The 55,286-nt window shown below is 63.5% G+C and carries 53 protein-coding genes, 1 other RNA gene and 1 pseudogene (2 of these 55 cut by a window edge); 23 read left to right on the top strand and 32 right to left on the bottom strand.

What is annotated here, in order from left to right; translation table 11 throughout:
- Window positions 1-1,638, top strand: the 3' portion of a protein-coding gene (locus NLY43_RS29695; RefSeq protein ID WP_023712473.1) for an ATP-binding protein. It extends 195 nt beyond the left edge of the window; 1,638 of the gene's 1,833 nt are visible here — the last part of the coding sequence; its start codon lies beyond the left edge, outside the window; it ends in the stop codon at window positions 1,636-1,638.
- Window positions 1,639-1,858: 220 nt separating this feature from the next.
- On the opposite strand, the gene NLY43_RS29690 is transcribed toward NLY43_RS29695, so the two are convergent.
- On the bottom strand, window positions 1,859-2,650 hold the full coding sequence (locus NLY43_RS29690) for a GGDEF domain-containing protein (RefSeq protein ID WP_023668337.1): 792 nt from the start codon (window positions 2,648-2,650) through the stop codon (window positions 1,859-1,861).
- Window positions 2,651-2,780: 130 nt separating this feature from the next.
- The gene (gene miaA, locus NLY43_RS29685; RefSeq protein ID WP_023712472.1) at window positions 2,781-3,764 is read right to left on the bottom strand and encodes a tRNA (adenosine(37)-N6)-dimethylallyltransferase MiaA; all 984 of its coding nucleotides are present in this window, start codon (window positions 3,762-3,764) and stop codon (window positions 2,781-2,783) included.
- Between miaA and serB the strand changes: the two genes are divergently transcribed.
- Together serB and NLY43_RS29675 are read left to right on the top strand one after the other, a co-directional pair.
- Entirely contained in the window at window positions 3,754-4,641 is an 888-nt protein-coding gene (gene serB / locus NLY43_RS29680) for a phosphoserine phosphatase SerB (protein ID WP_023712488.1), read from the top strand. The genes miaA and serB overlap by 11 nt on opposite strands.
- On the top strand, window positions 4,638-5,210 hold the full coding sequence (locus NLY43_RS29675) for a GNAT family N-acetyltransferase (RefSeq protein WP_023699045.1): 573 nt from the start codon (window positions 4,638-4,640) through the stop codon (window positions 5,208-5,210). The genes serB and NLY43_RS29675 overlap by 4 nt, the downstream gene beginning before the upstream one ends.
- A gap of 46 nt (window positions 5,211-5,256) precedes the next feature.
- On the opposite strand, the gene NLY43_RS29670 is transcribed toward NLY43_RS29675, so the two are convergent.
- The 6 genes from NLY43_RS29670 to NLY43_RS29645 form a co-directional block, all read right to left on the bottom strand.
- The gene (locus NLY43_RS29670; RefSeq protein WP_023668334.1) at window positions 5,257-6,774 is read right to left on the bottom strand and encodes a DegQ family serine endoprotease; all 1,518 of its coding nucleotides are present in this window, start codon (window positions 6,772-6,774) and stop codon (window positions 5,257-5,259) included.
- A gap of 238 nt (window positions 6,775-7,012) precedes the next feature.
- A complete protein-coding gene (locus NLY43_RS29665) occupies window positions 7,013-7,198 on the bottom strand; it encodes a DUF2065 domain-containing protein (RefSeq protein ID WP_023668333.1) in 186 nt (61 codons plus the stop codon).
- 4 nt (window positions 7,199-7,202) lie between these two features.
- Entirely contained in the window at window positions 7,203-8,180 is a 978-nt protein-coding gene (hflC, locus tag NLY43_RS29660) for a protease modulator HflC (protein ID WP_023682089.1), read from the bottom strand.
- The gene (hflK, locus tag NLY43_RS29655) at window positions 8,180-9,289 is read right to left on the bottom strand and encodes an FtsH protease activity modulator HflK (RefSeq protein WP_023682090.1); all 1,110 of its coding nucleotides are present in this window, start codon (window positions 9,287-9,289) and stop codon (window positions 8,180-8,182) included. Before hflK ends, hflC begins: the two co-directional genes overlap by 1 nt.
- A 145-nt stretch (window positions 9,290-9,434) precedes the next feature.
- A complete protein-coding gene (locus NLY43_RS29650) occupies window positions 9,435-9,953 on the bottom strand; it encodes a dihydrofolate reductase (RefSeq protein ID WP_023712471.1) in 519 nt (172 codons plus the stop codon).
- A complete protein-coding gene (locus NLY43_RS29645) occupies window positions 9,953-10,969 on the bottom strand; it encodes a DUF4424 domain-containing protein (protein WP_023712470.1) in 1,017 nt (338 codons plus the stop codon). The genes NLY43_RS29650 and NLY43_RS29645 overlap by 1 nt, the downstream gene beginning before the upstream one ends.
- Window positions 10,970-11,116: 147 nt before the next feature.
- Between NLY43_RS29645 and cobF the strand changes: the two genes are divergently transcribed.
- Window positions 11,117-11,890 (top strand): precorrin-6A synthase (deacetylating), encoded by a 774-nt coding sequence (gene cobF / locus NLY43_RS29640; protein WP_023712469.1) that lies wholly within the window; start codon window positions 11,117-11,119, stop codon window positions 11,888-11,890.
- 202 nt (window positions 11,891-12,092) lie between these two features.
- Here the strand turns inward: cobF and NLY43_RS29635 are convergent, their stop codons facing one another.
- The 4 genes from NLY43_RS29635 to modA form a co-directional block, all read right to left on the bottom strand.
- On the bottom strand, window positions 12,093-12,434 hold the full coding sequence (locus NLY43_RS29635) for a winged helix-turn-helix domain-containing protein (RefSeq protein ID WP_023667411.1): 342 nt from the start codon (window positions 12,432-12,434) through the stop codon (window positions 12,093-12,095).
- Window positions 12,435-12,503: 69 nt separating this feature from the next.
- The gene (gene modC, locus NLY43_RS29630) at window positions 12,504-13,616 is read right to left on the bottom strand and encodes a molybdenum ABC transporter ATP-binding protein (protein ID WP_023712468.1); all 1,113 of its coding nucleotides are present in this window, start codon (window positions 13,614-13,616) and stop codon (window positions 12,504-12,506) included.
- Window positions 13,613-14,317: a molybdate ABC transporter permease subunit gene (gene modB / locus NLY43_RS29625; protein ID WP_023667413.1), complete on the bottom strand. Its 705-nt coding sequence runs from the start codon at window positions 14,315-14,317 to the stop codon at window positions 13,613-13,615. Before modB ends, modC begins: the two co-directional genes overlap by 4 nt.
- A gap of 15 nt (window positions 14,318-14,332) precedes the next feature.
- On the bottom strand, window positions 14,333-15,127 hold the full coding sequence (gene modA / locus NLY43_RS29620; protein WP_156935576.1) for a molybdate ABC transporter substrate-binding protein: 795 nt from the start codon (window positions 15,125-15,127) through the stop codon (window positions 14,333-14,335).
- Window positions 15,128-15,286: 159 nt separating this feature from the next.
- Between modA and NLY43_RS29615 the strand changes: the two are divergent.
- A pseudogene (locus tag NLY43_RS29615) lies at window positions 15,287-15,484 on the top strand (TOBE domain-containing protein).
- A 28-nt stretch (window positions 15,485-15,512) separates the two neighbouring features.
- On the opposite strand, the gene NLY43_RS29610 reads toward NLY43_RS29615, so the two are convergent.
- On the bottom strand, window positions 15,513-16,307 hold the full coding sequence (locus NLY43_RS29610) for a thymidylate synthase (protein WP_023682098.1): 795 nt from the start codon (window positions 16,305-16,307) through the stop codon (window positions 15,513-15,515).
- A gap of 363 nt (window positions 16,308-16,670) precedes the next feature.
- The gene (locus NLY43_RS29605) at window positions 16,671-16,982 is read right to left on the bottom strand and encodes a DUF2853 family protein (protein WP_023712466.1); all 312 of its coding nucleotides are present in this window, start codon (window positions 16,980-16,982) and stop codon (window positions 16,671-16,673) included.
- Between the two features lie 168 nt (window positions 16,983-17,150).
- On the opposite strand from NLY43_RS29605, the gene ssrA reads away from it, so the two are divergent.
- Window positions 17,151-17,509, top strand: a transfer-messenger RNA (tmRNA) gene (gene ssrA, locus NLY43_RS29600).
- 212 nt (window positions 17,510-17,721) lie between these two features.
- Here the strand turns inward: ssrA and NLY43_RS29595 are convergent.
- Window positions 17,722-18,927 carry a multidrug effflux MFS transporter gene (locus tag NLY43_RS29595; RefSeq protein ID WP_023712465.1) on the bottom strand — a complete coding sequence of 402 codons (1,206 nt, stop codon included), beginning with the start codon at window positions 18,925-18,927 and terminating at the stop codon, window positions 17,722-17,724.
- 188 nt (window positions 18,928-19,115) lie between these two features.
- Between NLY43_RS29595 and NLY43_RS29590 the strand changes: the two genes are divergently transcribed.
- From NLY43_RS29590 to NLY43_RS29575, 4 genes are all read left to right on the top strand, one after another.
- A complete protein-coding gene (locus NLY43_RS29590) occupies window positions 19,116-19,799 on the top strand; it encodes a TetR/AcrR family transcriptional regulator (protein ID WP_023668320.1) in 684 nt (227 codons plus the stop codon).
- A 130-nt stretch (window positions 19,800-19,929) separates the two neighbouring features.
- Window positions 19,930-20,475, top strand: coding sequence for an SspB family protein (locus tag NLY43_RS29585; protein ID WP_023667419.1), 546 nt, complete (start codon window positions 19,930-19,932; stop codon window positions 20,473-20,475).
- Between the two features lie 18 nt (window positions 20,476-20,493).
- Window positions 20,494-20,688: a DUF4169 family protein gene (locus tag NLY43_RS29580; protein ID WP_023712464.1), complete on the top strand. Its 195-nt coding sequence runs from the start codon at window positions 20,494-20,496 to the stop codon at window positions 20,686-20,688.
- Window positions 20,689-20,701: 13 nt separating this feature from the next.
- Window positions 20,702-20,923, top strand: a complete 222-nt coding sequence (locus NLY43_RS29575) for a ribbon-helix-helix domain-containing protein (protein ID WP_023712463.1) — start codon at window positions 20,702-20,704, stop codon at window positions 20,921-20,923.
- 7 nt (window positions 20,924-20,930) lie between these two features.
- On the opposite strand, the gene NLY43_RS29570 is transcribed toward NLY43_RS29575, so the two are convergent.
- The 3 genes from NLY43_RS29570 to NLY43_RS29560 all read right to left on the bottom strand — a co-directional run bounded on the left by NLY43_RS29570 (window position 20,931) and on the right by NLY43_RS29560 (window position 26,936).
- Complete coding sequence (locus tag NLY43_RS29570; protein ID WP_023712462.1) at window positions 20,931-24,869, bottom strand: AsmA family protein; 3,939 nt, start codon at window positions 24,867-24,869, stop codon at window positions 20,931-20,933.
- Between the two features lie 157 nt (window positions 24,870-25,026).
- The gene (locus tag NLY43_RS29565; protein ID WP_023667425.1) at window positions 25,027-25,506 is read right to left on the bottom strand and encodes a hypothetical protein; all 480 of its coding nucleotides are present in this window, start codon (window positions 25,504-25,506) and stop codon (window positions 25,027-25,029) included.
- 20 nt (window positions 25,507-25,526) lie between these two features.
- A complete protein-coding gene (locus NLY43_RS29560) occupies window positions 25,527-26,936 on the bottom strand; it encodes an FAD-binding oxidoreductase (protein ID WP_023712461.1) in 1,410 nt (469 codons plus the stop codon).
- A gap of 102 nt (window positions 26,937-27,038) precedes the next feature.
- Between NLY43_RS29560 and NLY43_RS29555 the strand changes: the two genes are divergently transcribed.
- The 4 genes from NLY43_RS29555 to NLY43_RS29540 all read left to right on the top strand — a co-directional run bounded on the left by NLY43_RS29555 (window position 27,039) and on the right by NLY43_RS29540 (window position 29,723).
- Window positions 27,039-27,524 carry a thioesterase family protein gene (locus NLY43_RS29555; protein ID WP_023712460.1) on the top strand — a complete coding sequence of 162 codons (486 nt, stop codon included), beginning with the start codon at window positions 27,039-27,041 and terminating at the stop codon, window positions 27,522-27,524.
- A gap of 146 nt (window positions 27,525-27,670) precedes the next feature.
- On the top strand, window positions 27,671-27,868 hold the full coding sequence (locus NLY43_RS29550; RefSeq protein WP_013531006.1) for a hypothetical protein: 198 nt from the start codon (window positions 27,671-27,673) through the stop codon (window positions 27,866-27,868).
- Window positions 27,869-28,128: 260 nt separating this feature from the next.
- Window positions 28,129-29,277 carry a histidine kinase dimerization/phosphoacceptor domain -containing protein gene (locus tag NLY43_RS29545; RefSeq protein WP_023667428.1) on the top strand — a complete coding sequence of 383 codons (1,149 nt, stop codon included), beginning with the start codon at window positions 28,129-28,131 and terminating at the stop codon, window positions 29,275-29,277.
- On the top strand, window positions 29,274-29,723 hold the full coding sequence (locus NLY43_RS29540; protein ID WP_023668313.1) for a response regulator: 450 nt from the start codon (window positions 29,274-29,276) through the stop codon (window positions 29,721-29,723). The genes NLY43_RS29545 and NLY43_RS29540 overlap by 4 nt, the downstream gene beginning before the upstream one ends.
- Window positions 29,724-29,726: 3 nt before the next feature.
- Here NLY43_RS29540 and NLY43_RS29535 read toward each other — a convergent pair whose 3' ends face one another.
- Together NLY43_RS29535 and NLY43_RS29530 are read right to left on the bottom strand one after the other, a co-directional pair.
- Window positions 29,727-30,632: a dienelactone hydrolase family protein gene (locus tag NLY43_RS29535; RefSeq protein WP_023682108.1), complete on the bottom strand. Its 906-nt coding sequence runs from the start codon at window positions 30,630-30,632 to the stop codon at window positions 29,727-29,729.
- 603 nt (window positions 30,633-31,235) lie between these two features.
- The gene (locus NLY43_RS29530; RefSeq protein WP_198025530.1) at window positions 31,236-33,575 is read right to left on the bottom strand and encodes a glucose/quinate/shikimate family membrane-bound PQQ-dependent dehydrogenase; all 2,340 of its coding nucleotides are present in this window, start codon (window positions 33,573-33,575) and stop codon (window positions 31,236-31,238) included.
- A gap of 243 nt (window positions 33,576-33,818) precedes the next feature.
- On the opposite strand from NLY43_RS29530, the gene NLY43_RS29525 reads away from it, so the two are divergent.
- Together NLY43_RS29525 and NLY43_RS29520 are read left to right on the top strand one after the other, a co-directional pair.
- Window positions 33,819-34,652 carry a DUF2059 domain-containing protein gene (locus tag NLY43_RS29525; protein ID WP_023712457.1) on the top strand — a complete coding sequence of 278 codons (834 nt, stop codon included), beginning with the start codon at window positions 33,819-33,821 and terminating at the stop codon, window positions 34,650-34,652.
- A gap of 80 nt (window positions 34,653-34,732) precedes the next feature.
- Window positions 34,733-37,543: an ATP-dependent helicase gene (locus tag NLY43_RS29520; protein WP_023712456.1), complete on the top strand. Its 2,811-nt coding sequence runs from the start codon at window positions 34,733-34,735 to the stop codon at window positions 37,541-37,543.
- Window positions 37,544-37,861: 318 nt separating this feature from the next.
- On the opposite strand, the gene NLY43_RS29515 is transcribed toward NLY43_RS29520, so the two are convergent.
- The 5 genes from NLY43_RS29515 to NLY43_RS29495 all read right to left on the bottom strand — a co-directional run bounded on the left by NLY43_RS29515 (window position 37,862) and on the right by NLY43_RS29495 (window position 42,847).
- On the bottom strand, window positions 37,862-38,902 hold the full coding sequence (locus NLY43_RS29515) for an ABC transporter permease (RefSeq protein WP_023682111.1): 1,041 nt from the start codon (window positions 38,900-38,902) through the stop codon (window positions 37,862-37,864).
- Window positions 38,899-39,696 (bottom strand): ATP-binding cassette domain-containing protein, encoded by a 798-nt coding sequence (locus NLY43_RS29510; RefSeq protein ID WP_023668308.1) that lies wholly within the window; start codon window positions 39,694-39,696, stop codon window positions 38,899-38,901. The genes NLY43_RS29515 and NLY43_RS29510 overlap by 4 nt, the downstream gene beginning before the upstream one ends.
- Window positions 39,697-39,781: 85 nt before the next feature.
- On the bottom strand, window positions 39,782-40,795 hold the full coding sequence (locus NLY43_RS29505; RefSeq protein WP_023699592.1) for a substrate-binding domain-containing protein: 1,014 nt from the start codon (window positions 40,793-40,795) through the stop codon (window positions 39,782-39,784).
- Between the two features lie 115 nt (window positions 40,796-40,910).
- On the bottom strand, window positions 40,911-41,819 hold the full coding sequence (locus tag NLY43_RS29500; RefSeq protein WP_031199612.1) for a sugar phosphate isomerase/epimerase family protein: 909 nt from the start codon (window positions 41,817-41,819) through the stop codon (window positions 40,911-40,913).
- Window positions 41,816-42,847: a Gfo/Idh/MocA family protein gene (locus NLY43_RS29495; protein WP_023712454.1), complete on the bottom strand. Its 1,032-nt coding sequence runs from the start codon at window positions 42,845-42,847 to the stop codon at window positions 41,816-41,818. The genes NLY43_RS29500 and NLY43_RS29495 overlap by 4 nt, the downstream gene beginning before the upstream one ends.
- A gap of 194 nt (window positions 42,848-43,041) precedes the next feature.
- Between NLY43_RS29495 and NLY43_RS29490 the strand changes: the two genes are divergently transcribed.
- Entirely contained in the window at window positions 43,042-44,067 is a 1,026-nt protein-coding gene (locus NLY43_RS29490) for a LacI family DNA-binding transcriptional regulator (RefSeq protein ID WP_023712453.1), read from the top strand.
- Between the two features lie 24 nt (window positions 44,068-44,091).
- Here NLY43_RS29490 and NLY43_RS29485 read toward each other — a convergent pair whose 3' ends face one another.
- Window positions 44,092-44,406, bottom strand: coding sequence for a ferritin family protein (locus NLY43_RS29485; RefSeq protein WP_023712452.1), 315 nt, complete (start codon window positions 44,404-44,406; stop codon window positions 44,092-44,094).
- 223 nt (window positions 44,407-44,629) lie between these two features.
- Between NLY43_RS29485 and NLY43_RS29480 the strand changes: the two genes are divergently transcribed.
- The gene (locus NLY43_RS29480; protein ID WP_023712451.1) at window positions 44,630-46,105 is read left to right on the top strand and encodes an esterase-like activity of phytase family protein; all 1,476 of its coding nucleotides are present in this window, start codon (window positions 44,630-44,632) and stop codon (window positions 46,103-46,105) included.
- A 78-nt stretch (window positions 46,106-46,183) separates the two neighbouring features.
- On the opposite strand, the gene NLY43_RS29475 is transcribed toward NLY43_RS29480, so the two are convergent.
- Entirely contained in the window at window positions 46,184-46,972 is a 789-nt protein-coding gene (locus NLY43_RS29475; protein ID WP_023712450.1) for a L,D-transpeptidase, read from the bottom strand.
- Between the two features lie 198 nt (window positions 46,973-47,170).
- On the opposite strand from NLY43_RS29475, the gene NLY43_RS29470 reads away from it, so the two are divergent.
- Window positions 47,171-48,643 (top strand): MATE family efflux transporter, encoded by a 1,473-nt coding sequence (locus tag NLY43_RS29470; protein WP_023712449.1) that lies wholly within the window; start codon window positions 47,171-47,173, stop codon window positions 48,641-48,643.
- Between the two features lie 3 nt (window positions 48,644-48,646).
- Here the strand turns inward: NLY43_RS29470 and NLY43_RS29465 are convergent, their stop codons facing one another.
- On the bottom strand, window positions 48,647-49,855 hold the full coding sequence (locus NLY43_RS29465; RefSeq protein ID WP_023712448.1) for an MFS transporter: 1,209 nt from the start codon (window positions 49,853-49,855) through the stop codon (window positions 48,647-48,649).
- A 153-nt stretch (window positions 49,856-50,008) separates the two neighbouring features.
- On the opposite strand from NLY43_RS29465, the gene NLY43_RS29460 reads away from it, so the two are divergent.
- Window positions 50,009-50,584, top strand: a complete 576-nt coding sequence (locus tag NLY43_RS29460; RefSeq protein WP_023682120.1) for a TMEM175 family protein — start codon at window positions 50,009-50,011, stop codon at window positions 50,582-50,584.
- Between the two features lie 12 nt (window positions 50,585-50,596).
- On the opposite strand, the gene NLY43_RS29455 is transcribed toward NLY43_RS29460, so the two are convergent.
- Window positions 50,597-50,878: a hypothetical protein gene (locus NLY43_RS29455; protein WP_023668298.1), complete on the bottom strand. Its 282-nt coding sequence runs from the start codon at window positions 50,876-50,878 to the stop codon at window positions 50,597-50,599.
- A 131-nt stretch (window positions 50,879-51,009) separates the two neighbouring features.
- On the opposite strand from NLY43_RS29455, the gene NLY43_RS29450 reads away from it, so the two are divergent.
- Complete coding sequence (locus NLY43_RS29450; RefSeq protein WP_023682121.1) at window positions 51,010-51,876, top strand: SDR family NAD(P)-dependent oxidoreductase; 867 nt, start codon at window positions 51,010-51,012, stop codon at window positions 51,874-51,876.
- 26 nt (window positions 51,877-51,902) lie between these two features.
- On the opposite strand, the gene NLY43_RS29445 is transcribed toward NLY43_RS29450, so the two are convergent.
- The 3 genes from NLY43_RS29445 to NLY43_RS29435 all read right to left on the bottom strand — a co-directional run bounded on the left by NLY43_RS29445 (window position 51,903) and on the right by NLY43_RS29435 (window position 53,968).
- Entirely contained in the window at window positions 51,903-52,334 is a 432-nt protein-coding gene (locus tag NLY43_RS29445; RefSeq protein ID WP_023750938.1) for a low affinity iron permease family protein, read from the bottom strand.
- 382 nt (window positions 52,335-52,716) lie between these two features.
- Window positions 52,717-53,358 carry a DapH/DapD/GlmU-related protein gene (locus NLY43_RS29440; RefSeq protein ID WP_023712447.1) on the bottom strand — a complete coding sequence of 214 codons (642 nt, stop codon included), beginning with the start codon at window positions 53,356-53,358 and terminating at the stop codon, window positions 52,717-52,719.
- Window positions 53,359-53,449: 91 nt separating this feature from the next.
- Complete coding sequence (locus NLY43_RS29435) at window positions 53,450-53,968, bottom strand: CreA family protein (protein ID WP_023712446.1); 519 nt, start codon at window positions 53,966-53,968, stop codon at window positions 53,450-53,452.
- Window positions 53,969-54,150: 182 nt separating this feature from the next.
- On the opposite strand from NLY43_RS29435, the gene NLY43_RS29430 reads away from it, so the two are divergent.
- Window positions 54,151-54,726 (top strand): SCO family protein, encoded by a 576-nt coding sequence (locus NLY43_RS29430; protein ID WP_023712445.1) that lies wholly within the window; start codon window positions 54,151-54,153, stop codon window positions 54,724-54,726.
- Between the two features lie 82 nt (window positions 54,727-54,808).
- Window positions 54,809-55,286, top strand: partial view of a 50S ribosomal protein L11 methyltransferase gene (locus tag NLY43_RS29425; protein WP_023682125.1) — the 5' portion only. Its footprint extends 395 nt past the window's final position; 478 of the gene's 873 nt are visible here — the first part of the coding sequence; the start codon lies at window positions 54,809-54,811; its stop codon lies beyond the right edge, outside the window.

Below are 55,286 nucleotides of genomic sequence, written 5' to 3'. Positions count from 1 at the left end.
CTCGGGACATCGCGCACCGTTGGTCTGGTCTACGAAATCGGCAAGTCGGATCGCGCCTGGAGCAATGAGGGACAAAATCCCATCGAGGTCAGCGTCGAGCTGATCGGCGAAGTGCGCGACGGCGCCGAACCGGGGGCCAAACCGGTGTTCGACCGCGGCATCACCACCTATCCTCATATCGGCGCCATAGCGCACCGCATCCGTACCCGTGATCTGCAGGCGGTCTACGATCTCGCCGGGCGTCATTCGATCACCATCGGTACGCTGTCGCAGGATGAGTCGATCGACGCCAACATCGCCATCGACGACACGCTGGCGCGCCATTTTGCCGTTGTCGGCACAACCGGCGTCGGCAAATCCACCGCCGTCTCGCTGCTGCTGCGCAAATCGATCGCCGCCCGGCCCGATCTGCGCATCCTCATCCTCGATCCGCACAATGAATTCGCGGCGTCCCTGCCTGAGTTCTGCGTCCGGGTCGATTCCAAGACGCTTGACCTGCCGTTCTGGATGTTCAGGCTCGAAGAATTCGCCGAAGTCCTGTTTCGCGGCCGAGAGGTCGTGCCGGAAGAAGTCGATGTCCTGCGCGACCTGATCCCCGCCGCCAAGAACCTCTATCGCAATCCCAATTCAGGCTCCTATGTGCGCCGCGGCAGCGATGCGCTGACCGCCGACACACCGGTGCCCTACCGAATGGTCGATCTCATCAAGCAGATCGACGAGCGCATGGGCCTCTTGGAAAGCAAGAACGACCGCCCGACGCTGAAATCGCTGAAGACGCGCATCGAGTCCGCCGCGTCCGACCCGCGCTATCGCTTCATGTTCAATTCGCGGCTGATCGAGGACACGATCCACGAGACGATCGGCAATATTTTCCGTGTGCCGCATCATGGCCGCCCGGTGACCTGCTTCGAGATGGCCGGCATGCCGTCCGAAGTGGTCAACTCCGTCTGTTCGGTGCTGGCTCGGCTCGCCTTCGACCTTGCGCTGTGGAGCGAGGGCCGGCTGAAGCTGTTGCTGCTGTGCGAGGAAGCACACCGCTATATGCCGGCCGATCCACGCCTTGGCTTCGCCCCGACAAGGCATGCACTGTCGCGCATCGCCAAGGAAGGCCGCAAATATGGCTGCTATCTCGGCGTCGTCACCCAGCGCCCGGGTGAACTCGATCCGACCATCCTGTCGCAATGCTCGACCTTCTTCGCCATGCGGCTGGCCAATGAGCAGGACCAGGCGATCATCCGCTCGGCGATCGCCGATTCCTCCGCCTCGACGCTGGCCTTTCTGTCCTCCATGGGCCAGCGCGAAGCCATCGCCTTCGGTGAAGGCGTGGCGACGACCATGCGGCTGAAGTTCGAAAAACTGGCGGAGAACCTTATCCCCGGCACCGCCAAGCGAGAGCAGGACGAGTTCTCGCAGGACGGCAACGACGTCGATCTCGCCGCCATCGTCGAGCGGCTGCGCAACGTCCCGAAACCGCAGCAGCAGATGGCCTTCGCCGAAGCAGTGGATTCCGGCCGCCAGGCCGGCGATCCCGATTACCGCAAGCCGGCCACCGCCCAGCGCGTCCAGCCGGACGACGATTTCGACCTGCGCTACGGCCTCAAGCCCACAACCTTCGGCATGCGCCCGCAGAACGATTGACCTTCAGCGTAGCGACTTGCCGGCCAATTGAGAAGCCGCCGGAGCGCCAGGGCTCGGCTTCGTTGGCCGCTTGGGTAAAATCCCGAAAGGGAATTCATCAGGCCGGATTGAATGGCGTGGCTTTCGAGAAGCCGGAGCGGAGCGGACATTTAGTCCGTGAGCACCGGAAGTCGAGAAAGCCACGTCAGGCAACCGGCCTCATGAATTCTTCTTCGGGATTTTAGGCGCAGACGCGGTTGCGGCCTTGCCTCTTCGCCTCGTAGAGCTGGCGGTCGGCGCGGCGGTAGAATTCCTCGGCGGTTTCCTTCCGATCCCAGACGGCTAGTCCGACGCTGGTGGTGATCTTGAGGCGGACATTGCCCGACAGCACCGACATGTTGGCAATCGCTTTGCGGATGCGTTCGGCGAACTTCCCCAACAACTCCGCATCCATGTTGGGCGTGACGACGGCGAACTCCTCGCCCCCAAGCCGCGCCACCACATCGTGGTAGCGCGTCATGCCTTTGAGGCAATTGGCGACTGCCCTAAGCACCTCGTCGCCGACATCGTGGCCATGCGTATCGTTGACCTGCTTGAAATGATCGAGGTCGAGGATCATCAGCCCGACGGGCTTTTCGATGCGGCGGAATTCCTCGAGATATTCCTTCAGCGCATCATCGAAGTAGCGCCGGTTCTGCATGCCGGTAAGGCCGTCGGTCAATGCCGCATGCTGCAGCGTTTCCGAGCGGGCGCTGAGCGAAACCGTCATGGCGCGCAGCTTGCCCTCTTCCGTGGCCTGCCTACGGATCAGCGGGTAGATGAAGAACACGCCGAAGAACAGCGCTGTCGCCAGCAGCACCCCGGTGACAAACAGCAGCGTGTTGAGATAGGCGATCCTCTCGACCCGGGAAGTCGTATCGTGACCGACCGCGATGAACTGCAATTGACCATAGGCATAAAGCGTCACCAGGCCTGCGGCCAGGATCACGAAAATAAAGACGAAAAATGCGGATTCCGCCTTGTGGAAACGCATCTGCTTCCCGTTGCAAAGTACCCGCCGGATCTATGGCATGCCGGCGCCTTACGGACGGTTAATCCAGACAACCGGAGCGGGAATGTTCATTCCTACTTCTGTTTCTTTAATTGTATTGGCAGCACGAAAATCAAATCGCGGTTTGCAAGCGGCCGCCGGGCTGCAATCTCAGCCATTCCGGTCCCAGCTGATGGCGAAACCACGTCGTTTGCCGTTTGGCATATTGCCGCGTCGCTGCCTTGCAGCGCTCGATGGCCTGAGGAAAGCTGATGTCACCCGCCATGGCGGCCGAAAGTTCGCGAACGCCGATCGCCTTCATCGCCGGCAGGTCGGGATCGAGGCCAAGCGCCGCAAGCCGTTTGACCTCATCGAGCGCGCCGAGATCGAGCATGCGGTCGAACCTTGTTTCGATCCGCTCGACAAGGGCGGCGCGGTCCGGCTCGATAACGAAGAACCGAGCGCTGTCGCGGTCGATCAGCGGCCGGCCGCGCGCTGCCTGCCATTCTAGGATGGAGCGGCCGGATGCGTCGAGCACCTCCAGCGCCCGCACGATGCGCTGGCCGTCGGTCGGCTTCAGCTGCATGGCGACTGCCGAATCCTCATGCATCAGGATGCGGTGCAGCTTGGCTGCGCCTTGCTCCTTTAACCCGTAGCGCCAGCGGTCGCGTACCTGCTGCGGAATGTCGGGCATTTCCGAAATGCCCTCGGCAAGTGCGCGAAAATAGAGCCCGGTGCCGCCGACGAAAATCACCGGACGTTCAAAGCCGGCGTCATCGGGCTGTCGGGCGAGCGTGCCGTCATCGATCAGCTTCATCACGTCGCGCAGCCAGGCGCCGGTGGAATAGGCGGTGGAGGGATGCACGTGGCCATAGAGATAGTGCGGCGCGCGGGCGAGGTCGGCAGCGCTCGGCCGCGCCGTCAGCACGTCGAGCACCGAATAGCCCTGCATGGAATCGGTGTTGACGATGACGCCGCCCTTGCGCTCGGCGAGATCGAGCGCCAGCGCCGACTTGCCGCTGGCGGTCGGCCCGGCTATCAGGATCGCGTCCTTCACGCGGCCCTCGCCCGCCTGCCCGCCCTCGCCTAGCTGCTTGGAAGCCTCGATGCCGCTCATTGCCACGCTTGTGTCCCACCCCGTCCGCCGCGCGATGTCGGCCTCGCTTGCGAATATGGCCTCACGGTCGGTCGGCGCAAGCGCTGTTCGCTGGCTGGGCGAAGGCGTCGCCTGCGACCTGGTGCTGCCCGAGGGTGCGGAAGCCGCTGAGGCAAGTGCCGCCTTGCGCTTGGCACTTGGCTCCGAGCCGGTCGACGTGATCGTTCAGCAGGCCGAAAGCCGCCGCAAGACAATCCTGCTTGCCGATATGGATTCAACCATGATCGACCAGGAATGCATCGACGAACTCGCCGACGAGATCGGCGTCAAGGACCGCGTCGCCGCCATCACCGCACGCTCGATGAACGGCGAGATCGCTTTCGAGCCGGCGCTGCGTGAACGCGTGGCGCTGCTGAAAGGCCTCGATACGGCCGTAGTCGACCGCATCATCGCGAACCGCCTGACGCTGGCGTCGGGCGGCCGCGCTCTGGTGCAGACGATGCGCGCCAATGGCGCCTGGACGGCGCTTGTCTCCGGCGGCTTCGACGTCTTCACCAGCCGTGTCGCCGCCATGCTCGGCTTCGAGGAAAACCGTGCCAACCGACTGATCGAGGAGAACGGGCGCTTTGCCGGCCTGGTCGCCGAGCCGATCCTCGGCCGCGCCGCCAAGGCCGATGCGCTGAACGATATCTCGGCCCGCCTGGGCCTGACGCCATTCGATGCGATTGCGGTCGGCGACGGCGCCAACGACCTCGACATGATCCGCCTGGCCGGCACCGGTGTCGCGCTCCACGCGAAGCCGGCCGTTGCTGCCGAAGCCAAGGTCCGCATCGACCATGGCGATCTCACCGCACTGCTTTATCTCCAGGGCTACCGCCAGGAAGAGTTCGCCCAATGAAACCGATGCGCACCGAGCGCCTCATCCTGCGCAACTGGGAAGAGCGCGACCGCGAACTATTCCATCGCATCAACTCCGACGAGCGGGTGATGGAATTTTTTCCGTTCCGCCGCGACCGCGCCGAGACGGATGCCAAGATGGACGAGTTTCGGGGCTGGATCGCCGAGGACGGCTTTGGTTTTGCCGCCGCCGAGATCGCCGCGACTGGGGAATGCATCGGCTTCGTCGGCCTCTTAAAGACCGATCACGTGCCGTCCCTGCCCTCCGATACGATCGAGATCGGCTGGCGGTTGGCGCCGGAATTCTGGCGAAAGGGCTATGTCACGGAGGCCTCCGAAGCCTGGCTCGCCTTTGGCTTCGAGACGCTTGACCGGGACGAGATCGTCTCCTTCGCCGTCGCGGCCAACCGCCGCTCGACGGCCGTCATGGAGCGTCTTGGCATGAGCCCTGACCCGGCTCGCGATTTCGACCACCCATCCATCCCTGACAGCCACCCGCACCTCAAGCGGCATGTCCTCTACACCCTGTCGCGCAAGGACTGGCAGGCAAGAAAAAGGGCGGCTAACTAGCCGCCCTTTTCATTTCGAAATCAGATCGTTGCAGGCCTGACCGGACTCAATCCATCCGGATCGTCACGAAGCGCAACTCGCCTGTCTTGGACGCCAGCATCAAGAGCGCATTCTTGCGGCCCTGCTCCTTCAGCGCGCCGATCCGGTCCATCACGTCCTTCGGGGTCGCGACCGATTCCTGGGCGATTTCGGTGATCACCTCGCCGGCCTGGATGCCGCGCTCGGCGGCGGCCGAATCCTTGGTGACGTCGGTGATGACGACGCCGGAGACGTCGGCCGCGATGCCGAATTTTTTCCGTGTGTCGTCATTGAGCTCGCCGACGGTCATGCCGAGCACCGAGGCCGTGGAGACCGCGGGCGCCTTGTCGCCGCCCTTGTCCTCATCGGTAGTGCCGTCCTCACCGGCAGCGACCTTCTCGCCGTCCTCAAGCCGGCCGAGCGTCACCTTCACCGTCTGCTCGACGCCCTTGCGCACGATGATCACGTCGACCGCCTTGCCGACCGGGCTTTCCGCCACGACGCGCGGCAGGTCGCGCATTTCATGGATGTCCTTGCCATCGAACTTGATGATGACGTCGCCGGCGAGAATTGTGCCGTTGTCGACCGGTCCGCCCTTGATGACGCCGGCCACCAGCGCGCCCTTGGCGGTCGCCATGCCGAGGCTCTCGGCGATGTCGTCGGTCACCGGCTGGATGCGCACGCCGAGCCAGCCGCGACGGGTCTCGCCGAACTGGCGCAGCTGGTCGACGACGCCCGAGGCAAGCTGCGAGGGGATGGAGAAACCGATGCCGATCGAGCCGCCCGACGGCGAGATGATCGCCGTGTTGATACCGATGACCTCGCCCAGGCTGTTGAACAGCGGCCCGCCGGAATTGCCGCGGTTGATGGCGGCGTCGGTCTGGATGAAGTCGTCGTAGGGGCCGGAATTGATGTCGCGGTTGCGGGCCGAGACGATGCCGACCGTCACCGTGCCGCCAAGGCCGAACGGATTGCCGATCGCCATCACCCAGTCGCCGACGCGCATCTTGTTGGAATCGCCGAATTTCACCGCCGTCAGCTTGTGGCCCTTCGGGTCGACCTTGAGCACCGCCACGTCGGTCTTGGTGTCGGTGCCGACCAGCGTCGCCTTCAGCGTCACGCCGTCGGAGAAATTCACCTCGATGTCGTCTGCATCGGCGATGACGTGGTTGTTGGTGACGACAATGCCTTGCTCGGCGTCGACCACGAAGCCGGAGCCCAGCGACTGTACCTTTTGCGCGCCGCCATCCTTGTCGCCGCCACGGTTCTTGAAGAAGTCGTCGAAGAAATCCTGGAACGGCGAACCCTCGGGCAGCTGCGGCATCGGCACCGCGCCCGGACCTTCCGTGCCCTTCACGGTCTGCGAGGTCGAGATGTTGACCACCGCACCGAGCAGGCCTTCGGCGAGGTCGGCAACCGAAGCCGGTCCGTCCGCGGCCATCGTCGGCGTCACGAAAGCTGGAACGGCAAGCGCGCCGACCAGAAGTGCCGCAGCACCTGCGATGAACGTCCGCCGCGCCGCGCGCAGAAGGGTGTTGGATGTCATCGAAAGCCTCCCGGATTGCAGAAAAGAAAAGCGCTTCGGCAAAACGCCGCGTCGCGTCATGTTGGCAAGAAATACGGCACGTTTGCGGCTATGGCCACATCAGGAGGATAAATCCTCCGTTACACCTTAGAACGGTTCGCCGTTTCGCGGAAACGGCGAACCGTTCGATCCCTTTGCTTTTACGCAATTCCGGACGGAAAACCGCTCACACTTTCCTGGAATTGCAGATCAGCGGTCCTCAGCCACGCACCAACCAGACGATGCCGACGCCGATGGCGATCGCCACCAGCCCGACGATGCGCAGCGCAATTTCCGGCGTCGACAGCACTTCGCCGGCAAGACGTTTGGCAAGGCCGGGAAAGCCGCCATAGACCAGACCCTCTACGACGAGGACCAGGCCTATGGCCGCAAGGAAATCCTGCACCGCCCTACTGGGCGGGTGCAGGTTGTGCAGCCGGCGCGGCAGGTGCCGTCGCCGGCGCGGCAGGTGCCGTCGCCGGAGCCGCAGGCGCCGCCGGCTTCGCGTCCGTCCCGTCCGGATTGCGGAAGAAGCGGAAGAACTCCGAGTTTGGCGACAGCACCATCGTCGTCCCGGAGTTGTCCAGCGCCGTGCCATAGGCATTCATCGACCGGTAGAAGTCGAAGAACGCCGGATCGCGTTTGTAGGCGTCGGCAAAGGTCGCGCTGCGCTGGGCTTCACCTTCACCACGCAGGATTTCCGATTCCTTGCGCGCTTCGGCGACGATTTCCACCACTTCGCGGTCGGCGCGGGCGGTGATGCGCTGCGCGGCCTCTTTGCCGCGTGCCCTCAGCCGTTCGGCCTCGGCCAAACGTTCGGCCTTCATGCGGTCGAAGGTCTGCTGCGAGACCTCGGCCGTCAGATCGGTTCGGCGGATGCGCACATCCTCGATCTGCAGGCCGAGCGAGGTGGCGTCGGGCCGAAGCTGATCGCGCACTTCGCGCATCATCACGGCCCGCTCTTCCGAAAGCGCCGCCTCGAAGTCGCGCAGACCGTAGACACGGCGCAGCGCCGCATCGAGACGCGTCCTCAGTCGTGCTTCGGCCAGTGTGATCTGACCGGACACGGCTGAGCGGAACACGCGCGGATCCGAGATGCGGTACGCGATGAAAGCGTCGACCTCGTAGAACTTGCCGCCCGAAACCTGGACGCGGATGTTGTCGAGATCGAAGCGCAGCACCCTGTTTTCGATCAATTGCACGCTGTCGGCGTCGAAGAAGGCGAAAGGCGCCTTGAAATAGATGCCGGGTTCATTCTTGACGTCGACAATCTCGCCGAACCGCAGCACGAGTGCCTGCTGGCGCGCATTGACCACGAAGACCGAGGAGTAGAGCAGGAACAGAAGCACGGCCGCGATGACCGCGATGATGGGAAGACGATTGGCCATCACTGGGCTCCTCCCGTGGTCGCAGGCGGCGGCGCCTTCGGTTGCAGTGCCGGCAGCGGCAGATAGGGAACGACCCCTTGCCCATTGCCCTGTTCGACGATCACCTTGTTGGAATCCTTCAGCACCTTCTCCATCGTTTCCAGATAAAGCCGCCGGCGCGTAACATCGGGCGCCTTGGCGTATTCGTCATAGACCGAGATGAAGCGCTGCGCCTCACCTTCGGCTTCCTGGACGACACGGTTCTTGTAGGCTGCCGCGTCCTCGCGGATCTGCGCCGCGGCGCCACGCGCCTGGCCAAGCTTCTGGTTGGAATACTGGTTGGCCTGCTCGACGAACTTGTCTTCGTCCTGCTCGGCGCGCTGCACTTCGTCGAACGCGTCGGCCACTTCACGCGGCGGCGCCGCGTCCTCGATCGAAACCGCGTTGACATTCAGGCCGGCCTTGTAGCCGTCCAGCGTCGTCTGAATGATTTCACGCACCGAGGCGGCAATGCCCTGACGGTCGTCGCGGAAGATGTCCTGGGCCGGTCGCCGGCCGACCGCTTCGCGCATGGCGCTCTCTGCGACCTGCTGCAGCATGCCTTCTGGGTCGGAGACGTCGAACAGATAGGCCCGCGGATCGGAGACCTGATAGGCCACCGAAAACTGGACGTTGACGATGTTCTGGTCGCCGGTAAGCATCAGCCCCGACGAGTTGCCGCTCGTCGCGCCGCCACCACCGATATCGACGAGTTGTTCGGCGATGTTGGCCGTCTCGACGGTTTCGACCGGCCACCAATGGAAATGCAGACCCGGCTGCGACAGCTCCGCCTTCGGCTTGCCGAAGCGCAGCTCGACCGCAACCTCGTCCGGCTGCACGGTGTAGACCGCCTTGAACGCCCACAGCACGATCAGAGCCGCTGCGATCAGCGCAAAGACGGCCGGGCTGGCGCCGCCGCCACCGGGCAGCGCGCGCCGCAGCCGGTCCTGGCCGCGGCGGATGATGTCTTCGAGATCGGGAGGTGACCCCGGCGGGCCGCTAGGCCCCTTCGGTCCCTGCCCCCAGGGTCCCTGATTGTTGCCGCCGCCGCCCCATGGGCCGCCGCCGCCGCTCTTGTCGTTCCAGGGCATGAATGTCCTTTCGCTTGGGATTCCCTCAGCGCCGACGTTGCGGCGCAAAATCCAGTTGTTCTTCTATAGGGACGCAGCGATGCGCTTTCAACGCGATCCGCTGCCGAGCATGTCCGTTTTGGACGTTCGCGACCCTTTTATCGTCTCAATGCACGCCGCGGCGTCGCTCGTAAACCGAATAGCGCGTCGCATGGCTGTCCTTTTCACCGGCCGGAACGTCCTGAGCGCTGACAAGGCGCCACAAATCCGGATCGATGTCGGGAAAATGCGCGTCGCCATCGACCGCCGCCAGCACATGGGTGACGTGCAGCCGGTCTGCCAGCGGCAGCGCCTGCGCATAGATCTCGCCGCCGCCGATGATGCAGATTTCGTCGAGGCCGGCCATGCAACGCCCGCGCACCGTGGCCAGCTGGATCGCTGCCTCCAGCGAGTGCGCCACCTCTATGCCCTCGGCGCGCCAGGCCTCGTCGCGGGTCACCACGATGTTCAATCGGCCCGGCAGCGGCCGGCCGATGCCTTCATAAGTCTTGCGGCCCATGATGACGGGCTTGCCCATCGTATCGGCCTTGAAGCGCTTGAGATCGGTGGACAGCCGCCACGGTAAGCCGCCGTCGCGCCCGATGACGCCGTTCTGCGCAATGGCGACATAGATCGCGACGTCCATCAGTTGGCTCCCCCGGCGCCGTCATCCGACGGCTCCAAAAGCAATATGTCGATGTTGTGCTCGGGATAGAGATCCTGCGCCGCCGTCTCGAAGGTCGTCGGCCCGACCTTCTTGACATTGTCGCCGCAAAACGAGATCAGCGCTTTCGGATTGCCCTTGTCGACGGTTAGCTTGAACTTGCCGATGCTGCCATTGGCCCAGTTGCCGCCGGTGGTCAGGATATAGGCTATGCGGTTCTCGTAGAAATGCGGATAACCGTCGGCCTTGGCGGCCTGCCGCACCGCATTCTCGAAGCTGTCGTCCATGCAGTAGCGGGTCTTGTAGGTCGTGTACTGGCTGCCCTCGGTGAACTTGCCGTTATAGAAGAAACTCACCGATGACGTGCCGCCGACGCTCGGTTTGTAGCGGTGCGAGACGTGGACATCCTTGTTGGCCGGAAATATCGCGCGCCACCAATAGGTCGAGCGCAACTGCCACCACGGCGTATAGACCTTGTTCGCCTCGGTACCTTCGCTGCCCGTATCCTCGATGATGATGCCGCGGTTTTCCCAATCCTCGGCGACCGTTTTCGGCAGCTTCGCCAGGGCCGCCTTGGCCGCATCGCCGAACGGATTGAACGGCACGTTCTGCGCCTTCAGATCGGCGCCGATATCGATGCCGACAGCGAACACTTTCTGCTCGAGCTGCGGCTTTGCCGGCGCTCCGTCGATCGTCACCTCGAAGCCAAGGAAATTGTCGCTCTGGTTTTCCGGGATGGCCGGCATTTCCTCCGGATTGCCTTCGATGTCCGGCAGCGGAAAAGCGACGATGGCATTTACATCCTTGTCGGTGTTGTTGTGGAAGACGTAGTCGACCGTGACCTTTTCCGGCGAGATATAGAGGTCCTCGCTTTGCATCGACACCGCGTCGCTACGCGACAGGATCAGGCCACCTGTGCCGAGTTCGGCGGTCGTATCATTGGCCAGCGCGGGCGCTGCTGAAAGCGCCAGCGCTACGGTCAGAACATATTGCAACATCGAAGCCCCTCGCCAAGAATGCCGCGACCCTAGCCGTTTCAGTGTGGCGTTTCAAAGCCTTCCGCCTCCCAACAGGACGCCACAGTGTCTGGACACGCCAATCGGCGGTCTGGACTAACAGGTTTCGATCGGGCAGGAGTTCGCGTCATGCGCAAGCTTCTCGTCATCGGCATCGGCGCCGGCAATCCCGATCATATGACCGTGCAGGCGATTGATGGCCTGAACCGGGCGGACGTCCTGTTTATTCCCGACAAAGGGGCGAAGAAGAACGACCTTGCCGAATTGCGCCGCCATATCTGCGACCGTTTCGTCAGCAATCCGAAATCGCGCCGCGTCGAGTTCGACGTGCCGGTGCGCGCCGAGCCGGCGCCTTCCTATCGCTCGACCGTCGATGACTGGCACGAGGCCATCGCCCAGATCTATGAGAGCCTGGTCCGCGACGAACTTGCCGAGGACGGCTGCGGCGCCTTCCTGATCTGGGGCGACCCCTCGCTCTATGACAGCGCGCTGCGCATCCTCGCGCGCGTACGACTGAGGGGCAATGTCGCATTCGAACTGGAGGTCATTCCCGGCATCACCGCCGTCCAGGCGCTAGCCGCCGGCCACAAGATGGCGCTGAACCGCATCGGCGACCCCGTGCTGATCACCACCGGCCGCCGCCTCGCCGAACAAGGCATGCCGCACAATGCCGGCAGCGCCGTGGTCATGCTCGACGGCAAATGCGCCTTCAACACGCTGGCAGACAAGGATCTGATCATCCATTGGGGCGCCTATCTCGGCACACCGGACGAGATCATCGTTTCCGGTCGCCTGGGTGATGTCGGCGAGGAGATTGAGAGGACGAGAGAAGAAGCCCGGAAAAGAAAGGGCTGGATCATGGACACCTATCTGCTGCGTAAAGCAGGAGAGCCCGAGGAATAGCGCGCTCAAAGGTCGAGTTCCTTCGCGCCCCCCTCTGTCCTGCCGGACATCTCCCCCTCTAGTGGGGAGATTGGCCGTCACGGAGGATTTCGCCAATCGCCTAACAGATTAGCGCCCGTCTACGGGCTAGCTGATCTCCCCCCTTGCGGGGGAGATGTCCGGCAGGACAGAGGGGGGTGTGACGGATCGCAAGCTTCAACCCTCACCCAGCATCAATCTCCGCCTGCAAGGCGTCCATATGCGTGGCCGCCGCTGCCGCCGCAGCGCGCTCGATAGCGCGAAAACGGCTGACAACTGCAAGGCCAACTGAGGTCAGCTGTGCGCCGCCGCCCTTTTTGCCGCCGGTCTGCGCCGCGACCAGTGGCTTGCCGAACACACGGTTCATATCTTCCACCAGATCCCAGGCGTGCTTGTAGGACATCTCCATGCCGCGTGCCGCAGCCGAGATCGAGCCGAAGGTGGCGATCTGCTCCAGCAATTCGATCTTGCCCGGACCTATGCGCCCGTCCGGATCGAGATTTATCCGCAGGCTCAGCGACGGCATCTCTTGTCCTCCACAGTCACACTAGCCCCTCTCGACCCATAGCGCTATTCCAAAACGATATAGCGGCTATCAGCCATCCGCTTCGGCCGGCAGCCCGGCGCCGGTGTTGGCACGGTCGAAACTGACCGTCTTGATCACCGCGAACACCTTGCCGCCGAGTTGAAGGTTCAGTACCTGCCTGGATTGTTCGGTAATGCGCGCAAGCACGGTTGCGCCATTGCAGTCGATGCCGATTTCGACCGTCGGCCCCTCGCCCGAGCCGATTGCGACGATGGCGCCCGGCAGGATGTTGAGCGCACTGAGACCTTTCGGCTGTTCGGTGGCGATCATCACGTCGCGGGCGCGGATTCGGATGCGCACAGGCGCGCCGACCGAGACCGCCGATTGCGGCACCCGGATTTCGCCCGCCGCCGAGCCGAGCACGGTCATCCCGAAGATCTCATCATGGCGCAGCACCTTGGTGTCGAGAACCGCGCCGCCCTCGCCGCGTTCCTCCGCCGGCAGCAATTCGAGCCGTTGCATGATCGCGCCGGTCGGGCCTGAGGCAGCGACCTTGCCTTGCGCCATCACCACCACGTCGCTGGCCAGCCGCGCCACCTCGGCGACGGAGTGGCTGACATATACGATGGGCAGCTTGGTCTCGTCGCGCAGCCGCTCGATATAGGGCAGGATCTCGGCTTTGCGCGCATCGTCGAGCGAGGCCAGCGGCTCGTCCATCAACAGCAGTTTCGGGCTGGCAAGCAGCGCCCGGCCGATCGCCACGCGCTGCTTCTCGCCGCCCGAGAGCTTTGCCGGTCGCCGGTCGAGCAGAGGACCGATGCCGAGCAGTTCGACGACCGCGTCGATATCCGCATAGCGCTCCGCCGGTGGCGTGAACCAGCGGCCATAGCGCAGATTGCCGGCCACGCTCATATGCGGAAACAGCCGCGCGTCCTGGAACACCATGCCGATCCGGCGCTTGTGCTTCGGCACGAAAATGCCGGCATCGGTGTCGACCAGCACACAGCCGTCGACCGCGATACGGCCCTTGGTCGGCCGGATCAGGCCGGCGATCACGTTGATCAGCGTCGTCTTGCCGGAGCCCGATGGCCCGAACAGCGCCGTCAGCCGCCCGGCGCTTTCGAAACGCGCGTCGACGGCGAAACCGCCGAGCCGATGGCTGATGTCCACCAGCACGCTCATTCGATGTCCATCCGCCGGCCGACGCGCCGCGCCAGCACTTCCGAGGCGACCAATGCGGCCATCGAGATGACGATGGAGATTAGCGTCAGCCTGAGCGCCCCGTCATCGCCGCCAGGCACCTGCGTGAAGGTGTAGATCGCCGAAGGCAGCGTCTGCGTCTCGTTGGGAATGTTGGAGACGAAGGTGATGGTGGCGCCGAACTCGCCCATCGCCTTGGCGAAGGACAGGATCGAGCCGGCGATCAGCCCGGGCAGGATCAGCGGCAGCGTGATGGTGGCGAAGACCCAAATCGGGTTGGCGCCGAGCGTTCCCGCCGCTGCCTCCATTTTGCGGTCGACCGCCTCGATCGACAGCCGGATCGCCCGCACCATCAGGGGAAAGCCCATGATACCGCAGGCCAGTGCGGCGCCGGTCCAGCGAAACGAGAAGACGATGCCGAAATGCTCGGCCAGGAACGCTCCCGCCGGCCCGCGCCGGCCGAAGGTAAGCAGCAAGAGATAACCTGTCACCACCGGCGGCAGGATCAACGGCAGGTGAACCACGCCGTTGAGCAGCGTCTTGCCCCAGAATTTTCCGCGGGCCAGCAAAAGCGCCATCAAGATGCCCGGCGGCAGGCTGAACAGCATCGCCACCGTCGCCACCTTGATCGACAGCCGGACCGCATTCCATTCGTCGGGAGTGAGGTCCAGCAGCCAGTTCATGCGTCAGCCGCTACCTTAATTGCTCGGCGTGAGCACGGTGAAACCCTGATCACTAAACAGCTCCACCGCCTTGGCGGACTGCAGGCACTTCAGGAAAGCCGGGGTATCCTTGTCCTTCGAATCGGTGGTCTGGGCAACCGGATAGATGATCGGCGGGTGCGAATCCTCCGGGAAGGTGCCGACCACCTTGACTCCCTTGTCGGCATGCGCGTCGGTGGCATAGACGATGCCGAGCGCGGCCTCGCCCGTTGAAACCAGCTTGAGCGCGGCGCGCACATTCTCGGCCTGCGCCACCTTGCCTTCGACCGACGACCAGACGCCGAGCGATTCAAGTGCCGCCTTGCCGTATTTGCCGGCCGGCACCGCCTTGACGTCGCCCATGGCAAGCCTGCCGTGGCCAACCAGCTTGGCCAGGTCGAAGCCTTTCTCGATCCTGGTCTCAACCTTGGAATCCTGTGGCGCCACCAGCACGATCTGGTTGCCGAGCAGTTTCACCTCGGTTTCCGGCTTGGTCAGTCTCTTGTCGGAGAGGTACTTCATCCAGTCGAGATCGGCCGAAATGAACACATCGGCGGGCGCCCCGAGTTCGATCTGCTTGGCCAGCGCCGAGCTCGCGGCGTAGGAGACGGTCGCCGCTTCACCGACATCGGCTTCGCAGGCCTTGGTGACGGCGTCGAGCCCGTCCTTGAGGCTGGCTGCGGCAAACACGATCACCTTGTCTCCCGCGTGAGCCGCCGGCATCACGGCCATCAGAGCTACGGCAAAGCCGCCAATCGCGATTGCCCTCATACCAAAACCTTTGTGCCCCAACATGAAAACTCTCCCTGGGCTTGAAATCTGCTGGCTCGACTCCTGCCGACCGATATATCTGGATGAATATAACAAGGGAAGGCCGCCTCCTGCGAAAGCGTATGTTCGGCATCGATTGTTCTGGTTTGGACGTGCACCGAAACCCGGAAAGGAACTCCGATGAAGATCAGCGCCCGCAACATCCTCAAGGGAACGATCGTCGAGATCGTCAAAGCACCTCGCCTGTCCGCGGTGATGTCGGCGGCTCCGTCGTCACGCTTCGATCACCAACGAGGCCGTTGCCGATCTCAAGCTCGAAAAAGGCAAGCAGCCTATGCCATGATCAAGGCAACCGACGTCATGGTCGACATCGATTGAGGGTCGGAATTGATTGACGGTGGACGGATCAGACCGCGATCGGCGCCTTGATCGACGCGTCGGCAAAATAGTTTTCCAGCCGGAAATCCTCGAAGCGGAAGGCGAACAGGTCCTTCACCTCCGGATTGATCCACAGCGTCGGCAGCGCCTTGGGTGTGCGCCGCAATTGCTCGCGCGCCTGCTCGAAATGGTTGGAATAGAGATGCGCATCGCCCAGCGTATGGACGAACTCGCCGGGCTTCAGCCCGGTCACCTGCGCCACCATCAAGGTCAGCAGCGCGTAGGAAGCGATGTTGAAGGGTACGCCGAGAAAAATGTCGGCCGAGCGCTGGTAGAGCTGGCAGGACAGCTTGCCTTCCGAGACGTAGAACTGGAACAGGCAGTGGCACGGTGGCAGCGCCATCGCCTCCACTTCGGCCGGGTTCCACGCCGAAACGATCAGCCGGCGTGAATTCGGATTCCGGCGTATCTCCTTCAGAACATTGGCAATCTGGTCGATCGACCCGCCATGGCCATCCGGCCAGGAGCGCCACTGCTTGCCATAGACCGGGCCGAGATCGCCATTCTCGTCGGCCCATTCGTCCCAGATCGAAACGCCATGATCTCTAAGGTATTTGATGTTGGTGTCGCCGGCCAGGAACCACAGGAGTTCATGGATGATCGACTTCAGATGCAGCTTCTTGGTGGTGGTGACGGGAAAGCCGCGCGACAGGTCGAAGCGCATCTGGTAGCCGAACACCCCACGCGTGCCGGTGCCCGTGCGGTCGCCACGATCGGCGCCATTGTCCAGCACATGCTGCAAAAGGTCGAGATACTGGCGCATCGGCTTCGCCTCGATTCGGGATTGCCGGCATCATAGCCGACTGGCCGCCGGCCGAACACAGCAAAACCGCGCAAAGCCCTTGCGCACAACCACACTTTTCCGAAGTTAGCGCCGCCCCTCATGCCCTGCCGGGCATTTCTCCCCGTATAGTGACGGGGAGAAAGGGCTGGTTTTGACGCCGTCGCTTTTTCCTGCGACGCTGGCGACTAGCGAAATCGCCAATGGCTGCGTCCTGCTCCCCGCTCACGGGGAGAAGATGGCGGCAGCCAGATGAGGGGCAGCGCTGACGCCCAGTGAACTGGAATTCAAACCCGACGCGACGGACCCCTCTCGCGCCAGTCTTCGCAAACTGGCGTACGATCGTTAGAGCGAGCCGAGCTTGCCCAGATCCTTGGCGACCAGATAGTAGAAAGTCACGCGGCTCTTGGAGCTGTCGGCGGCCAACGCCTTGCAGGTCTTCTCGATCGCTGAGTCGGCTTTCGCCCCGTCGGTCACGCCGAGTTTCTTGGCAACCCAGTTGGTCTTGACGCGCTCCAATTCCTTGGGGTCGGTGCAGGATACCAGCGAGGAATCGCGGTTGCGCAGCGCGATGCCCAGATGTTTCACAATCTTGGCAACCACATCGGCATTTGCGGCGGCGTCGTATTTCTTCAGGTCTGCGAGATAATCGGCCATCAAATTTCCCCATGTCGGCGCCACGGGATCCGATCGATGAGGGCTGTGGCGCGCTGCCGCAACTTGTGCGCTCGGTCGATACTCCTCACCATCGCAAAGCTTCGGTTGAGACCGCGCGCGAGTCAACCCTCGGCGCCGCAGTTTGGTGCGGCCAAGAAGTGTCATTGCGGCCTTTCATTTTGTGCGCCCGCCCCCTATATTCGTTTTGTCGGCTTGACCGACTATGGCGATAAATGGGCGATGTAATAAGCCGTTCGGACCCGGGGGCGGTACCCGGCGCCTCCACCAAGAACCGCTCTGTGATCAGAGCGGCTGTTGCTGGGGGCGAAATAGGATCGACGAAGGTGTAAAGATCGTACTTTTGCCCGGCATGGTACCACCGTCATCGGGCTAAACCTGTAGTTGCAAATGACAACTATGCGGAAGCACGTCTCGCCGCGTAAGCGGTGCGATAGCTTCAAATCAAGTCCTAGAGGTTCGCACTTCTAGGCGGGGTTCGGAGGTACCTGGCAACAGAAACCTCCACTTCTCCCCTCCTCGATATCGTACGCTCAATGCCGGCTGCCGCTGGCCGGATTTCGCATGACGATGGGCCGCGAAGCCTACACCAAATTGAGCCATGAGCTGGTGCAATTTGCCGCCGGCGTCGGTCGAAGGCCGTGGTTCTGGCCGGGGCCGGATTACCCCAGACGTGAAAAAGGCCGGGATGACCCGACCTTTCCGGTCGATTGCGGTCAGCTTACTCGGCCGGCGCTTCAACGGCTTCGCGCGAGCGGCCAAGCGTCAGTTTGGCCAGCGTGAACGAGATCACCGCGCAGAGCGTGATGCCGGCCACCATGGGCAGCGGGGTGCCGTCGAAGAAGATGCCGGCGACGCCCATCGCCAGCGCACCGATGGCGAAGTGCAGCGTGCCCATCAGCGCCGAGGCCGTGCCCGCGATCTCGCCATGCTCTTCCATGGCCAGCACCGACGTCGTCGGGATGACCAGGCCAAGGAAGCCGTAGCCGACGAACAGCAGTGCCGCCATAACATCGAGCCGGTCGACGCCGGTCGCCATGACTGCGAACAGCACAACCATCGTCGTGGCATAGCCGGTTACCGCCACCCAGACGACGCGCTTCAGCCCGAAGCGCTCCGACAGCATCCCCGTCAGTTGCGACATGCCGATGAAGGCCACCGCATTGATCGAGAAGAACACGCTGTAGACGGAAGGCGACAGCCCGTAATGGTCGATCAGGATGAAGGACGAACTCGAGAGGTAGACGAAGAAGCTGGCGATGCCGAAGCCGGCGATCGCCACCAGGCCGAGGAAATTGCGGTCACCCATGAGGAAGCGATAGCCGGCGAGTGCGGTTCCGAAGGAGGAACCGACGCGTTCTTCCGCCGGCCGCGTCTCCTTCAGCGAGGTCGCCAGCAGAATGGTGGCCAGCAGGGCCGCGCCCGTCACCGTCCAGAACACGGCGCGCCAGCCGAGATTCTCGATGATCTGGCTGCCGGTCAGCGGCGCCAGGATCGGCGACACCGAAAACACCAGCATCAGCAGCGACATCAGCTTGGCGGCTTCGGTGCCGGTGTGCAGGTCGCGCACGATGGCGCGCGGCACCGCCATGCCGGCGCTGGCGCCCAGCCCCTGCAGGAAGCGGAAGGCGATCAGCCATTCGATGGTCGGGCTCATGGCCGAACCGATACCGCCGACCATGAACAGCGCAAGGCCGCCGTAAAGCGGCAGCTTGCGGCCGACCATGTCGGAGATCGGTCCGACGACGATCTGGCCGAAGCCCATCGACAGGAAGAAGATCAAAAGGCTCATCTGAACGGCGGCGGTGCCGGCATGCAGATCCTCGCCGATCGAAGGCAACGCCGGCAGATACATGTCGATGGCGAAGGGGCCGATAGCGGACAACAGGCCGAGCACGACCGCGATGCGGAGGAATTTGGGACTCATGATAAAGGCTTCTTTCAAGTCTGGTTGGCGCCGCCAACGCGACGACTAACCCTAGGACGTTCCATCCCGTTGAAATCCGACGGCTCAGAGCGAGATTATTCGTCTCTACGGAGCGAATTCACCATTTTTTGTGTCCACAAATTTAGACAGCCTTGTCTAATTCGTCAATCACCTCTATATAGATTTCTATGAAGCTTGCCGTTTCTCCTGACATTTTCCCGCCACGCGGCCACGAGGCCAAGCGTATGTCGATTATCGATGCGGCGGCTTCGGTCTTTTGCCGGGAAGGCTTTGCCGGCGCCAATATTGACCTGATCGCGGTGGAGGCCGGCGTGTCGCGCCAGACCATCTATAATCACCACCGCGACAAGGAAAAGCTCTTCATGGCTGTGGTGCGCGATCTGACGGAGCGCTGCAATGCCGGCATCTTCGCCACCTTCGCCTCTTTCCCAGACCAGCCGAAGGATCTGGAAGCCGACCTGATCGGCTTTGCCGTGCGCATGAATCAGAACTGCATCTGCAACCGCGACGGACGCTTCCTGCGCAAGCTGATCCAGACCGAAGGCGAGCGCTATCCCGAGCTCTTCGCCGAATGGCGCGACCAGGGCCCGGGCCGGACCTGGCCGGCACTTGCCGCCCGTTTTGCCCGCCTCGCCCATGCCGGCCATCTCGCGGTCGACGATCCCGATGTCGCCGCACGCCAGTTCCTGGCGCTAGCCAACGCCGAACTGCAGACCACCTTCATGCTCGGCGGCATGCCGTCGGAAGATGAAGTGCTGCAATCCGCGACCCACGGCGTGCGCACATTCCTGCGCGCCTTCGGCAAGCGCAGATCAGCGGCAGCGGTGGAAAAACAGCTGGCCAGCGCCTGAACGCCAAAGCAGGCGATCAAATCGTCCGTTACGGGCTTCGCTTCGGCGCATCAGCGATCTATATCCGGTTTACGCCGCGCTCAAGCTTGATTACAGCTATGCGGACGATTCAACGGAACCCGACCAGCACATGGCCGACGACCACATCCGCTACGACATCCTGGCCCAGGAGGCATTGCGCGGCGTCATGCGCAAGGTCCTGGCCGAAGTCGCGCGCACCGGCCTTCCCGGCAATCATCATTTCTTCATCACATTCCTGACCGGCGCGCCGGGCGTGCGGGTGTCCTCCAGGCTGCGCGAGCGCTATCCCGAACAGATGACCATCGTCATCCAGTTCCAGTATTGGGACCTCAAGGTGACCGATACCGGCTTCGAGGTCGGGCTGTCCTTCTCCGACGTGCCGGAGAAGCTGGAAATCCCGTTCTCGGCCGTACGCGGCTTCTACGACCCATCGGTCAATTTCGAACTCGAATTCGACGTCAAGACCGACGTCCCGGCGGAAGACGATGCAGCCGCCCAGCCGGCTGCCGAGCCTTTGGCTATCGTCTCCGAGAAAAAGCCGAAGGCCGAGAAGAAGGCAGCTGCCACTGAGGCGGAGAAAAAGCCCGCCGTGGCCGATGCCGCCGCCGGCAAGGGCGCCGACGTCGTGTCGCTCGACGCCTTCCGCAAGAAGTAGCGGGACGGTCGGCGCGACATGGGCGAAATCGTCAACCTTCGCCAGGTCCGCAAGCAGAAGGCGCGCACCGAAAAGGAAAAGCTCGCCGGCGAGAACCGCGCTCTGCACGGCCGTTGCAAAGCCGAAAGAACTCGTGACCGTCTGACATCGGACAAGGCCGAAAAATTCGTCGCCGGCCACCGCCGCGAACGCCCGGAAGACCAGGGCGATTGATGGACCGCCTGCGGTGAGCCCGGTCGAAAAACGCTCCGTGACCATCCGCGGCCATCGCACCAGCTATTCCCTCGAAAAACCCTTTTATGACGATCTCGTCGCCATCGCCGCCGCGCGCAAGCTGACCCTTGCTGCCCTGGTCGCGGAGATCGACGAGACAAGACCGCGCGATGCCAATCTGTCCTCGGCGCTCAGGCTCCACGTGCTGGACTGGGCCAAGCGCGACGCCGTCTGAATGGTTCTTAATTGCCCAGCGACTTCAGCAAATTGTCGACCGAGAACGGATTTGTCCTGGGCTTCGGCGGCGCCGGGGCCGAACCGTCACTGACGCCGGGAAGTGAGCGGTCGACCTTCGGCGCCTGCTCCTGAGCCTTGCGCTCGGCCTCCAGCCTGGCTTTTTCCTGCGAAGCGATCCGAGCCTGTTCGGCCTTCTTCCGTTCGTCCTCGGCCTTGGCGGCGTCTTCGGCAGCCTGCTCTTCGGCCTGCGCTTTCGCGTCCGCATCCGCCTTGGCCTTGGCGTCAGCCTCTGCCTGCGCTTTCGCATCGGCATCGGCCTTTGCTTTGGCATCCGCCTTGGCCTTGGCATCCGCTTCGGCCTGTGCCTTCGCATCTGCCTGCACTTTCGCCTTGGCGTCGGCCTCGGCTTTGAGCCGTGCCGCTTCCTCCTGCTTGCGCAATTCCTCGGCGGCGTTGTCGCGCTCGGTCTGCAAGGCGGCGTAATAGCGCACCTCGCGCCGCAGCCGCTGCTTCTCGAGCAGTGCGGCCTGCATCGCCTCGACCCGCTGCTGCTCCTTTTCCAGCGCGCGCTGGGTCAAAAATTGCGCCAGCGGCTCGCTGTCGAACTGCTTTTTCAGCGCCCCGAACGGCCCATCGACGCTGAAATTGACCGTCGGATCGGAGCCGACCAGCGCCTCGTCGCCAGGCTTGTAGGTGACCGCGCCCTTGGTGGCGACGGTGCCGGTGTTGAGGTCGGCCGTGATGTCGGCAGACAGCGTCGCCGCCTGGTTTTCGAATTTGATCGGTGGTGCCCGCAACGTGCCGCCGGCGACCGTGAAGGCGATGTCGGCATCGCCGGCAGCAAAGCTGCCGTCGCCAGCGATCTCAGGTGCAAAGCCCGCAGTCTTGGCCACGTCGATGTCGCGCCCGATCGCATCGGCCTTGGCAATCAACGCGCCGAAGGCATCGGGATTGACGCCGGCAATGGTGAGGCCTTTCAGCGCCGCCGTGCCCGAGCCGGAGAGTGCGGCAATCATCGCGTCGACCGATTTGCCGCTGGTCGACAGCCCTGTCGAGAAGTCGCCGCTGCCACTCAAGCCGGCAGCCGGCAGCACAGTCGCCAGGTCGGCGCCGGCAAGCCTCATCTGGCCGGAGAACAGCCCCGTGCCGTCCGTGTTCTTCAACTCGAACAATCCGGTGAGCGCGCCGCCGAGCAGTTTTGCCTTCAGGTCCGAAACGCGGATGCCTTCCTGGTCCAGTTTCAACGACAGCGACGCGTCATAGGCTGTCGCCAGCGGTCCGGCGGCAAGCGTCGCCGTCGCCAGGTCGAGATCGGCGCTGAACGGCAGGCTGGATTTCTGGCTGAATGGCGCCGTCGGCCAGTTCGCGTTGCTGCTGAGGAACGACTGGTCACCGAACAGCGCAACCGCAATCGGGTCGAGGTCCAGTTCGTCGAGCGCCAGCGCACCGGCAAAATGCGGCAGCCCCTGCTTCGCATCGATGTTGACGTCGCCCGAAATCTCCGACTCGTTGATGGATCCGCTGAGGCCGCTCAACACCAGCAGGCCGTTGCCGAAATCGGCATCCGCGCTGAGCGAGGTCGAGGTGCCCGTTCCCATACCCGGCAGGCCGGCGCCGGTCGTCATCAGCCAGGGCTCGATGTCGGAAGCGTCGAGGCCGATCTTGCCCTTGGCGGTGGCGCCTTGCGGCGTCTGAGCGACGGTGCCGTCGAACGTCGCCTTGAAGTCATCGGCGGCGAAATTGAAGCTCGTCGCCAGGCCGCCGCCGAGCGTGCCTTTGGCCGAAATATCGGTGCTTGCCTGGCCGAGCATGCCGAGCGGCAGCGCCGGCAGGCCGTAGAGCGCCAGCAGCACGGTGGCGTCGGGATTTTTGGCGTTGAAGGTCAGCGTCACCGGCGCGTCGAGCAACTGGCCGACGGCACCCTTGCCCGACAGCGACGCCGAAAAGGCCGAACCGCCGGCCTTGCCTTGTCCGCTCACCGCCAGCCCGGTCGTGCCGTCGCCATTGTCGGCGGCGCTCGCCACCAGATCGACGCGCGCGTCCTGGAACAGTTCAGGATAGGCGGCCGTGCGGCCAGCCAGTCCCTTCAGCATCAGATTGTCGGGATAGTGTTGCGCGGCAATGTCGATCAGCGGCTTCAGATCGACGGCGACCACCGAGGCATCGAGCTTGCCGGTCGGGCTTGCCGGAAAATCCTTGATCCGGCCGGTGGCGCTGATCGAGGCGCCGGCAAGGCCGCCAATCGACAGCCGGTCGATTTCGAGCAGCCCGTCGCGGAGCCGGAGCGCGGTATCGACCGTGTCGGCGGTGAGCCCGCCGGCATTGACCGGCCCTGCCTTGATCTGAAAATCGAGGTCACGGTCGGAAAAGCGGTTGGCGCCCTTGTCGCTGACGAAGATCGAGGCGAAGGCCGTCAGCCCGTCGACATCGAGTTCGCCGCCCTCGAGCCGCATCAGCACCGAGGACTTGGCGTCGTCGGGCTGGTTGGAATCGATGCGGCCGGTGAACTTCGACTTGCCGAGGATCAGTTCGAGATCGCTGAACGCCTGGCGCTTCTCCGACAGGTCCACCTTGGCCTTGAAGCCGGCGGCCGGCAGCCGGCGGATCGCCTCGTCGACATCTTTCGACAACCAGGCAGCAAAGCCGGAAGGCTGCGCCACCGCCAGCAGCATGGAGCCGCTGAAACGGAAATGATCTTCGACGCTGAGCATGCCGCTGGCTTCCAGCGTCGTGCGCCCGGGCAAGGTCGCGGCCAGCGATTTCACCGACCAGCCGCCCTCGACCGGCTCGGCCGAGAGATGCACGTCGCGCACCGTGGTGTCGCCAGCCACCACCGCCGGCAGCTTGACCTCGACAGTGCCGGGGATGCTCGGCTTCGGCAGGACGAGCAGCGCCTGCTCGATTCCGGCAATGCGCTGGTCCAGCGTCAGGCCGGCGCCCTTCTCAGCGCCCACCGCCTCGTCCAGTTGCACCTGCGCGCCATTGGCCTCGATGGCGAAGTTCGGCCTAAGGCCGAGATCGACCGAAGCCTTGCCGTCGGCTGTGTAGGGATTGTCGAGCGGCCCGGTCTCGAAGCGGAATTCGTCGACGCCAAGCTTCTGGTGGTCGAGCGAGAACTTGCCGTTCAGCCTGAACCCCGGATCGGGTTTGCCGGCTCTGATTTTGACGCTCTCGCCATCGCCGCCGCGCAGTTCGGCGCTGTTTTTGTCGTTGCCGGAAATCTTGAACTGGCCGGAATAGACGGCAGCCCCATTGACGATGCCGGCATTGCCGTCGGTTTCGATGACCAGTGGATAGGCATCGGGATCGACCTTGAGCCTCAGCCGCATCTGGCCGCTGCCTTCGGCCTTGCCGGTCGAAGCCGCAACCGTCGAACGCAGTCCGTCGAGCAGCAACGTTCCGTCCATGCGCCACGGCCCGGCCAGCGACTTGGCAGAGATGGTCGAATTGATCTCGGAAATCAGATGGCTGCGCCCGCCTGCGGCATGGCGGAGCGCAATTTCTCCCTCCGTCACCGTGAGCTTCTCGATCGAGATCTGGTTGAGATCGAAGGGCGAGGACGGCCGTATCGCCCAGTCGACCGTGCCGTTATCGGCGATGTCGATCGTCGCCTTCGGATGCACCAGCCGCATGTCGAAAATCAGCACTTCGCCGCGCAGGAACGGCGCCAGTTCCGCGTCCATCGAAAAGGTCTCGACGGTCATTGCCGGCTGGCCGCCGGGGCCGCCGGCGACCGTGACGTTTGAGAAGGTCACCGAGGGGAACGGCAACAGGCGCGCCGTGGCGTCGCCTTGCACCGTCACCTTGCGGCCGAGAATGGCGCTCGCCTCGCGCTCGAATTGGGCGCGGTACCCGGTCCAGTCGACAAAATACGGCACCACCAGCGCCGCAACCAGCACCAGCACAAACAAGCCACCGAAGATCACGAACAGGCGTGCGAGCATCAGCTCCGAACGGGTTGATTGAAAGTCAGCCGCACTCTACCCGCATCAGCGTGTCGATAAAGAGGCAATTCATCCAGAGTTGCTTGATCTCTGATGTATCTGGAAGAGCAGAGATTTTTGGACGCCTTTGACCGCGGTCCGGCCTGTGCGCAAGAGACTATCCTGCCATGGCCCGTCGGCGATATTCGTTCAGCAGCACCACCATCTCCTCGGGCGACAATGTCCAGCCCTGCGGTAATGCGGCTTCGGCGCCGAGGCTTTTGGTCACGCTGCCCATGACGGAGCTTTTCTTGACCCCCGGTGCGAAATTGTACCCGATCATATCGCCTATCCTGCGCCGGCGATGGACGACGAAGAAGCTTTCGATATTCTTCCAGGGGACCAGGTTGGGCGATCGAACAAGGCCTCCGCCGAGACTGAAACCTTGTCCGTTCAGCACCAGAATCTGCGGCCGCACAAGCTGCCAGGCAAACACCAACGCGACCAGCCCGAAAAAGGCCACGCACCACCAAAGGCCGGCGGTGTCGCCGTCCTCGGAGACATAAATCAGGAAAGCGCAGGCCAGGACAAAGAAGAGGCTGGCCGACAGCAGTAACAGTGTCTTGCCAAGCGATGCCCTTATAATCAGGGTATCCATTGCCGCTCCTCACATTTCGGCTATGCAGGTAATATCTTGCCCGGGTTCATGATGTCTTGCGGGTCGAGCGCTTTTTTTATGGAGCGCATGATGTCGACACCATGGCCGAGCTCATGGCGCAGGAAGCCGATCTTGCCCTGGCCGATGCCGTGTTCGCCGGTGCAGGTGCCGTCCATGGCGATCGCCCGCATGTTCAGCCGCGAGACGAATTTCTCCGCCAGCGCGATCTCTTTGGGGTCGTTGACGTCCATCAGCACCAGCACATGGAAATTGCCGTCGCCGGCATGGCCGACGATCGGCGCAACCAGGCCCATCTCGGCAATGTCGGCCTCGGTTTCGGCAACGCATTCGGCCAGCCGCGAGATCGGCACGCAGACATCGGTCGAAAGGCCCTTGGCGCCCGGCCGTAGCGTCAGCGACGCCCAATAAGCATCGTGCCTGGCTTTCCAGAGTTTCGTGCGCTCCTCGGCGACGCTGGTCCAAAGGAATGGCCCGCCGCCATTGTCTTCAGCAATGGCACCGAAGGTCTCGGCCTGTTCGGCGACGCCGGCATCGCTGCCGTGGAACTCGACGAACAGGCACGGGCTCTCGGGATAATCGAGCTTCGAGTAATTCTTCATCGCCCGCATCTGCAGTCCATTGACCAGTTCGATCCGCGCCACCGGAATGCCCATCTGGATGGTCGCGATGACCGCGTTGCAGGCCGCCTCGAGGTTTGGAAACGGGCAGACGCCGCCGGAGATCGCCTGCGGAATGCCTTGCAGCTTCAAGGTCAGCGAGGTGATGATGCCGAGCGTGCCTTCCGAGCCGACCAGAAGCCGCGTCAGATCGTAGCCGGCCGAACTCTTTTTCGCCCGCTTGCCGGTCGTCACCGTCTCGCCATCGGCCATGACGGCCGTCAGCGACAGCACGTTTTCACGCATCGTGCCGTAGCGCACCGCATTGGTGCCGGAGGCCCGCGTTGCCGCCATGCCGCCGAGCGAAGCATTGGCGCCGGGATCGATGGGGAAGAACAGGCCGGTATCGCGCAGGTGCCGATTCAAATCCTCGCGCGTTACGCCAGGCTCGACCGTGCAGTCGAGATCCTCGGGGTTGACCGACAGGATGCGGTTCATGCGCGACGTGTCGACCGAGATGCCGCCACCCGGCGCGTTGGTGTGGCCCTCCAGCGAGGAACCGACGCCGAAGGCGATGACCGGCACGCGGTGCGCGGCGCAGGCACGTACGATCTCCTGCACCTCTTCTGGCGTCTCCGGGAACGCGACACCGTCAGGCGCCTGCGTCGGAATATAGGTGGTGGTATGCGCATGCTGCGAGCGGATCGCCGCGCCTGTCTGGAAGCGTTCGCCGAGCTGCTGCTTGAGAATGCCGAGCACGGCGGCGATGCCTTCCTCGTTGCGTTCGACCGGATTGAGGTCGCTCAGAGCCATGAATTCCTCCGCGAATGGACCAGCGTCCACGCTTGTTATGCGATTATGGATGCGTAGTCTCGACTGCCGCGCTCTGTCCAGCACCAGAACAAGGAACTTTCCATGCCCATCCCTGCCCCCTTCGTTTCCAAACCGATGGACATCGAGAAGGATTGGATCGACTACAACGGCCATCTCAACATGGCCTATTACAACGTGTTGTTCGACCGCTGCTCGGATGAGGCGTTCGAGGCGATGGGCATGGGGCTAGACTATGTCAAAGAGCGGCGCCTGACCATCTACACGGCCGAAGTCCATGTTTGCTATGTCCAGGAACTGCACCTCGAACACAAGGTCGTCGTATCCTTCCAACTGATCGATCATGACGACAAGCGGCTGCGGGCCTACCAGGAAATCCGCCATGTCGATGGCTGGCTCGCCGCCACTTCCGAAACCCTGTCGCTGCATGTCGACATGTCCGGGCCGAAAGTCGCGCCCTTCCCCGCCGATGTGCAGGCCAAGGTGGAAGCCATGCGCGCCGCCCATTCTGCACTGCCGATGCCCGAGCGCGCCGGCCGTTCGATCGGTATTCGCCGCAGGACCGCTTGAAGCGCTGCCTCGCCCGCGTTAACCTTACCAAGGTTTTAACGTGAACAAGCCATTTGGGCCATTGAACGACTCAGCTGACCGTTTGAGAACGGTGCCATGCGAGTTGCGACGCGGGCGGCGGGCAACAGGCGGTTCGAGGAACGTGCATGAAAACCGACATCAAGGTCGAGGTGGACAGGCTGGCTGCCGATCCGCGCATCACCGACTATGATTTCTGGCGCTCGTTGAAGAACGTCAACAACGAGATCTTCCACATCGCCAACAACAACGAGCCTATCCCCTTCGACATGATCCGCTGGCGCGCCATCCTGAAGCAGGCGCGCATGAAGCGTGGCCACGCCTGATGTTTCCGCTGTTCTGAGAAAGCCGCCACCGGCGAGCGCCGCCACGGACCATTGCGACCTGATCATTTCTATAGGTCGGCGCCAGCCCTGCTTGCAGCGAATCGGCTACATCCGACAACCTTCAAAAACCGTTCATTTCGACAGTTTGCGCAACCGGCGATTCGGTTTCGCAAACGGCTGCCTGCGACAAGAAGATCAAGATTGAACCAATTCCACGTCTAAGCCGTTGTGACCCCTGAAAAACGGCTTGGAGTGAAAGCATGGACTGGAAAAGGACCAGGGAACCGGCCGACGCATGGCACATGACGGACAATCTGCATGCCGAGCACGGCAAGGGCGATCCGTTCGCGGCCGCCATCCGCGCCACCCGCATGTCGATGGTCATCACCGATCCCCGTCAGGCGGACAATCCGATCGTCTTTGCCAATGACGCGTTCCTGCGCCTGACCGGCTACGAGCGCGACGAGGTCATGGGCAAGAACTGCCGCTTCCTGCAGGGGCCAGAGACAGACAAGGCAGCTGTGGCTAGCGTGCGCGACGCGATAGCAGCGGGAACCGATATCGCCATCGATCTGTTGAACTACCGTAAGGACGGCTCGACATTCTGGAATGCGCTCTACATCAGCCCGGTTTCCAACGACAAAGGCGAACTCCTGTTCTTCTTTGCCTCACAGCTCGATGTCTCCGATCGCAAGCGCTCCGAGGATCGCATCACCGCCGACAAGAACCGCTTTGAAAAGGCTGTCAAGGAACGCACGCGCGAGCTTGAGGCCGCCCTTGAGGCGCAGACCACGCTGCTGCACGAGGTCGACCATCGGGTGAAAAACAACCTGCAGATGATCTCCTCGCTGATCATCATGCAAAGCCGGGCAATCAAGGATGAAGCGACGAAGCGATCCCTGACCACCATGCTGGAGCGCATCGAGGCGCTGAGCACTGTGCATCGCCGTCTCTACCAGTCAAAGGATGTCAGCCGCTTCGATGTCTCGGATTTCGCCAGGGATCTGGTCACCGACCTGCTGACCGCATCGGGGCGCGCCGAGATCAAGCCGACGCTGGACCTCGAACCCATCGTCATTCCGGCCGAAAAAGCCACGCCTGTTGCCTTGATGGTCAATGAGCTTGTCACCAACGCGCTGAAGCACGCCTTCAAGGCAAAGCCGGACGGCACCACCGCGGGGCGCATCGGCATCAAGATGAGCCAGCCCGACGGCCACTTCAACATCGAGGTTTCCGATGACGGCGTCGGCATGGCCGAGGCCAGTGGCGATGCTTCCTTCGGCATGCGGCTGATCAAGTCGCTTGCCCGGCAGTTGCATGCCGACATCGAATGGCGCGACGCCGGCCCGGGCACAAAGGTCGTCATCTCGATGCCGAACGAACCGCAGCAGAAAGGGAAGCTGTCATGAACGAACCGCTCAAGGTCCTGATCGTCGAGGACGAGGCGTTGCTGGCGATGGAACTGGAAAGCCTCGTCGAGGAAGCCGGCCACAGCGTTGTGGGTTGGGCGACATCCTTGGCCGAAGCAAGAGGTATGATTGATACCGCCGATGCCGATATTGCCTTTGTCGATATCCACCTCGCCGACGGACCAACCGGGGTCGAGGTTGCCGAGCATATCCGCGAGGGTAACCGTTCCATGGTGGTGTTCATGACCGCCAATCCAAAACGCATCCCCGACCATTTCGCCGGCGCGATCGGCGTCATCGCCAAGCCCTACACGATGAACGGACTGGTGTCGGCGTTGCGCTATCTGCAGGAGGGCGTGCGGCGCCCGCCCCCGGTCTCGGTGCTGCCGGCCGGTTTTACGCTGTCGCCGGCCTATGAAAGCGTATGGGCGTCGTCGGCGGCCTGAAGCCTACGCCAGCTTCTCCTTGAGGAAAGCGATCGTCCGTCCCCAGGCGAGATCGGCTGCCTTCTTGTCGTAGCGCGCGGCCGAGGTGTCGTTGTTGAAGGCATGGTTGACGCCGTCATAGACATAGAGCGTGTATTCGACATGGGCGGCGTCGAGCGCTTTCTTGTAGGCATCGATGCCGGCGTCGATGCGCTCGTCGAGCCCGGCATAGTGCAGCAACAGCGCCGCCTTGATCTTCGCCACATCCTCGGCCTTCGGCTGCATGCCGTAATAGGCGACGCCGACGGCGAGATCGGGCGCGTTGACCGCCAGATTGTTGACCGTGCCGCCGCCCCAGCAGAAGCCGACAGCACCGACCTTGCCGTTGCCGTCCTTCTCGCCCTTGAGATAGGCGATGGTCGCCAGGCCATCGGCGGTGACCTGGCTGGCGTCGAGCTTGGTGAACATGTCGCGCGCCTTGTCTTCGTCAGCGGGCGTGCCGCCGAGCGGCGACAGGAAATCCGGCGCCAGCGCCACGAACCCTTCCAGCGCAACGCGCCGCGCAACATCCTTGATATGCGGGTTGAGCCCCCTGTTCTCATGCACCACGATGACGGTGCCGAGCTTGCCGGACTGGTCCGCCGGCCTGACCAGATAGCCCTTCATCTCACCGCTGCTGCCGGAATAGGTGATATCTTCAGCCTTCACGCGCGGATCGTTGTCGGCGACGATTGCCGCCTGCGCCGAATTCGCCGCAAGCAGCGGCGCGATCGCGGCCGCCGCCGCGCCCGATCCGGCAAGCCTGGTCAGCTGTTCCATGAAGCGGCGGCGGTCGAGCGTCAGATGCGTGTATTCGTCATAGGCATCGATCATCGCCTGGGTGATGGCAGGTTTGGCAGGTTTGACGGCTTCGGCGGTGGGTTTCGTCATGGCGTGCTCCTCGTTAGGAGATGATCTCACGGTCACTCCGGGATGACTCGCGGATCAAGATAGGGTGCAAGCTCGCACGGTCCAGTCTCGGATGGGTGACGCTTGCGCCATCGAACGATGCGGCCGCCCCGCCGAACGCGCCCATCACATTTTGGTCATTTCAGAGAATGTCGATGGTGCCGCCACAATATGGAAGGAAGCTGATGATGGTCTCGCTCGTAGCGGCGAGCCCGACGAGAAGGAACAACGCCATGACCTTGTCTACTCCGATCCTTGCAAGCGCGCTCGTGCTTGCTGTTGCTGCCTTGCTGGCAATGCGCTCCGCTGCTGCCGCAGCCGCCGCTCGGATGGTGAAGGTCCGCGTCGACCGGCGTCGGCCGGCACCACGCTGATCCAGCAGGCCGAAACAGGGCGCAGCTAACCAATGAAGTACTGGGCTCCGTGCCCAGCCTCAAAGGCCATCTCTTACGCAAGCTGACCAAGGCTGCTGCTGCCCTCATCGCCCTGCCGGGCACTTCTCCCCGTATAGATGCCGGCAGGCAGATGAGGGGCGGCGCGACAGAATATCTGCCGGGCCGATCACTTACCTAAGTCACATCGCTGCTACTTCGGCAGCGTATAGGCCATCACATAGTCGCCGGGCTTGGTGCCGACCGAGCCATGGCCGCCGGCGACGATGACCACGAACTGGCGGCCGTCGGCGACGGTGTAGGTCATCGGCGTCGACTGCCCACCGGCCGGCAGCCTGGCCTGCCAAAGCTGCTTGCCCGATGTCAGGTCATAGGCGCGCAGATAGTCGTCGACCGCCGCGCCCAGGAAGACGACGCCGCCGGCGGTGATCATCGGCCCGCCAATGCCGGGAACACCGACCTTCAGCGGCAAGGGCAACGGCGTCATGTCGTAGACGGTGCCGTTGCGGTGCTTGTAGGCGATCTTGCCGGTTCTGAGGTCCGCTCCCGCCACATAGCCCCATGGCGGCGCCTGGCAGGGCACGCCGAGCGGCGACAGGAACGGCCCCATCACCACCGCATAGGGTGCGCCCTCATTGCGGTTCAGCCCCTGCTCGCTGCCGCGCCCCTCATCCGGCGGCGGCACCTGGTCGCGCGGAATGAGCTGCGATTTGAACGCCAGATAGGTCGGCATGCCGAACATCACCTGCCGCACCGGATCGACGGCGACGCCGCCCCAGTTGAATGTGCCGAAATTACCGGGATAGACCAGCGACCCCTGCACCGATGGCGGGGTGTAGCGGCCCTCGTAGCGCAGGCCCTGGAATTCGATCCGGCAGGCCAGCTGGTCGAACATGGTGATGCCCCACATGTCGGCGCCGGTCAGCGGCCTCGGATTGAAGGAGAGATCCGAGACCGGCTGCGTCGGCGACGTGTGATCGCCCTCGACAGCGCCGCCCGGCGCCGGCACTTCCTTGATCGGGATGATCGGCTCGCCGCTGCGCCGGTCGAGCACGTAGAGGTCGCCCTGCTTGGTCGGTCCAACCAGGCCCGGAACGACGCCGGCAGCGGTGGTGATGTCGACCAGGGTCGGCTGTGCCGGCACATCCATGTCCCAGAGGTCGTGATGCACGGTCTGCCGCACCCAGCGCACTTGTCCGGTGGCCAGATCGAGCGCGGTGATCGAGGAGGAAAACTTCTCGACATTGGCGCTGCGGCCCATCCCGAGCTGGTCCGGCGTCTGGTTGCCGAGCGGCACATAGAGCAGGCCGAGCTTCTCGTCGGCGCTTGCCGTCGACCACATGTTGGGCGAGTTGTGGGTGTAGGTCTGGCCTGCCGCCAGCGGCGTTGTCTGGTCCGGATTGCCGGAATCCCAGTTCCACACCAGGGCGCCGGTGTCGACGTCGAAGGCCCGGATGACGCCGGACGGCTCTTGCGTCGAATAATTGTCGTTGACCGCGCCGCCGATGATGATCTTGCCGCCCGCAATCAGCGGCGCCGAGGTCGAGTAATAATAGCCCGACTTCGGATACGGCATGTTGGTCAACAAATTGAGCGTGCCGGCTTCGGCGAAGGACGGGCAGACCTGGCCGTTGGCGGCGTCGAGCGCGATCAGCCGCGCATCCGAGGTCGGCAGATAGACGCGCGTCGCGCAAGGCTGGCCGGCGGCGATCTTGGCATCGGCATAATAGGACACGCCGCGGCAGGTCTGGTGCTGGCGGTCCTTGTCGAGCTTGATCTTGGGATCGAAACGCCATTTCTCCTTGCCGGTGGCGGCATCGATGGCGATGGCGAAATTGTGCGGCGTGCAGATATAGAGCGCATCGCCCACCTTCAGCGGCGTCACCTGGTAGGTGGTTTCGCCGACATCGTCCGGCCCTTTCACGTCGCCGGTCTGGTAGATCCAGGCCGGCTGCAATTTGGCGACATTGTCGGGCGTGATCTGGTCGAGCGGCGAATAGCGCTGGCCAAATTGCGTACGGCCGTAGAAATGCCATTCGCCCGGAGGCACATTGCCGCCGAGATCGGCAGTCGGCGTCACCTTGTCGGCGCTGAGGTCGCCGGCGATGTCCTTGGGATCGGCCGTCATCGAATAACCGGCGACGGCGAGCGATGCGAGCACGGCCAGAATGAGCGGCGCGCGCGCGTCGGGGCCGATCAGGCCCCGCCTTGCCCAAGGCGTCAGCAGCCACAGCGCCAGAAGCACGATGATGCCGCCGCGCGGTGCGAGTTCCCACCAGTCGAAGCCGATTTCCCACACCGCCCAGGCCAGCGTGCCGAGCACGATCGCCGCGTAGAGCCAGAGCGCCGTCGATTTGCGCCGGAAGAGCAGCCATGCGGCGATGAGGAAGGCGAGACCGGTGACGACATAGTACCAGCTGCCGCCCAGCATCGCGAGCCAGACGCCGCCGCCGCCAAGTGCGAGGCCGATGAGGAACAGGATGAGGGAGGTGATGACGACAGCCAAGACGATACTCCTTCGACTGATGCGCATTCCGCGGCGCGGCCATGGGCAAAGGTATGCCAATCCTGCCCCCGGCGGTACAACCTTCTCCCGCCCGCCGTGCCTGTCAAGCCGCCGGGGAGCGATCCATGGCGAAACCAAACGGCCATGCCGCAGGCTCCGCGCACAGGGCGTTTTTTTCGAGGCCACACGCCCAGGTGGCAATCCCGCCTTGCCGGCATCCGGGTTTTCCAGCAGTCTGCTTTCGACCAACCATCAGGAGCAACCAGAGTGATGTCATTCGCCTCGCCTCTGACGCGAGTAGTCCTTGTCCTCTGTAGCTTCGTCGCGCTCACGGCCGGCACAGTGGCCGCGCCGGCACAGACGCTGAGCGAGATCAACAAGGCAAACGGCTTTCACGAGATGCTGATGGGCATCGGTCCCGGCATCGCCGCAGCCACGAAATCCATACCCGAACCGTTACCGGCAAATTTCCAGGACGCCTTGTCGGTCGCGCTGGAAGGCGCCTTCGACGCAGTCAAAATGGAGACTGCCATCGAATCGCGGATGGCGGACAGGCTGTCGGCCACCGATCTGTCCGACCTCGCAGCGTTTTACGCTTCCCCGTTGGGCAAGCACGTCACCGCTTTGGAAATTCAGTCGTCTGGCCCGGAAGGCAGGCAAAGCAAGAAGACAGAGGGCAAGCAAATCCTCGCCGAGCTTCCGACCAAGGATCCAGCCCGGCTCGAATTGTACCGCAAGATCATCGACGATATCAGCGCTGTCGACACCGGCGAGGCGATAGCGCTGAACATGAGCTACGCGATGGTTACGGGGATGCTGGGCGCAGCCGGAAAGCCTCTGTCGGACGAACAGATCATGGCGCTGGTGCGTCAGCAATCCGTGAAAATTCGCCAGAACATCGAACAGAATGCCATGCAGGGTAGCGCTTATACGTACCGGGATCTCCCGCTCGGCGATCTCAGACTGTACTCGACATTCCTGGCGTCACCCGCGGGCAGCCGCTATTACGACCAGATGCTGACGGCCTTTGGCATGGTGATGACAGAGGAAGCGCGCTCGTTCGGACATCGATTGTTCGTCGCGCTCGGTTACCGAAAGGCCTGAGCCGCAGTATCGGGCACTTTAGCAGAACAAAACGTAGACACTTCTGGTCTTTCGCTCCCGAATCACTACATTCGGGGGAGATGTCCGGCTTTGCGGAAGAAATGCCCTTTTTCGACGAACCCAATGCGCGGCCCGCGGCCCCGTCGGGCATAGCCGCGCGCGCCATGGCGGCCCGCAGCGGACCCAACAGCGCACCCGATTATCTCAACGGCCTCAACCCCGAGCAGCGGCTGGCGGTGGAAACCACCGAAGGCCCGGTCCTGGTGCTGGCCGGCGCCGGCACCGGCAAGACCCGCGTGCTGACCACCCGCATCGCCCATATCCTGGCCACCGGCAGGGCTTTCCCCTCGCAGATCCTGGCGGTGACCTTCACCAACAAGGCCGCGCGCGAGATGAAGCAGCGCATCGGCCATCTCGTCGGCGAAGCCGTCGAGGGCATGCCGTGGCTCGGCACCTTCCACTCCATCGGCGTCAAGCTCTTGCGCCGCCACGCCGAGCTGGCCGGGCTCAAATCCGATTTCACCATCCTCGACACCGACGACGTCGTACGGCTGATCAAGCAGCTGATCCAGGCCGAAGGCCTCGACGACAAGCGCTGGCCGGCCAAGCAGTTCGCGCAGATGATCGACGGCTGGAAGAACAAGGGCCAAGGCCCGGCCGACATTGCCGAGGGCGATGCCCGCAGCTTCGCCAACGGCAAGGGCCGGGAACTATACAAGGCCTATCAGGAGCGGCTGAAGACGCTGAACGCCTGCGACTTCGGCGATCTGCTCTGCCACCCGATCCGCATCTTCCGCGCCAATCCGGACGTGCTGAAGGACTACCACAAGCGCTTCAAATACATCCTCGTCGACGAGTACCAGGACACCAACACCGCGCAATACATGTGGCTGCGGCTGCTGGCGCAAAGGCCAAGTGCGCCACAACCGCCAAGTGAGCCACAACCGCCAAGAAGTGGCGTTCCAGGTGGCCGCGTTCCAAGTCCTAGCCCGTCCAGGACTCCTGATCGAACTGAGGCGGGCAACTACAAACCTGCGGCGTCAAAAGACGATCCTTCGGAAGAAGGTAACTACGTTAGACCAAACACCTCCTACCGCTGGAATGTTCCGGCCGAAGGCCGCAAGCCCGACCGGGCGTCCGAGCCGTTGCGAGGCCCCCGCGGAGGGCCCGCGCCGGCAGGCGCGGAACAGCCCGTGAGCGTGAATATTTGCTGCGTCGGCGACGACGACCAATCGATCTATGGCTGGCGTGGCGCCGAGGTCGACAACATCCTGCGCTTCGACAAGGATTTTCCCGGCGCCACCATCATCCGTCTGGAGCGCAATTATCGCTCGACCGCGCACATCCTCGGCACTGCCTCGCACCTCATCGCCCACAATGAGGGCCGCTTCGGCAAGACGCTGTTCACCGAGAAGGTCGCCGAGGACGACGAGAAGGTGCATGTCCACGCCGCCTGGGATTCCGAGGAGGAGGCGCGCGCCGTCGGCGAGACCATCGAGACCTACCAGCGTGCCAAGCACAAGCTCAATGATATGGCCATCCTGGTCCGCGCCTCCTTCCAGATGCGCGAATTCGAGGATCGCTTCGTCACGCTCGGCCTCAACTACCGCGTCATCGGCGGCCCGCGCTTCTATGAGCGCATGGAAATCCGCGATGCACTGGCCTTCTTCCGCGTCGTCGCGCAGGGCGCCGACGACCTCGCCTTCGAGCGCATCGTCAATGTCCCCAAGCGCGGCCTGGGTGAAGCCACCATCCGCCAGATCCACGACACGGCGCGGAGCTTGCGCATCCCGATGCTGGAGGCAGCCGCCAAGCTCGCAGAAAGCGACGAGCTGAAGCCCAAGCCCCGCGCGGCCTTGCGCGAAGTGGCGGCCAATTTCGAGCGCTGGCAGAAGGCGCTGGAAACCACGCCGCACACCGAACTCGCCGAGACCATTCTGGAGGAGAGCGGCTACACCGACATGTGGAAGAACGACCGCTCGGTCGAGGCGCCGGGCCGGCTGGAAAACCTGAAAGAGCTTATCCGCTCCATGGAGGAGTATGAATCGCTGCGCTCCTTCCTCGAACATGTCGCCCTGGTCATGGACGCCGAGCAGAACGCCGAGCTTGACGCCGTCAACATCATGACGCTGCATTCGGCCAAGGGCCTCGAATTCGAGACCGTGTTCCTCCCCGGCTGGGAGGAAGGCCTGTTCCCGCACCAACGCGCGCTGGACGAAGGCGGCCGCTCCGGCCTGGAGGAAGAGCGCCGTCTCGCCTATGTCGGCCTGACCCGGGCCAAGAAGAACCTGCATCTGTGGTTCGTCTCCAACCGCCGCATCCACGGCCTGTGGCAGTCGACCATCCCGTCGCGCTTTCTGGACGAACTGCCGGAAGCCCATGTCGAGGTCGCCGAAAGCGGCAACTCCTATGGCGGCTACGGCAATTCCTATGGCGGCGGTTCGTTCGCGTCGGGCCGTGGCGGCCAGGGCGCAGGGCGGCAGAACCCCTACGGCGCCTCGCGCTTCGACAATGTCGGCGCGGAAAAATCCGGCGCCTTCTCCAACACCTATGCGACGCCCGGCTGGCAGCGCGCGCAGGCCAACCGCACCGAGGCGACCGACCGCAACTGGGGCTCGCGCTCCGGCCACCAGGTCGAGCGCATCGGCTATGGCGAGACCGACTCCGGCTACGGCGCCGGCCGAACCAGCGTCAAAGGCCGCACCATTGACGGCGAACTGGTCGCCAAATCCGTCGCCGACACGCCGTCGCCCTTCAGCGTCGGCGACCGCGTCTTCCACCAGAAATTCGGCAACGGCAACATCTCCAACATCGAAGGCAACAAGCTGACCATCGACTTCGACAAGGCCGGCCAGAAACGCGTGCTGGACGGGTTTGTGGCGGCGGTGTGAGCGCCCGCTTGTCCTGTTGTCCTACAAGCGACCACATTGTTGTAGTCTGGCGGAGCCCTCCCCGCCTCGTCATCCACGGGCGGAGCAAGGAGCGTAGCGACGCAGCGTAGACCCGAGGATCCATCCCGCGTCTTCAACGCGTTGCCACGGTGCGGAATCCTGCGCAGCTGCACGCCAAGGTCGCGGAATGGATTCCAGGGTCTACGCTGCGTCGCTTCGCTCCTGCTCCGCCTTAGAATGACGAAGCGACGGGCGTCTGCCCAGTCGTCGGGGCATGCGGTCCGCAACATGAGCGTCCCCGTCAATTTAGCCCGCCCCTCACCTGTACCGCGCCTGGTTCCACTTGTGCCCCAGCAGCGACAGGATGATGATCAGCCCGTTGAAGAACTGGACGTAGAAGCCGCTCAGGCCCGCCGCCACGACGCCGGTCTGGATGAACGACACGGTGACCGCGCCGATCGCTCCACCGGCAACCGTACCGATGCCGCCCCAGGTCGGCGTGCCGCCGACGAACACCGAAGCCAGCACCGGCAAGAGATAGCCGTCGCCCGCGGTCGGCCACCAGGTGAAGTTGATCATCACCGAAAACGTGCCGGCGATCGCGGCCCCGATGCCGGTGAAGATGAACACTTTCACCCGCACACGCTTGACGTCGATGCCCATTTGCTGGGCGCTGTCGGGGTTGTCGCCGACGACCCTCACCTGCGCGCCGAAGCGGTGCCGGTTGTAGAGCATTGCCGAAAAAATGACGAAGGCGAGTGCCCATAAGACCTGTACCGGAAAACCCCACACCTGACCGGAGAAGATGGTGTACGCCCAGCTGTCGCTGAGACCGGTCAATGCGGTCGATCTGCCCTCGTTGATGATCTGGATCAGTCCCCGCAGCAGGAAATTCATGCCGAGCGTGGCGATCAGCGACGACAGCCCGCCATAAACGACCAGGGATCCGACGAGAAAGCCGAGCAGCGTGCCGGTGAGAATCGCCGCTGCGATGCCGAGAAACGGATCGTAGCCGGCCTGCACCACCAGCGCGAACACCCAGGAGGCAAAGCCCATGGTTGCGGGAAACGACAGGTCGATCTCGCCGCAGGTGACGACGAAGACCAGCGGCACCACCACGAACAGGGCAACCGGCAGCGTGGTCAGCACGGATCTGTAGAGATACCAGGTGGTGAACACGGTCGGGTTGGCGATCAGGAACGCCGCCATCATGATGATGAACACGGCGAGCGTGCCGAGCGCTGCGCGGTTGTCGATGACGAAACCGCGCAGCCAATGGTCGGACGGGTGCTTCCACTCAGGCCGGGCTGCCTTGCCGCCGAGCGGGCTCTGCAGATCGGGTTCCATGGTCTTGCTCATCGTGCTGCCCTCTCCGCGTCGCCGGCCTCGTGCAGCCCCGGCAATCCGCCGGGATGCGCAACGTCTTCCATGAAGTTGATCAGCTCTTCGGCCGACTTGACCTCGGTGCGATCGGCGGTCAGCGCCACCTTGCCGCGGTCAATCACAACGAAGCGGTCGGCGATGTCGAAGACGTGATGGATGTTGTGGCCGATGAACAGGATCGAGCGCCCGCTCGCCCGCACCTGGCGCACGAAATGGAAGACCTTGGCGGTCTCGGTCAGCGACAGCGCCGTCGTCGGCTCGTCGAGGATGATCAGCTCCGCCTGCTTGTAGATGGCCCGCGCGATCGCCACGCCCTGGCGTTCGCCGCCGGAGAGCTGGCCGACGATCGAATGCGGCGTGAACACCTTCGAGGTAAAGCCGATCTCGCGCATCAGCCGGCTCGCCTCCTCTATCTCTTTATTGACCTTCAGAAAGCCCATGAAGCCGGTGAGTTCGCGGCCCATGAAGATGTTGCGCACGATGGTCTGCTGCACGGCCAGCGCCCGGTCCTGGAAAACCGTCTCGATGCCGGCGTCGCGCGAGCGTGCCGCACTCCAGCCGGTCACCGGCTTGCCGCGCACCAGGATCTCGCCGCTGGTCGGCTTGACGACGCCGGACAGGATCTTGATCAGCGTCGATTTGCCGGCGCCATTGTCGCCGATCAGGCCAACCACCTCGCCGCGGTCGACCGAGAGATTGACCCCGCCCAGCGCATAGACCTGGCCATAGGATTTGCTGATGTCGCGCAGTTCGATGATGCGTTCGGCCATGGTGATCCTCGCTCCTGTGGTATCATCCGGCCTGGTGCCGGCGGTCCTGCCGGCCGGGCTTGCGCCCAGCCGGCAGTTTGGGAGGTCAGCGCAGCGCCTGCTTGGCGAGCTCGGCGACGATCTCGTAATTCTGCGGCGTGACGAAGCCCGCCCCGGTGTCGACATTCATCGGCGCCAGGCCCAGCACCACCTGCTGGCAAAGGCTGAGGATCGGCAGATAGCCTTGCAGAAACGGCTGCTGATCAGCCGTCAGCTGCACCCAGCCGCCCTTGAACGCCTCGACGATCTGCGGGCTGGTATCGAAGCCGAAGTTGAAGATGTCGCCGGGCTTGCGTCCTGCCGCCTGCATGTAGGTGGCGACGTTGCCCAGCATCTGGCCGCCGGGATAGCCGACCGCCTTGACGTCGGGATTGTTGAGCAGGGCCGCGGTGATCACCGGTATCGCCAGATTGGGGTCGGACGCCCATTCGCCGCTCGGCGGCGACGACAGCTGGATGACCTCGACGCCGGCTTCCTTGAGTGCTGCCACCGTGCCGCGCTCGCGCGCGCCGCGGGCCTCGTTCTCGAACGGACCGATCATGATTGCCTTGTCGCCGGACTTGAGCTTCCCGAGCTTGAACGCCTCAGTGCCGAGCGCGCGGCCCTGCTGCTCCTGCTGGGCGCCGACATAGCCGCCGCCGAACGCGTCCACCACCTTCGGCACCGGCACGTTCTGGTACATCATCTTGATGCCGTCCTTGTGCGCCTGTTCGGCCAGCGGCATGATCGCGGCGTCGCCCGGATGGCCCATCATGGCAATGCCGTTTGGCTTCACGGCGACGGCCTCGCGCAATTGCTGCACCATCTTCTCGACGTCCCACTGCGAGAAGATGTAGTCGACCTTCGGCCCGAGATCGGACGCCGCCTGCTTGGCGCCATTGTAGACGATGGTGCCGAAAGCGTCGCCCTCGGCGCCGCCGACGAAAAAGCGGATGTGGACATCCTTGCACCACTGGGCGTCGAGCGCCTGCGCCGGCAGAGTGGAGATGGCAGCGCACAGCGCCGTGGCGGCGGCCACGACGGTCGAGCGCAGAAGTGTCGTTCTCATTGCGATGCTCATGCACGTTCCTCCCTTTTGTCCTCGGTGAGCCGAGGGGTTCGTCGTTCGCTTTTCGGCAGTGCTTGTCGGCAGTGCTTGGCAATCTGTCAGGCCGGCTCCTCCCACCGGCCCTCGGTCACGCCGGGTTCGGCAGGTAGGTCGCTCCTCCCCGGCATTGCTTGAGGTATTCCAGCCCGCGCACCTGGCCTGTGATTTCGAGGTCGCCGCGATAGACCGGGTCGTGCCAGCCCTCGATGTCGATGGCGCCCTTGTAACCGGCCAGCCGCAATTCGCTGATCACCCGCGTCCAGTCGCTGTCGCCAAACCCGGGCGTGCGCATCTGCACGAAGGGCAGCTTGCCGAACACGCCGTGCTCGCGGATCACATCCCAGCGCACCGTCGCGTCCTTGCCGTGGACATGGAAAATGCGCGGCGCCCATTTGCGGATCTGCGGCATCGGGTCGATGAGGTAGACAAGCTGGTGGCAGGGCTCCCATTCGAGGCCGAGATTGTCGTCGGGCAATTCGTTGAACATCAACTCCCAGGCATCGGGATTGTGGGCGATGTTCCAGTCGCCGGCCGCCCAGTTGCCATCCATGGCGCAATTTTCGAAGGCAATGCGCACGCCCTTGTCGGCGGCGCGCTTGGCCAGTGGTCCCCAGACCTCACGGAAGCGCGGCAGGCTGTCGGTCAGCTTCTTGCCGCGAAGGCGGCCGGTGAAGCCGCTGACCGTCGAGGCGCCGAACAGATGCGCGTTGTCGATGACGGTTTCCCAGGCCGCGAGCACGCCGCGATCGACCTCGCCATCCTCCAGCGGATTGCCGAACACGCCGATCGACGACACGGCGACATCGGCATCGCCGATCGCCTCGCCAATCTCACCGGCGAGCCGCGCCAAATCCTTGCCGCCCAGCGTCTGCCAGAAGAAGGGCTGGATGCTCTCGAAGCCGAGCGGCAGAATCTCTCTGATGTAGGCGGCCGGGTCTTCGAGATTGGCCCGCACCATGGTGCCGATGCGGATGTCGAGAAGCGGGTTTGGCATCATGATGCTTCCTGTGTGATTGCGACGCGCCGTCCGGTCTCGGCGCTTTCGATGGCGCCAAAAACCATGGCCAGGCTTTTGATGTTGTCGCTGCCACGGGTTTCCGGCTCGCTGCCGGTCTCGATGGCGTGGATGAAATCCTTGATGATGCCGAGATGACCGCCGACGCGGTCGGCGGAATCGAGCGGCGGTACTGTGATGGGCTGGGTCAGGTCGAACAGGCCGTCGCGGACCGACAACACAACCTCGGCCTTCAGTCCGTCCTCGCCGTCCCAGACCAGGCTGCCGTGCTCGGCGACGATGCGCCACGTGCTCTCCCAGCTGGTGCGGAAGCCCGCCGCGCACCAAGAGCCTGCGTAGGTGAAGCGCTTGCCGCCGCCGAGATCGAAGATAGCGCTGGCCGACGATCCCTGCCGGTACCAGGAATTCGCCGGCTCCCATTCCTGGCAAAAGACGCCGGCGGGATCGCCGCCGACCATGTAGCGGGCGGCGTCGAAAGTATGGATCGCCATGTCGAGCAAAAGCACATGCGCCATCTCCTCGCGGAAGCCGCCGAAATGCGGCGCGACGAAGAAATCGGCATGGATGCTGGTTGGCTTGCCGATGGCGCCGGAGTCGAGAAAGCGCCTGATGCGCCGGACATTGGCGACGTAGCGGCGGTTCTGCACGACCGCATGGATACGCCCCGCGTTACGTGCCGCATCGACGATGGCGCGCGCATTTTCTGGAGTATCGGCCAGCGGCTTTTCCGTCAGCAGATGGCAATTATGGGCAAAGGCGGCAAAGGCGACATCACGCCGGGCGGCTGGAACCACGACATCGAACACCGCGTCGGGCCTGGTCTGGTCGAGAACCTGATCGAGGCTGGTGCCGATGACGGCGCGATCGAGCCCGTATTCGCGTGCCCTCGCCCGCGCCCGTTCGGCGTCGAGATCGACAAGTCCGACAATGGCCAACCCGCCGATCTGCCTCGCGGCATCGAGCCAGGCCTTGCTCATCGCACCACAGCCAACGAGGACGGCATTCATCATCCGGCATTCCTCCCGTCCGGTCCCTCCAGACCGAATGTCACGGCATTTCCGGCATCACCGTAAACGCTTTTCCGTAAACGTTTACGAGAACACACCCGATGGCGTAGAATGTCAATCGGCTGCCAGCGAAAACCATCCCGAAGCCTTGGCCTGGGCGGCAGCCGGTGCTAGCCAAGACAGGGGGAGAACTGTCCTTGGCGTCCAGCATCCATGACCTCGCGCGTCACCTGAACATTTCGATCGGCACCGTGTCGCGGGCGTTGAACGGCCGCGCCGACGTCAATGCCGACACCCGCCAGCGCGTGCTCGCCGCCGCCAAGCAATTGAACTATTCGCCCAACCAGTCCGGCCGCAGCCTGCGGCAAGGCACCACCCATTCGATCGCCTTCATGCTGCAGCCGCATCCGGGCGACCAGCAATATGGCGAACCGTTCTTCATCCCGTTCCTGATCGGTCTGCAAGGCCGGCTTGCCGAGTATGGCCTGGATTTGATGGTCGTCATGGGTGAGCCCGGTCAATATCAGCAGGAGAGGCTGCGCCGCGTTGTTGAGACGCGCCGGGCCGACGCGGTCGTGTTGGCCAATACACGGCGGGAAGACGATCGGATCGACTATCTCAGCAAGGCCGGCTTTCCCTTCGCCACGCTTGGCCGAAGTCAATCCGGCGACGACACCTATCCTTCGCTCGATATAGATTTCGAGAGGGCGGGTGATGAAGCCGTCGACCGGCTGGTCGCGCGCGGCCACCGCCGCATTGCCGCCATCCGCCCTTCGCTTGATCTCAACTTCGGCTACCTGTTCCTCGACGGCTACCGCAAGGCGCTGGAGCGGCATGGCATCGAAGTCGACCCCGGCCTGATCGCTGACGGCTTCATCAACGAGGCCGGAGGCTACCAGGTGACGCCGCGCGTGATGCTCTCCAAGGACCGGCCCACAGCCATCATCTTCAACAATGACGCAATGGCGCTCGGCGGCTGCAAGGCACTGGCCGAAATGGGCATCAGGCCCGGCCACGACATCGCGGTGATCGTCATCGTCGACACGCCGCTCTGCCGTTATTTCTCGCCGGCGCTGACCGCCTTCCGTCCGTCGCTGGAGCCGATGGGCCGGCGGCTGGCCGAAATGTTGCTGGCCTCGCTTCCCGCCTTTGCCGGCCCGGAAGGTCCGCGCATCATCCGCGAAGTCTGGCCGCTGGAGCTGATCGCCCGCGACAGCGATTGATCCGCCGCGGAAGGCCGGCGGGCCTCAATCCACCTTCTTCTCGCCCCGCTCGCCGGCCTTAACGATGTCGCCGGTGGTGAACAGGATTTCCTTCAGTTCCGTGCGCCAGTCTTTCTTCTGGCGCAGCAGGAATTCCAGATCCATGCCGAAATGCTTGAACTCCTCGCCTTGCGCGTTCTTCATGATCGCCTTGGCCTGAGGGTCTTTCTCGACCGACATGCGCTGTTCGTACCAGCTGATCGCCTCGGCCTCTTCGATCAACGAGGTGATCATGCGGGCAAAGGTCCGCACCTCCTGCGTCAGTTCTTCCGGCGGCTCGTGATACTGATCGAAACCCATTTATCCCTCCCAGGCCCGGGGCTCGACCGGCCATCGCAGGCGACGCTTGGGCTCGCGTGCAACGGATCAGGCTGGAAAATGGTTCCGGAGCGCGTGCGACAAGGTCTGTCACGCAACTATCATCTTCGCGTCCTAGACCGCTCATCGGTGGGCGCGGCATCGTCGATTGCGGCGGCTTCGTCATCCGGCCGTTCCGGCCCGTTCCGTCACAAGAAGGATCTCCATGAAAAATCTGCACCGAACCGTGTCGCTCGGCGCCGCATTGGCGCTGTTTACCGCCCTGACCCCTGCCCTTGCCGGCAGCACCGCCACCGTTGGCGGCTTCGTCAACAAGGGCCTGGTCGGCGTCGGCCGCATTCCGGCCGATCAGAAGGACAAGTTCGGCGAGACCTTCGGCTCCGGCTCCGGCATGTCGATCGACGCCGCAAGCTGGACCCATGGCGCGGATGGCTACAAGGGTTCGCTGTGGCTGCTGCCGGATCGCGGCTACAATGTCGTCGGCACCACCGACTACCGGCCGCGGCTCAACACTATTCGCATCGAGTTCACGCCGACCGCACTGGGCGCCACGCCCGCTGCCGGCCAGGAACAATCAGGCGTCAAGGCGACGCTAGCCGATTCGCTGCTGCTCACCGACGACAAGGGCGCAGACGCCACCGGCCTCGATCCGCTCAACGGCGTGCGCGCGGCGAGCGGCGACCTGCCGATCCTGCCCGAGGCCAATGGCAAGCTGGCGCTCGACAACGAGGCGATCGCGCGGCTGCCCGACGGCACCATGTTCATCTCTGACGAATACGGCCCCAACATCTACCGCTTCTCGGCCGACGGCCATCTGTTGTCGGCAACGCAGCCGCCGGCCGCTTTGGTGCCGATGCGCAAGGGCGGGCCGAACTTCGCCTCCGACAATCCAGGCCCCGGTGCAGCCGAACCCGATCCGAAGGATCCCGAAACCGGCCGCCAGAACAACCAGGGCCTCGAAGGCATGGCGCTGACGCCGGACGGCAAGTCGCTGATCGCTGTGCTGCAGTCGGCGCCCCGCCAGGATGGCGGCGATTCGCCCGCGACGCGCCAGAACACCCGCGCCCTGGTCTACAACGCCTCCGACCCGGCCCATCTCAAGCTGGTGCATGAATATGTCGTGCCGCTGCCGGTGTTCAAGGTCACCAAGGACAAGACCAAGGTCGCCGCGCAGAGCGAGATCGTGGCGCTGTCCGACAAGACCTTCCTGATGCTGGCGCGCGACAGCGGAAACGGCCAGGGGGTGAAGGGCGATACTTCGCTGCTGCGCCAGATTTTCGTCGTCGACGTCTCTGGCGCCACCGACATTGCCGGCGGCGCCTTCGATGCCGCCGACAAGCCGCTGGCGCCCAAGGGCGTGCTCGACCCCTCGGTGACCCCGGCCAAGCTGACGCCGTTCATTGACATCAACGACAACAAGGAACTCGGCCGTTTCGGCCTGCATGACGGCAAGCCGAACGACAAGAACAATCTCTCGGAGAAGTGGGAAGCAATGTCTGTGGTCAGCCTGCTCGATCCGGCGCTGCCCGACGACTATTTCCTGTTCGTCGGCAACGATAACGACTTTCTCACCCAAGACGGTTTTCAGGTCGGCGCGCCCTACAAGGCCGACGACGGCGCCGATGTCGACACCATGTTCCTGGTCTATCAGGTCACGCTTCCGGGCCTCGCCAAGAAGTAGCCGTATACGGAAAGGCGGACGCGCCCGGCGCGTCCGCCTCTAACCGTTTGTCGGCGATCAGCGATGCCGTGAAGGCACCTATTTCAAAATCTCCGCATCCCTTGGCACGCCGGCATCGATCGGCTCGGCGGTCCGGCTCGACACAGCCATGATCTTGCCCGCGGCCGACAGGTTCGGGCGCACATAGACCTGGGCTACGCCGTTGACCCGGCTGTAGAGGTCGATGATGTCCTGGTTCATGAAGCGCACGCAGCCCGACGACGCGTTCTTGCCGATGGAATCCCATTCCGGCGTGCCGTGCAGCCGGTACATCGTGTCCTTGCCGTCGCGGAACAGATAGAGCGCACGCGCGCCGAGCGGGCTCTGCGGTCCGGGCGGCATGCCGTCCTTGTATTTCGCCAGTTCCGGCCGGCGCTGGATCATTTCCGGGGGCGGCGTCCACACCGGCCATTTCTTGCGCGCCTGGATCACGGCGCTGCCGGTCCAGCCAAACCCGGCCTTGCCGAGGCTGACGCCATAGCGCATTGCCTTGCCGCCGTCGCGCACCAGATAGAGAAAATGTTCGGATGTATCGACGACGATCGTGCCGGGTTTTTCGCCGGTCGGATCGTCCACGATCTGGCGCACGAACTTCGGATCGAGCTTGGCCACGGGGATTGCCGGCAATGAAAAGCCCTCATCGACGCGCGCCGAATACATGGTGGCGGCATCGCCCAGAGCCGGTTCGGTCGCCGGAGCGGGCGTTGGCGGCACCACGACGTCGGTCGTGGTGCAGGCTGAAAGCGCCATGGAAGCGGCACCCAAAGCGGATATTCCAAGAAACGCGCGCCGGTTCAGGCGCTCGGAAAAAAGCGGATTGTCGGACATGATCCCCCCAGCCTATTCATCATATCCAACAGGATATGCGACCCCACGCGGCGACGACCCATATCCCATTCCGAATGTTTTGAGAACTGATTAGCTTGAAGCCGCCAGGTGGCATGTTCCAATGCCGCATCGACCTTGTCCGTTAAATCGGCGATCATTGCCGGGCGGACTTTGAGATGAACCTTCGCCGAACAGCCCATGGACGAAAAAATACCACCGCGCCGGCGCACCGGCGACCTGACCAGCGGCCCGATTCCGCGCACGCTGCTTTTGTTCGCTCTGCCGGTGCTCGGCTCCAACGTGCTGCAATCGCTCAACGGTTCGATCAACGCCGTCTGGGTCGGCCGCTTCCTCGGTGAATCGGCGCTGACCGCCACCTCCAACGCCAATCTGGTGCTGTTCCTGATTCTCGGCACCGTGTTCGGCATCGGCATGGCCGCGACCATCCTGGTGGCGCAATCGGTCGGCGCCCGCGACCTGCCCGAGGCGCGGCGCATCGTCGGCACCAGCGCCAGCTTCTTCTTCCTCGTCTCGGCTATCTTCGCCGTCTGCGGCTGGATCTGGGTCGACGCCATCCTCAACACACTGGGCACCCCGCCCGATGCGCTGCCGCTGGCGCGCTCCTATCTGCGTATCATCTTCGTCGCCGTGCCGATGATGAACCTTCTGTCCTTCGTCATGACGGTGCTGCGCGGTGCGGGTGATTCGCGCACGCCATTCTTCTTCATGGCGCTCGCGGTCGTGCTCGACATCATCCTCAATCCGCTGCTCATTCGCGGCATCGGCCCCTTCCCCGAACTCGGCATCGCCGGCTCCGCCACCTCGACGCTGATCGGCCAGACGGTGAGCGTGATCGCCATCCTCGTCGTGCTTTATGCCAAAAAGCATCCGTTGCGGCTCGCCGGCGCGAACCTCGCTCTGCTGCGGCCGGATCCGGCGCTGCTCAGGATCGTCGTCTTCAAGGGCGTGCCGATGGGCCTGCAGATGATCGTCATTTCGGCGGCGGCGCTGACCGTGATGGGCATCGTCAACTCCTACGGCTCGCAGGTCGCCGCCGCCTACGGCATCGCGGCGCAGCTGTGGACCTATATCCAGATGCCTGCACTGGCGATCGGAGCCGCAGTCTCGTCGATGGCGGCCCAGAATGTCGGCGCCGGGCGCTGGGACCGCATCGGTCGCATCGCGGCGTCCGGCGTCGGCTTCAACCTGGTGCTCACCGGCGCCCTGGTGGCGCTGCTGTTCCTCTTCGACAGGCCGGTGCTCGGCCTGTTCCTTAGCCGCGACAGCACCGCAATCGACATTGCAGCCCACATCAACAAGGTGGCGTCCTGGTCGTTCATCCTGTTCGGCGTCACCATCGTGCTGTTCGCCACCGTGCGCGCCACCGGTGCCGTGATGCCGCCGCTGATCATTCTGGTGATTTCCGTGCTGGTCGTGCGTACCGGCTTTGCCTACTTCTTCAGGAGCTACATCGGCGAGGAAGCGCTGTGGTGGAGTTTTCCGGCGGGATCGATCACCTCGCTGGTGCTGGCCGCCGCCTATTATCGCTTCGGCCGCTGGCGCACCATGCACATGATCGAGGACCGGCCGGCCGCCGGCGAGCCGCCCGACACCGGCCTCGGCATCCCGCGCGGACGGGCAAACATGGCGCCCGAGACGCCAAACGGGTGAGGCTCAGCGCGCGTATTTGACGCCGAACCCCAGCGCTACGACAGAGAACAGCGTGATCATGCCGGCGAAGGCCAGGCTTGCCGTCGTCGGAGTGGCCCAACTCGACAGCAGCCCAATGCCGATCACCGGCAGCGCATTGCCGCAGAAGCAGCAGATGAAGAACGCCGACACCAATTCGGCGCGACGCTCGGCAGGTGCGATCTGGCTCACCACCTGCAGGCCGCCGCGATAGCCGAGCGCCGCCGCCACGCCGCACACAGCGGTGGCGGCAACCATCAGGGACATCGACGCGAAAAACTGAGCAGCAACCATCAGCCCTACGGCCGGGATCATCAGCGCCAGCGCGGCCAGCATGCCGGCGCGACTGGACAGTCGGGTCGTGGCCAGAATGGTCGCGGCCGCAACGATCGACAGTTCAAAGAACAGCCCGCCGGCCTCGGCATGGTTGGCCACATGCAGCTGCTGCGCCAGGATGCTCGGCGCTAGGGCTGCATAGAAGCCGACCAGCGCCATGGCGCCGAAGCCGGTGACGGCCGGCGCCACGAAAGCGGCGCGGATATCAGCGGGCACCGACAGCCGCGGCCGCAGCGAAACGTCGACCAGCCTTCCCGGCCGCGAAACGGTTTCCCTGGTGCGCCAGATCAACAGCGTCACCACCACGAGCAAGGCAAGATAGACCGCAAACGTTAGTCTCAACGGCCAGGGCGCATATTCGGCGAGCAGGCCCGATGCCAGCGCGCCGAGGCCAAGGCCAACGAAGTTGGTGCTGGTGGCGATGATTGCCGCGCGCGATTTGTCCTTACCCTCGATCAATTCGGCAAGCCAGGCCGTGCCGGTTCCCGCGCCGACGCCGATGCCAAGGCCGCTCAATATGCGGGCGACATCGAGCCATGCGACGTTCTCGGCCAACAGGAACACCAGCGCGCTGACCACCGCTATGGCCATCGACGCCAGCGCCGCAGGACGGCGGCCAATGCCGTCGGACAAGCGCCCGAACATCAGCAATGCGCCGAGATTGCCGACGACATAGACGGCGTAGACCAGCGTCAGCGTGATCTGCGAGAAACCGAAGGCCTGCTTGTAGATGACGTAAAGCGGCGTCAGCACCGTGCTGCCGGCGAACAGAGCGGCGATCATGGCGGCAACCGCGGCCATCGCGGGCCGGCCATCGAGTCCGTTGTCGCGCGTTATGGTCTCGGCATAGCTGGTCATGGCAACCTCCGGCCAATCGCCCAACGCCCAATTGCGCCCCAACGTCCATGTAAGGATGGCCGTTCCACGCGCCGAACTTCATCCTGACAACCTTGTCAGGATGGTCTTGCCCGAAATCCTCGCTTAACGTCTTTCCATCGAGAAGGAGAATCCATGGGAAAAGGCAGAGTCGAGGCATTCACCGATGGGGTGGTCGCCATCATCATCACCATCATGGTGCTGGAGCTGAAAGTGCCCCATGGGGAGGATTTTTCAGCGCTTCTGCCGCTGTGGCCGATCTTTTTCAGCTATGTCTTGTCGTTCATCAATGTCGGTATCTACTGGAACAATCTGCACAACATGTTCCACACCGTCCAAAGGGTCGACGGCCGCGTGCTGTGGGCCAACCTCAACCTTCTGTTCTGGTTGTCGCTGATGCCGGCGACGACGGCCTTCATGGGCGAGAACCATTTCGCGCCGGTCCCCGTCGCCGTCTATGGCATCGACCTGGTGCTGTGCGCGGTCGCCTACACCTTTCTCGCCACCAAGCTGCACCATTTGCACGGCAACGACACCGCCTTCGCCAAGGCGCTGGGCAATGACCGCAAGGGCAAGATCTCGGTGGCCCTCTACGCCGCCGCCGTCCCGCTTGCCTTCGTCAACCAATGGATCGGCGTTGCGATCTTCGTGCTGGTGGCCGCCGTCTGGTTCGTTCCGGACACGCGTTTTTCGCGGGTGCTGGAAAAGTAGCGTAGGACGCCTCTACTTGCGCATCGCCTTCAGCTTTTCGGCAACCGACGCGGCTAGGTCGGCATAGCGCTCCTCCAGCCGCTCGGCCGCCTTGATGATCGAAAAATCATGGCCGAATTTTTCCAGCGCCATGCGCAATTTCTCGACGAACTCGGCCTGTTTTTCGAGTGCCGAAAACAAGGTCTTCACCTGCGCTTCGCTTATGTCCGGATTGGCAAGCATCTGTGGCACCTCGCGGCCCATCTGGTCGCCGGTGGCGGTCTGCTCCTTCAGGATCGCAACCCAGTCGGTCAATCGGCAGTCTCCTGTTCAGCCGCAGCATGCACAGCCGCCGTTGATGCGGTCAACCCGAACACGCGGGACGGCCTTGCACGATGCGCGTCCCGCGCTAAGTTCGGCGCCACCCGAACCCTAGGAAAAAGATCATGACCTCCGACGCCGAAATCCAATCCGCTTTGCCCGCCCTCAGCCGAGGCAACGTCGCCGTCATCACCGGGGGCGCCAGCGGCATCGGGCTTGCCGCCGCCAAAAGGCTGGCGGCTATGGGCATGAGACTGGTGCTGGCCGACATTGGCGGCGCGCGCCTCGATGCGGCCCGCCAGGCAGTCGCCGCGATCGCCGGCGAGAATGCCGTGCTTGCGGTCGCCACAGACGTCTCGAAGGCCGACGAACTCGGCCGGCTGGCGGAAAAGACGCATGCCGCTTTCGGCGCCGTATCGCTGCTGATGAACAATGCCGGCGTCGGCAACAATCCGGGAAAACCGTGGGAGAACGGCGACGCCTGGAAGCGGCTGATCGACATCAATTTCTGGGGCGTCGTACATGGCGTCGAGGCCTTTGCGCCGGCCATGCTGGCCTCCGGAGAGCCGGGCCTGATCATCAACACCGGCTCCAAGCAAGGCATCACCACGCCACCCGGCAATCTCGCCTACAACGTATCCAAATCGGCATTGAAGACGTTCACCGAAGGGCTGGCGCACGCATTGCGCAACGAGCCGGGCGCGAAGGTCGCGGCGCATCTTCTCATTCCCGGCTTCACCTTCACCGGCCTCACCGAAGGAGCGGTCGAAAAACCCGCTGGCGCCTGGACCGGCGAGCAGGTGGTCGACTTCATGCTGGCTTCGCTGGCGCGCGGGGACTTCTACATCCTCTGCCCCGACAATGAGGTGATGCGGCCGACCGATGAAAAGCGCATGGCCTGGGCGATCGGCGACATCATCGAGAACCGGCCTGCTCTCTCGCGCTGGCACCCCGACCATAAGGACGCTTTCGCGGCCTTTATGGGAAACTGATCGTCGAACTCAGCCAAAGCCGAGACTCAGGCGGGCGCGCGTTTTTTCGCGGTGCGCTTTTGCGCGACGGCCTTCTTGCCCGCCAGTTCGGCGAGCTCGTGGTCATGGCGTTTTGCCGCCCGCTCGCATTTGTCTCTGATCTCCTCGACCTCGGATTCGGTCAGGTGCTCGATGCCGATGAAATGATTGTGGCCCTCGCTGACGCGGATCAGTTCGTCGAGCTTGGCCTGAACCGCGGCGCCGTCGCGGTTCTGGGTGTTCTGAATCAGGAACACCATCAAAAAGGTGATGATCGTCGTTCCCGTGTTGATGACGAGCTGCCACGTATCGGAGAAGCCGAAGAATGGCCCGCTTACCGCCCAGACGATAACGATGGCGCAACAGGCGATGAAAGTCGGCGGCAGGCCCGCCAAGTGCGAAACGGTGTTGGCGATTCTGGTAAACAGCTTTTCGATCATTCACATCCTCAACCGTTCAAAGCGCGACGAGCTGACCAAGGCCGCATTCATCGCTCCAACAATAAACAACCGGCAGCCGCTTCCGGTTCCCTGTCGCAGAGGGCATCGCTGGTGCAATTGTATGCACGCCAAAGGCGCAGCGCCGTGAAAAGCCGCCTTATCGGTTTGTTGCCATTAGTCACCATGCAGGCCAAAACCTGTTCGTTCCGCTTCACGGCGGATTTGTCTCCAAGCCCCTTCCGCTGGGCCACCCCCGCATGGCGGAAGGGGTTCGTTGCGTTGCCGCAGACCGGCGGAACTCTTCCCGACACGTGCCGTTCAGAATTTTGGCGCCAGGATTTCGGCCAGCCAGTCGATGAAACCGCGCACGCGCGGCGAGCTCTCAGGAATGCTCTTGCTCCCAGCGATGGAGGAAATCCTCAATCGGCAAGGCCTGCATGTCGGGAACCGCTTTGGCGAGTTTCTCCGGCGGCCAGTCCCACCAGGCGAGGCTTTCGATCCGCGCCGCGATCTCGGAGGGAAAGCGCATGCGCAACGGCTTCGCCGGTACGCCGGCGAGGATTGTGTAGGCCGGTACATTCCGCGTCACCACCGCATTGGCGCCGACGATGGCGCCATTGCCGATGCTGATGCCGGGCATGATGACGGCGCCATGGCCGATCCAGACATCGTTGCCGATGCCGACCGCCTTGGCCTGCCGCCGCGCGCGGAACGCCGCGTCGACGCCCAGCCAGCGGAAATACTCGTTCGGCCGGTAGCTGAGCTTGTGCTGCGTGATCCGCTCGATCGGATGCTCTAGCGCATTGATGCGGCTGTTGGCGGCGATCGAGCAGAATTTTCCGATCGTCGTGTAGATCGCCTCGGCGTGGCGCTCGAAATAGGAGAAATCGCCGACATGGACCTCGCGCAGCACCACCCGTTCGCCGATCGAGGCATAGCGGCCAAGCTTGCACGCTTTCAGCTCCGCGGTCGGATGGATGCGCGGCTCCGGATCTTTCAGGACGAGGTTTTCAGTACGGTCCATGCGGCGGATTTACCCCCGCGCAATTGCAGAAGCAATTGTCGCGTCGCGATCGGACCCGCAGGCGGGTGGATCGTGCGTCGGCTCCGACCGGCTATTTCGGCTTGCCGCCGGTCCACACCACGTTCTGGCCGAACAGCGGCACGGTCGTCACCGACATTTTCGCCGAGCCGTCCTGCACCTGGCGCGAATGCGAGAGATAGATCAGCGTCTCGTTCTTCTTGTCGTAGATGCGGTTCACCACCTGCTTCTTCCAGATCAGGCTGATGCCTTGCTTGAACACCTCTTCGCCGCCCTCGCTCATGTCGATGTCGCCGATGGTGATCGGCCCGGTCTGGCGGCAGGAGATCGAGGAATCAGACGGATCCTCGAACCAGTTGCCCTTGTGCAGCCGGTCGATGACGCTGCGGTCGAAATAGGAAACATGGCAGGTCACGCCGTCGATCTTGGGGTCCTTGATCGCCTCGACGATGATGTCGTTGCCGACCCAATCGACGCCGACCTTGCCGACCTCCTCTCCCGCGGCGGCACCGGCGCCAAGGGCAATGCATGCGGGCAGCGCGCCGCCGATCAGTTTCTGCCCAATCCGTCTCTGCCCAGTCCGTCTTTGCAAGGGAGCCTCCTCAGGTTCGGTTTGCCGGTCTCAGGTGGGATAAGGGCCAGCTGTTTGCAAGGTAGCGTCCAGCCCGGTTGCGGCAACGCGGCATCTTTGCCTTGCCCCCTGCGACCGGCTAAGACTGCCGGCAGAGAGGCGCCGATCCGGCGCTCGATGATTTCTGCTACGGACAATTACTGATGATGCGTTCAATTCTGGTCGGCATTCTCGTTCTGATGGCGGCGGGCATCGGCTGGCTCACCTTTGACTTCTATCGCGGCCACTATGGTGGCGAACCGTATGGCGCGCCATTCACGCTGGTCGACCAGAAAGGCGCGCCAATCACCGAAGCCGCCTTCCGGGGAAAACCCAGCATCGTCTTCTTCGGCTTCACCCATTGCCCGGAAGTCTGCCCGACCACTTTGTTCGAAATGGCCGGCTGGCTGAAGACGCTGGGCAACGACGGCAAGAACCTCAACGCCTACTTCGTTACAGTCGATCCAGAGCGCGACACGCCGCCGGTGATGAACACTTACGTCAGCAATTTCTCCGACCGCATCGTCGGCATATCGGGCGATCCCGACAAGGTGCACGCCATGGCGAAGTCCTTCAACATCTATTGGAAGAAGGTCGACACCGGCGACGGCGATTACACGATGGACCACACCGCCTCCGCGCTGCTGCTCAACGCCAAGGGCGAGTTTTCGGGCACCATAGCCTATGGCGAAAGCGCCGATACCGCGATCGCCAAGCTGAAGCGGCTGGCGGCAGGCTAGGCATGATCCCGAAACGTGGATTCCGGTTTTCTCGGACAGAAAAGTGTTGTCCAGAGATCATGCTCAAACAAGAGACCAGCTGATGGGTCAGACCAGGCTCCACTTCATCGCTGGGAAGATCGAGGCCGACCGCATCTTTGCCGCGCTCGAACCGGCTTTCGAGGATGAAGGCCTGCCGATCGCCGTGCTCGAAGTCGATGAAGACCGCGACATCTATGAGGTTTCGCTCTACACCGACGGCAATGTCGACGCGGTTGAGGCGCGGCTAAGGGACAGCCTTGCCGGACTGTCCCTGTCGAAGCCGATCGAGCGCGAGGTTCTGCCCGACATCGACTGGGTGGCGCGCTCGCTGGAGGGACTGAAGCCGGTGCGCGCTGGACGTTTCTTCGTCCATGGCGCGCATGACCGCCGGAAGCGCCACAGCGGCGAACTCGCCATCGAGATCGAGGCCGGCCTTGCCTTCGGCACCGGCCATCACGGCACCACTGCCGGCTGCCTCGAAATGCTGGAACGGGTCGTGCGCCGCGAACGTCCCAGGAATGCCCTCGACCTGGGCACCG

It is taken from the genome of Mesorhizobium sp. C416B, assembly GCF_030323165.1.
GTDB lineage: Bacteria > Pseudomonadota > Alphaproteobacteria > Rhizobiales > Rhizobiaceae > Mesorhizobium.
Note: the sequence above shows the minus strand (reverse complement) of the source record. Positions and strands in the feature narration are given on the sequence as shown.

What these genes read in the sequence shown, in the direction of transcription:
- NLY43_RS29690 (WP_023668337.1), bottom strand. Translation starts at nt 2,650, where the DNA reads ATGCGTTTCCACAAGGCGGAATCCGCATTTTTCGTCTTTATTTTCGTG.
- serB (WP_023712488.1), top strand. Translation starts at nt 3,754, where the DNA reads ATGCCGCTCATTGCCACGCTTGTGTCCCACCCCGTCCGCCGCGCGATG.
- miaA (WP_023712472.1), bottom strand. Translation starts at nt 3,764, where the DNA reads ATGAGCGGCATCGAGGCTTCCAAGCAGCTAGGCGAGGGCGGGCAGGCG.
- NLY43_RS29675 (WP_023699045.1), top strand. Translation starts at nt 4,638, where the DNA reads ATGAAACCGATGCGCACCGAGCGCCTCATCCTGCGCAACTGGGAAGAG.
- NLY43_RS29670 (WP_023668334.1), bottom strand. Translation starts at nt 6,774, where the DNA reads ATGACATCCAACACCCTTCTGCGCGCGGCGCGGCGGACGTTCATCGCA.
- hflC (WP_023682089.1), bottom strand. Translation starts at nt 8,180, where the DNA reads ATGGCCAATCGTCTTCCCATCATCGCGGTCATCGCGGCCGTGCTTCTG.
- hflK (WP_023682090.1), bottom strand. Translation starts at nt 9,289, where the DNA reads ATGCCCTGGAACGACAAGAGCGGCGGCGGCGGCCCATGGGGCGGCGGC.
- NLY43_RS29650 (WP_023712471.1), bottom strand. Translation starts at nt 9,953, where the DNA reads ATGGACGTCGCGATCTATGTCGCCATTGCGCAGAACGGCGTCATCGGG.
- NLY43_RS29645 (WP_023712470.1), bottom strand. Translation starts at nt 10,969, where the DNA reads ATGTTGCAATATGTTCTGACCGTAGCGCTGGCGCTTTCAGCAGCGCCC.
- cobF (WP_023712469.1), top strand. Translation starts at nt 11,117, where the DNA reads ATGCGCAAGCTTCTCGTCATCGGCATCGGCGCCGGCAATCCCGATCAT.
- NLY43_RS29635 (WP_023667411.1), bottom strand. Translation starts at nt 12,434, where the DNA reads ATGCCGTCGCTGAGCCTGCGGATAAATCTCGATCCGGACGGGCGCATA.
- modC (WP_023712468.1), bottom strand. Translation starts at nt 13,616, where the DNA reads ATGAGCGTGCTGGTGGACATCAGCCATCGGCTCGGCGGTTTCGCCGTC.
- modB (WP_023667413.1), bottom strand. Translation starts at nt 14,317, where the DNA reads ATGAACTGGCTGCTGGACCTCACTCCCGACGAATGGAATGCGGTCCGG.
- NLY43_RS29610 (WP_023682098.1), bottom strand. Translation starts at nt 16,307, where the DNA reads ATGCGCCAGTATCTCGACCTTTTGCAGCATGTGCTGGACAATGGCGCC.
- NLY43_RS29605 (WP_023712466.1), bottom strand. Translation starts at nt 16,982, where the DNA reads ATGGCCGATTATCTCGCAGACCTGAAGAAATACGACGCCGCCGCAAAT.
- NLY43_RS29595 (WP_023712465.1), bottom strand. Translation starts at nt 18,927, where the DNA reads ATGAGTCCCAAATTCCTCCGCATCGCGGTCGTGCTCGGCCTGTTGTCC.
- NLY43_RS29590 (WP_023668320.1), top strand. Translation starts at nt 19,116, where the DNA reads ATGAAGCTTGCCGTTTCTCCTGACATTTTCCCGCCACGCGGCCACGAG.
- NLY43_RS29585 (WP_023667419.1), top strand. Translation starts at nt 19,930, where the DNA reads ATGGCCGACGACCACATCCGCTACGACATCCTGGCCCAGGAGGCATTG.
- NLY43_RS29580 (WP_023712464.1), top strand. Translation starts at nt 20,494, where the DNA reads ATGGGCGAAATCGTCAACCTTCGCCAGGTCCGCAAGCAGAAGGCGCGC.
- NLY43_RS29570 (WP_023712462.1), bottom strand. Translation starts at nt 24,869, where the DNA reads ATGCTCGCACGCCTGTTCGTGATCTTCGGTGGCTTGTTTGTGCTGGTG.
- NLY43_RS29565 (WP_023667425.1), bottom strand. Translation starts at nt 25,506, where the DNA reads ATGGATACCCTGATTATAAGGGCATCGCTTGGCAAGACACTGTTACTG.
- NLY43_RS29560 (WP_023712461.1), bottom strand. Translation starts at nt 26,936, where the DNA reads ATGGCTCTGAGCGACCTCAATCCGGTCGAACGCAACGAGGAAGGCATC.
- NLY43_RS29555 (WP_023712460.1), top strand. Translation starts at nt 27,039, where the DNA reads ATGCCCATCCCTGCCCCCTTCGTTTCCAAACCGATGGACATCGAGAAG.
- NLY43_RS29550 (WP_013531006.1), top strand. Translation starts at nt 27,671, where the DNA reads ATGAAAACCGACATCAAGGTCGAGGTGGACAGGCTGGCTGCCGATCCG.
- NLY43_RS29545 (WP_023667428.1), top strand. Translation starts at nt 28,129, where the DNA reads ATGGACTGGAAAAGGACCAGGGAACCGGCCGACGCATGGCACATGACG.
- NLY43_RS29540 (WP_023668313.1), top strand. Translation starts at nt 29,274, where the DNA reads ATGAACGAACCGCTCAAGGTCCTGATCGTCGAGGACGAGGCGTTGCTG.
- NLY43_RS29535 (WP_023682108.1), bottom strand. Translation starts at nt 30,632, where the DNA reads ATGACGAAACCCACCGCCGAAGCCGTCAAACCTGCCAAACCTGCCATC.
- NLY43_RS29530 (WP_198025530.1), bottom strand. Translation starts at nt 33,575, where the DNA reads ATGCGCATCAGTCGAAGGAGTATCGTCTTGGCTGTCGTCATCACCTCC.
- NLY43_RS29525 (WP_023712457.1), top strand. Translation starts at nt 33,819, where the DNA reads ATGTCATTCGCCTCGCCTCTGACGCGAGTAGTCCTTGTCCTCTGTAGC.
- NLY43_RS29520 (WP_023712456.1), top strand. Translation starts at nt 34,733, where the DNA reads ATGTCCGGCTTTGCGGAAGAAATGCCCTTTTTCGACGAACCCAATGCG.
- NLY43_RS29515 (WP_023682111.1), bottom strand. Translation starts at nt 38,902, where the DNA reads ATGAGCAAGACCATGGAACCCGATCTGCAGAGCCCGCTCGGCGGCAAG.
- NLY43_RS29510 (WP_023668308.1), bottom strand. Translation starts at nt 39,696, where the DNA reads ATGGCCGAACGCATCATCGAACTGCGCGACATCAGCAAATCCTATGGC.
- NLY43_RS29505 (WP_023699592.1), bottom strand. Translation starts at nt 40,795, where the DNA reads ATGAGCATCGCAATGAGAACGACACTTCTGCGCTCGACCGTCGTGGCC.
- NLY43_RS29500 (WP_031199612.1), bottom strand. Translation starts at nt 41,819, where the DNA reads ATGATGCCAAACCCGCTTCTCGACATCCGCATCGGCACCATGGTGCGG.
- NLY43_RS29495 (WP_023712454.1), bottom strand. Translation starts at nt 42,847, where the DNA reads ATGATGAATGCCGTCCTCGTTGGCTGTGGTGCGATGAGCAAGGCCTGG.
- NLY43_RS29485 (WP_023712452.1), bottom strand. Translation starts at nt 44,406, where the DNA reads ATGGGTTTCGATCAGTATCACGAGCCGCCGGAAGAACTGACGCAGGAG.
- NLY43_RS29480 (WP_023712451.1), top strand. Translation starts at nt 44,630, where the DNA reads ATGAAAAATCTGCACCGAACCGTGTCGCTCGGCGCCGCATTGGCGCTG.
- NLY43_RS29475 (WP_023712450.1), bottom strand. Translation starts at nt 46,972, where the DNA reads ATGTCCGACAATCCGCTTTTTTCCGAGCGCCTGAACCGGCGCGCGTTT.
- NLY43_RS29470 (WP_023712449.1), top strand. Translation starts at nt 47,171, where the DNA reads ATGGACGAAAAAATACCACCGCGCCGGCGCACCGGCGACCTGACCAGC.
- NLY43_RS29465 (WP_023712448.1), bottom strand. Translation starts at nt 49,855, where the DNA reads ATGACCAGCTATGCCGAGACCATAACGCGCGACAACGGACTCGATGGC.
- NLY43_RS29460 (WP_023682120.1), top strand. Translation starts at nt 50,009, where the DNA reads ATGGGAAAAGGCAGAGTCGAGGCATTCACCGATGGGGTGGTCGCCATC.
- NLY43_RS29450 (WP_023682121.1), top strand. Translation starts at nt 51,010, where the DNA reads ATGACCTCCGACGCCGAAATCCAATCCGCTTTGCCCGCCCTCAGCCGA.
- NLY43_RS29445 (WP_023750938.1), bottom strand. Translation starts at nt 52,334, where the DNA reads ATGATCGAAAAGCTGTTTACCAGAATCGCCAACACCGTTTCGCACTTG.
- NLY43_RS29440 (WP_023712447.1), bottom strand. Translation starts at nt 53,358, where the DNA reads ATGGACCGTACTGAAAACCTCGTCCTGAAAGATCCGGAGCCGCGCATC.
- NLY43_RS29430 (WP_023712445.1), top strand. Translation starts at nt 54,151, where the DNA reads ATGATGCGTTCAATTCTGGTCGGCATTCTCGTTCTGATGGCGGCGGGC.